Genomic DNA, 42427 nt, shown 5'->3' with positions numbered 1-42427 from the left:
TGAGTCGTCCGTGAAGAATGCAGATCGGGGCTAGGAAACAAGCGAAACTGGTCTTGATGTAGTATTCGATTTTGCAGGAAAGCTGGTAGTTGGACCTCGCTTTCTTGCGTTTTGGGATTTTGCTTTTGAGTGATTCGTGATTCCCTGAGGGTGTCGTCGACATTGGGGAATGCGATGAGCAAACCGCGGGACGATCGCCAGAAGGACCTGCTGCTTCCGGCGCTCGATAAGATCATCGACATGAGCCATCCGCTGGTGCGGTTGGCAGCGCTGATCGACTGGAATATGCTGAACGATCGCTTCAGTTCAGTGTGCCAAGCGGGGTCGGGACAGCCTGGCCTTCCGACGCGGCTTGTCGCCGGCCTGTTCATCTTGAAGCACATGCACAACCTGTCGGATGAGGTGTTGTGCGCCCGCTGGATCGAGAACCCTTATTACCAATACTTCTGCGGCGAATTGAGCTTCCGCCACCGTCTGCCGTTCGATCGATCGTCGATGACGCGCTGGCGGCAGCGGCTCGGAGAGGAACAGCTCGTCGCGCTGATCCAGGAAAGTCTGTCGGTGGCGCACAAGACTGGCGCCATTGGCCCCAAAGACCTAGAGCGGGTGGTCGTCGATACGACGGTTCAGCCCAAGGCGGTTGCGCATCCGACCGATGCGCGGCTGATCCATCGAGCAATCATCAAGCTCGTCGGGCTCGCCAAGCGCAACCGTTTGCCGCTGCGCCAGAGCTATCTGCGCCTGGCTAAGCGTGCCGCCATCATGGTCGGCCGCTATACCCACGCGCACCAGTTCAAACGCGCCAGGCGCCAGCTCAAGTTCCTGCGGACACGGCTTGGCCGGATCATCCGCGACATCCGCCGCAAGATTGATGGCCACACGGTGCTGGAAGCTCGCTTCGGCCCGCTGCTCGGTTTAGCGCAGCAGATACGCAGCCAGGATCAGCATCAGCGTGGTCCAAAGGTCTATGCGTTACACGCCCCGGAGGTCGAGTGCATCGGCAAGGGTAAAGCCCGCGCGCCTTACGAGTTCGGCTGCAAAGTCAGTATCGCCACCCCCGCGACGTCTCCAAAGGGCGGACAGTTCGTGCTCCACGCCAAGGCCCTGCACGGCAATCCCTTCGACGGGCACACGCTCGGCCCTGTGATCACCGACATGGAGAAGCTCACCGGCGTGGAGACGCGCCGCATCCACGTCGACAAAGGGTATCGCGGCCACAACCACCCGCATCGGTTCAGGGTCTGGATCTCGGGGCAGGTCCGCCGCGTCACGGCTTCCATCCGTCGCGAGATGAAGCGTCGCGCGGCAGTCGAGCCGGTCATCGGCCACGTCAAGGCCGAGCACCGCATGGACCGGAATTATCTCAAGGGACGCCTCGGCGACCGCATCAACGCTGTTCTCGCCGCTGCAGGTTACAACTTCGGCCTGCTCCTGCGATGGCTCGCACAACTCTTGCGTATCTTCATCCGAGCCTTCATCGAGACCGACCCCGCTCAAAAAATCGCTTGAGCCTCGTTCTTCACGGACGACTCCTGACCAACTACAACGTGAGCCTTAGGATCTGAGGCTGAACGCGCGCCTTTACAAAAACGTGAAGACGAAATTCTCCAGAACGCAGGTCTCCGCATTCCTGTTAGTTGCGAAGTATCGTCAAGCTGCAGTTTCTTTGTTCCCGTGCTGGACGGTCGCAATCACACCGTCGGAGCTGATCGGATTGCGGAGATGGAATGATCGCGGGTGACGAGGATCGTGAAATGAGACTTGCAACATCGGCCGCTACCGATCGGTTGTTGGCGCACCCGCAATAATGCTCAATGACACCCATCAAAGATTACTTAGGCTATCGCAGGGCGGGGTCTCAACTGGAATAGCAAAGCCAGCTTTGACCCGATCCAATACGACCATCGTCTTAAAGCATTTGATGTCCGGATTCTTATAGAAGAAGCGTCTAGTGAACTGCTCATAATCCTCCATGGTACGTGCGGTAACGTATAAGATAAAGTCAGCATCGCCAGTGACGTAGAATCCGTTGACGACTTCAGCCGAAGATTTGATGTCCTTCTTAAACCGGTCAATGATATCCGAACGCTCCCGCTCCATTGTCACCAACACAAGCATTTGGATTGGTCTTCCAACAGCCTTTGGCGAAACGATTGAGACATCGGCTTCGATGAAGCCGTCCGAACGGAGCCTCTTGAGTCGCCGCTGGCATGCTGTGGCAGAAAGCCCCGCCAGTTCACTCATCACATCGGAAGTTAGGCGGTTGTTCTTTTGCACGATCTCGAGGATTCGCGCGTCTACCCGATCGTATCGCATAGTCGGCTCCAGCCTTGAGGTGAACCTCACCGCCACTGCATCGGCTTGCATGGCGGCGGTCGCTCACGGTTAGCAGATAAGTCCAGCGCCCTCACTCATGCCCGTCGCGTGACCTGGCCGTGAAGGAAGAGGTGACAAATCATCTCCCACGTTGTTTCGGTCGTCTGACGCAGCTTGAGGGAGACAGACGCGCTTACAATTCGACGCCCGCTGAAAGCATAAATCCGCAGGTACGCACGTGGGGACCGCGACGCGGCAGCGCAGCCCTTCAACGAACTGGTCGAACTGGAGCATGTTGATCTAGCTCTCCCGATTTCGACAATGAACGCTTGAAGCCGACTGCCGACCAATTTTCGTAGGCTGGCAATCGACCGTCGTCCGACCCAGACAGCTTGACCCATTGATTGAAAGCGGCCGCCGCCATCAGGTAACCTACTGGATGTAGTGGGCGGTCGTCCGAATTCCGCGCGGCCTCCGACGGAGCACAGCGAATAGCGAGACATGCTACGCATGGTGTGGCGGCATCTTGGACTTCCAAGGGCGCGCTTGCTCAAGCTGCCCAGCAAGCCGCAGCAGAGTGGCCTCGTCGCCAAAACGGCCCGAGAACATCATCCCCATTGGTAGCCCTGACTTGTGCCAAGCGAGCGGCATAGACATAGATGGCTGGCCGGACATATTGAATACGAGCGGCATTGGCCATACGCGCCGACGTGCTGCCTGGATATGTGAGAGATCAGCGCTCATTGAATCAAGCTCTCCAATGCGGATCGGCGACCCGCAAAGCGTGGGACACAAGAAGACTTCACAGGTGGTAAAGAACTCGACGAGGCACCGGCAGATTTCGAAAACGGACTGCTCAGCGGTGACGTAATCGATTGCGGTTCCGGTCTGGGCATTGTGTGCGCGCAGAAGGGTAAGAACCTCCAAGTCGCTTTCGGTCATCGGGCGCCCAAGTCGCCGCTCGGCCGCGCGCACCGCGGAGGCTACCAAGTTGGCTCCGTTTATGACTTCTCCCACTTCGATCGGATCGAAAGGAAGAGTAGGCGCTCGTTCTTCAACATCATGACCGAGCCGCTCCAACAGCGAGGCTATCTCCCGAACTGCATTCGTAATCTCAGGGTCGAGATCGTCACCGTAAGGAGATTTGCTTGAAAAGGCGATGCGCAAGCGGCCGGGATTTCTACCTACTTCATTCAAAAACGCTCCTTCCGCGGGAGGTGCGTAATAAGGGCTAGTAAGCTCCGGCCCAGACAATGCGTCAAGCATGGCAGCGCTGTCGCGCACGCTCACACTGATGACGTGTGGACAATCAACCAGGCTGGTCCAGCCCAGTCCCTTATTCGGACCGATCGGCGTGCGTGCTCTGGTAGGTTTAAGCCCGAATAGACCGCAGACAGAGGCCGGTATTCGCGTAGACCCACCGCTGTCGCTCGCGTGCGCCACGGGCACGATGCGCGCAGCAACTGCCGCAGCAGCCCCACCCGAGGAGCCGCCGGCGGAATACGCTAGATTCCATGGATTGCGCGTTGGGCCGTGCAAACGGGACTCAGTGGTGCCCAGCGCGCCGAATTCTGGAACCGCCGTCTTTCCAAAGATTGTGACGCCAGTCTTTAGCACGCGTTCGACGATTGTGCTGTTATGGTCCGCAACGTACTCCCTATAGGCGCTCGATCCATATGTGGTTCGCGTTCCCGTCAGCGTCGCAATGTCTTTCAGCAAAAAAGGAACACCAGTAAAGGGACCTTCGGGCAGCCCCTCTGAGATCTGCCTTTTGGCAAAGTCATAGTGTTTGATAACTACGGCATTGATTTCCGGATCAATCTTCTCGGTTCTGCTTATCGCCTCATCAAGCAGTTCTTCTGGGGTCACGTCCTTCCTGCGAATGAGATCTGCAAGACCGAGGCCGTCGTAGTTCGAATACTCTTCGATGATCACGAGACCCTCCACATATCCGCTACCAAGAACGGTGCTGCACCTTGTTGGCCTTACCTATAGTTGGGCGAAGCCTGCCGGTCGGGCGGCCCCTAGGGCTTGCACAGATATCCGCCATCAACGGCGAGAACCTGACCGGTGATATACTTCGCTTCGTCCGAAACCAGGAACAGAGCAGCATTTGCGACATCCCAGGCTTCTCCCATGCGCTTCATTGGCGCGCGTTCATTTCGAAGCTGGCGCATTTTTTCGCGATCGCCGCCGTAAAACTCCTTGTGCCTCTCGACCATGGGCGTATCCATCAGCCCCGGCATGATTGCATTCACGCGAATACCTTTATCCGCGTAATCGAGTGCCATCGCCTTGGTAAGCGTATTCACGCCGGCCTTGGAGACGCAATATAGGAACAATCCTGGCGAAAGCCGTTCCGCCGACACTGACGAGATATTCAGAATCGCTCCACTGCCACGCTCCAACATTGATGGCAGAACCGCGCTGGAGGTAATGAACATGCTCTTCAGGTTCACGTTGATGACGCGATCCCATTCGGCATCGTCGGTGTTAAGCACTCCGCCGAAAGTTTTCGGCTCGACGCCAACATTGTTGTGAAGAATGTCTATTTGCCCATATTCCTGCAGACACTTTTGGACCATGGCCTCGCAATCCGATCGCTGGCGGACGTTGGCCTGAAACGCAAAACAGGTACCGCCTTCCTGCTCGATCATCTGGCGGGTCTTCTCTGCAGCCTCCAGGTTAAGGTCCACAAGCATCACTGAGGCGCCCTCACGGGCATAAACAACCGCAGACGCCTTTCCATTCCCGAGACCGTCGACTCCGGTTGATCCGGCTCCGGCGACGATCGCCACTTTGCCCTTTAGACGTTTCTGCATGCTTCACCCTGCATTGCGACTCGATGTTGATCGGAAACCTTTGGTACGGGTGCCAACGACGTTAAGCTTGGCGTTGGAGTGCACCATGAACGCTGGCGCTCATCCGCTGACGTTCAGTCCAGCTTGATCCACCGATCAATCCGCCATCCACAACAAGGTCGTGGCCATTCACGAAGCTGGATTCATCGCTTGCAAGATATAACGCTGCGAAAGCAACATCTTCCGGCATGCCGGAGCGTGGTATCGGTTGGCGGGTCTTGTTTAATTCACGAAGGACAGCGGCTTTCTCAAGAGCGTCCGGACCCGTCTTTCCCATGCCGGTCGCGATCTGACCAGGAGAGACTGAATTCACACGGATGCCGAATTCGCCAAGCTCCATGGCAACGCACTTGGTCAGGTGGATGACAGCCGCTTTGGCCGCGCTGTAATCCATGTACGCCGAGACGGCCTGGATACCTGAAATGCTGCCAGTATTGATAATGCTGCCGAACCCCTGCTGTTTCATGTAGGGGGCTACGTGCTTCATTCCGAGCATGACGCTACGCCCGTGTGAGGCCATCACACGATCAAACCGATCCACTTCCATCGATTCTATGCCGCCAGTTTGGCCGAGTATTCCAGCATTATTGAAAAGGCAATCGATACGGCCAAACCGCTTTACGGCAACTTCAATCAAATTCCGGACCTGATCCTCAACCGTAACATCCGTCTTGCAAAACACGCAATCGGGTCCGAGGCGGTCACATAAAGCTTCCCCTTCCGAGGCGAGAAGATCCGCGACAACCACTTTTGCGCCTTCTGCGATGAATAGCTCAACAGTCGCGCGCCCAATACCCTGGCTGCCACCCGTGATGACAGCGGCTTTCCCATCTAGACGTCCCATATCTCAATCCCGTCTTGGTATTCGTTCAATCGACGTAAGTAAGCTCGTCGATGTAAGTAAGCTCGGCCATTAACTTGGATATGTCAGGCAGGCGCTCTAAAGACAGAAGACTATCTTCGATTTGCTCTTCGCGGCCTCGCGAGAACATTCCTGCGACGCATCTGCGGTACTTGTCGCGGATTTCGTCATCGCTGACGTCGATATGCTCAGTAATTTTGCGCGTCGACGCGTGAAGCTGCGAACCATCGGCCATCGTGACAGTGATCGGCAACGCTGCGCCAGCAAGATCCGATCGATAAACGATCTCAATCTTGTCTCGAAAGCTTGCGACATCCAGACTATTAGCGCCTTCGGTCGTATACCTATCCAGCCATGGCTTCTTGTCCAAGAAGCTACATGCGATGCTGTGAGCTAAGCTAAACTTCGCCTCGTCAGCGTTCTTGGGGTGATGATAAAGCGCCGCAGCTAGCTTGAATGACGGCGGAGCTTCGAGCCGAACAGCCTTCACCTCGTGCGCGAAAATCTGGTGTTCATCGATCAGCTTTACAAAGGCATCAATAGGATGCATTTGGGACAGGCAGCATGGATATTTTTTGATTTCGATTGCTTGTGCCCTGAAAGGCGCTCCAAGCTTTAAGACGGGATCGGTGATCCCCGAGACCGCCTGAAGGTATCCCATCGGACACTCCAAAACGGTGGGTTGCCCGGTTAATCCATGCTTCGCTAGAATAGCCGACGCCAAGCCATTCCGCCCAGCCATGCCCGACTCATAGAGGTGGGCGCCCGATCCAACCTGTTTAAAAAGTCCCGCGGCATGGGAGGTGGCTATGCTAACCGCCATAGCGATCTGGTGATCATTGAGCTTGAGCAACCTCGCGGCACCAGCAGCGACACCGATAGTGGCGCCTGCTGACCAAGGTGCCAGGCCCCGGCCCATCATATCTTGAGACGCCAGGGCCAGCTTCGAGGCAACGTCCCAAGCTATGACAAAAGCTTCGATCAGCTCTTTGCCGGAGATTTGGAGCCTTTCACCCAGCGCAAGCATCGCGGGGAAGACGCCAACGCTGTACATGTTCTCAGCGCGAGTGTCGTCTTCCAGCTCAGTCGTATGGGACGTCGTCCCGTTCGCCAGCGCCGCGTATTCCACCGAAGTGCGGAAGTTTGCGCCGATCACGCCAACCTCCGGTTGAGCCCCGCATTCCCTGACATAGCTCAGAACGGCCTTACTTGTTTCGCTGTTGACGCCAGCTAGTGTCATTCCCACGCCGCTAAGGAGTACGTTCTTCACGTGCTGAACGAGCTTCGCATCAAACTCATCAAAGGTGGTCTGTTGAACAAACTTGGCAATGTCGGCCGTCGTACCCATGGTGAATCCCGCGATAGAATTAGCCTGCGTCTGTCTTAGGCATGAACGTCACAACCAACGCTCGTGAGCTTGGGCGTCCATTACGACGCCCAAGCTTTGCATCCAGATCAGGAGATGACCCATTCCTTAAACCGCCGCGACACCGGCTCGAGGTTGTCGGTCCAATAAGCCCCGTCAACGAACATACTCTTGGGGTTGGTGATATCCGGGGTCCACTCGCGGAGCTCGGGATCGAGAAGCGCAATTGCCTTCTTCGAGTTCGGTGCGATGAAGGCCGCGTTGCATAGGCGTGCCACCACCTCAGGCCGCAAGAAGTATTCGATGTATTTCATTCCGCCTTCTTTGTTCGGCGCCCCCTTCGGTATAATCAGCTTTTCGGTGCCCAGCAGGTTCTGCTCGAACGAGAACGCGAGTGGTTTGCCGCCTCCTGGCGCGTTTGTGGCCTTAACTCGATTGGCATAGCTGTAGCTGAAGTCGACCTCTTGGGTCTGCAAGAGCGAGATCGTCTGGGGAGTAGCAGTCACCCAAGCTGCGATGCTGGACTTCACACGATCCAGAACTTTGAACGCGCGATCCACATCCAGCGGGTAGATGTCTTTGGGCAAAACCCCATCAGCAAGGAGAGCGGCTTCAAGGGTTTCATTTGGTCGATTGGGGAGGGTCCGACGACCGGGGAATTTTCCCACGTCAAAGTATTCTGCGAAGTTATTGGGATGCGCTGTTGACCCGTACTTTTCAGGGTCCCATGCGATGCCCCCCACGAAGGAACTTGACGTCACATACTCCTTCTGAGGAGGGAGGGCCATATCGGCTACGTTCAACATCCCCAAGTCGACCTTATCCCAAAGTCCCAGCTTGGACCCGAGCGCAGCATCTTCGTCGACGGTCATGAGAACGTCGATATCCACTCGTCCGGTGAGAGCTTGGGCTTTCAGTTTTGCAATATCCGGACGCGGGACAATATTGACTTTGATACCTGTCTCCTCGGTAAAAGGTGTGACCACGGTTTTTACCAAGAATTCCTGAAACGTGCCGCCGTAGCTGGTGATCGTGATCGACTTGGCCTGCGCGTGCGCTCGGGTGATCAGTGCGGGCGCCAGCACGGCGGCCGAGGACGCCGCAAGAAACGTACGCCGAGATAATTTCTTCGAAATCGACATAATCCACTCCCTTTACAGTTACGTTGATGATGACGGCGCCGCGCTAGGGACGACTCAAATTCCAAGTCAGAACTGAACGCCTAGCCATTCAACACGACAGACTCAGTAGGTGACCAGGAGAGCTTGGCTGCAGATCCAAGCTCGGGGCGAGTGCAAGCGGGACCGGAGATGATCTTCGCAGTAACGGAAACACCATGCGCCGTTTTCACCGTTATCCGGGTCATGCCTCCGATGAAGGAGATTGCCTCGACCACTCCACGCAGAACATTGTGACCAGCAGGAGGGTCGGCATCAGGAGCACAGATGTGCATTTTCTCCGGTCGAACCATGACCAGAACGTCGGAGCCGAGGCCCCGCTCTGAACTTGGCGCGATAACTGCTTCGGCCTCGTCGATCGCCACGCTATTTGCAGCAATGCTCTTGCCCGGGAGCAAATTAGATTCTCCGATGAACTCTGCCACAAAGCGACTGTTAGGCCTGAAGTACAACTCATCTGGAGTGCCTAACTGAGCAATCTCACCATTTTTCATGAGGCAGATGCGGTCAGACATATTGAGCGCCTCTTCCTGATCATGCGTTACGTAAATGATCGTCGTTCCCAGTTCATGGTGCAGGCGCTTGATTTCAGTCTGCATCTGCTCTCGAAGATTCTTGTCGAGCGCTCCGAGTGGCTCGTCCATCATGATGATGGCCGGGGAGTACACGATACAGCGAGCGATGCCGACGCGCTGCTGCTGGCCACCTGAAAGTTGGCGAGGCTTTCGATCATCAAACCCGTTGAGACCAACTCGATCCAACGCATCCAAGACTTTTCTGCGAATAGCTTCGGAGGGTTCGCGCCTTGCACGAAGCGGATAGGCAACGTTTTCGAAGACCGTCATATGCGGCATAAGAGCATAGTTTTGAAACACCATGCCGATGCCTCGTTCGCGCGGCGGCATGCGCGTGATATCCCTGCCGGCGAGGAGTATTTCACCGGAACTAGGAGCGATAGCCCCCGAGATCAGATTCAGAAGGGTCGTCTTTCCAGAGCCGGAGGGCCCGAGCAGGGTAAGAAACTCAGATTTGTTAACGGTCAATTCGGTGTCCTTAAGAACCGTCACCGAACCGAAGGCCTTTGAGATTCCTCTCAAAGCTATGGCTTCACCATTGGAGGCATTGCGGCCGTGCATTCTTCTACTCCCAGAATCCATGCTGCTGCCCAGGTGAATGTCTGAGCTCAAGTCTGCCGCAGAGCGGACTTGCGATTTTGTGTTCTTTGCTCAAGAGACTTCCTCACCCGAAGATTTCCTCAGGCCAATAGTCACGATGCATGCGAGTAAGGACAACGCCGTCAGCAAGGCCGATACGGCCGCGATGACTGGAGAGACCTCCCATTCAAGAGCGCTATACATCTTAACTGGCAGCGTCACGGTATCGCTGCCTGTGAGGAACCAAGAGATGATCACCTCGTCAAACGAAAGCAGAAACGCAAAGAACGCGGCGCTTATCAGAGATGGAACGAGCTCAGGGATGACGACCGTAAAGAACATGCGAATGGGATTTGCACCCATAAGCTCAGCACCAAACTCCAAGTTTCGGTCCAGCTTCTGCACACCCGCAATAATCATTACGATTACATACGGTAGCGTCACCATCACATGGCCCAGAACCAGCGACAGCGTGGTCCCGCCAATGCGGATATACGCGAAGTACAAGTAAATACCCAACCCCGAGACGATGGCGGGAATGACCAATGGGCTAATCAACACACCAGAAATCAGGAGCTTACCCAAGAACTCATAGCGCGCGATCCAATATGCCGAAGGCAGGCCAACAAAGAGAGCCGCACATGTCGAGAAAATCGCGACCTTTAGGCTCGTATATAGCGGCAACAACCAACTATCGGAGGTAAAGAGAATCCTGAACAGATCAAGCGAGTACGTCGAGGGCGGAAATTCGAGCGCGTTCGTTGGTCCAAATGCCATAGGAATTGTAACAACAACTGGCGCGAGCAAGAAGATGTAGACAACAGTCGCGAGGCTAGAGCCAACGAAGCGATACCGCCGCGAGAGGGGATCGAGCACTGAGTTCGCCATGACAAGCTCTTAGATCTTACGTCGACGCCAAAGCGCCATCGGAACGATGAAGATTGAAGCTAGTGCGAGCAAGATTACGCTTATTGCGGATGCTTTCGGCCAGTCGAGAACCTGACGATTGTAGAAATCGACTAGGTTGGAGAGCATTTGATCTTGAGGACCGCCGAGGAGCGCGGGGATGACAAACGCCCCCAAAGACATAACAAAAACGCTCAGCAAGCCTGCAACGACTCCCGGGACGCTTAGGGGGACGGTAACAGTCCAAAACATCCTTGCTGGTTTCGCACCCATCACGGACGCAGCTCTGTAGAGAGTACTGTCGATCGCGAGCAGACTTGCGAGCACCGGAAGGACGACGAGCGGAACCAGAAAATTGGTCATCCCGACGAATAATCCGACGCGATTCAGAACAAGCGGCAGCTGCACGTCGAACCCTGAGGCCCAGCTAAGGAGATTGTTTATGATGCCGTGTCGACCCAAGATGATGGTGAAAGCGAAGCACTTGACCAAAATGCTAGTCCAGAAAGGCAGGAGAATGAGGACCATCAGCACGGTCCGTCGATTCGGGTGCTGCCTCGCCAAGTGAAGGGCGACGATGTATCCTAGTATCAGGCTGAGAACGGATGAAATTGACGCAACGCCAAGGGTCGTGGCGAGTGTTTGTCTAAACAAGCTGCTTTCGACAATGAGTTTGTACGCAGAGAGCGGGCCGGTATCGCCCTGAAAACTTGTAATAAGGACGTAGCAAAGCGGTGGCAGTATTATGCCGGCCGCAACCAACGCCGCCGGCGACATGAACAGCGATTGCACCTTGAGATCGATCGAGCGATTCATTTGAGCATGAGCAGACGTTCGTGAGGGACGTGGTTTCGAGCTATTGGCTTGCGGATTGCGCGAATGAAATTCCGGATGCCTCGCCTTCGACTCGGACGAGCCAATGGTGTTGTCCGCTCTCGCGTGTCGGTACCGCGAATGGTCAGTAAGCGGTCTCGGCTTAAGTCCAATAGCTGCGAACATGTCGCGCGGGGCATCGCCTCCCGCACTTTGTTCACGAGCGCAGCCAAGGGATGCTGAATTACTGAACGAGTCATTGGATGAACCGGCGTTTTCATGTTTTCGAACTTTGGATTTCGGAAGCGCTTCCGATGGACATGCAGATTGACATCACTCACGCCTTCGCGTGCGTTGATGAACTAACAGATGCCGGCAGATAAGCCCCGTACTCCGCACTTGAATGAGATGTTGTTATGAGCTGGTCGGATATCGGCGAGCTCAAGTGCCTTCGGTTTTCTTGAAGCGAGATATCTCTCATTCAACGAAGCGTACTCTCCTAGAACTCCTCCTGAATGGTCAAACGTCCTTCTATATTGTTATCCAATATTACATATTGATTTTTGACCGTCAAGTCGAAATTTGCCGGGCCAGACCGGTTGTTGGCCGGCCTTTACACGCGCATTGAATAGCAATATGCAGAACCGCATTGCGAGAAGGATGGAAAGACGATGCTCGAGAAGAGGAGCAAGAGCCGGACAGGACTCAATTCGCCTGCTCCGTTTGCTAAGGCGGACATTGACGAACGGCTCTATCTCGGAACGATCGAGAAGGGGCTCCTTGTCCTTGATACCTTTTGTGCGAACCCACGACCGATGACTCTTGCGGAAGTCTCGGAGGCATCCGGGCTAAATAAAAGCGCAACCCAACGAGTGCTCTACACACTGCGGGCGCTGAGATACCTAACCCACAGTGAGACAACCCGGCAGTATTCGCTTTCGGCGCGGGCTATGGACATCGGAAACGCATATCTGCGGAGCAATCCGATAGTCGAAGCAACTTTTCCGTACTTGCTCGAGGCCAACAAACGATCGCAGGAAACCGTCAACCTGACCGAGCTCGACGGATCCGATATCATATTTATCTCTCGTGTCCCCAGCAGGAACGTGATGAGCTCGTACGTGACGGTTGGGGCGCGCCTTCCCGCTTTCGCGACGGCGCCAGGGCGCGCGATCCTGGCGAACCTCGATGCCGACTCCGCCAACGCCATTTTAAAAGGCTCGAGCCTTCTCGCGATTACCCCCCACACCATGACCAGTCGGCAAAAGCTTCTCAAGGAATTGGAAAAGGTGCGTCAAGAAGGCTTTGCCATCGCCAATCAGGAGGCGATGCTTGGGGACATCTCGACGGCTGCGCCGGTGTTTGGCTATGACAACAGGGTTGTAGCTGCTGTTAACATCGCAGCTTCGACGGCCAATTGGACTCCCGAGAGAGTGGAAGCGGAACTTAGCCCGATCACAGTCGAGATCGCTCGGCAAATGTCCAAAGTTGTTTCCCAATACAGGCGGACATAAGCTGCATTAACCCTTAACCTAACTTCGACATACGAATCGATGTCAGCAAGAATGTGCGTGGCCCACACTGAGTTCTAGACAAGTACTCCTGCGGCCCGGATTAGTATCTGCAAATTGCTGTTCGACGGGCAAAAAGACCGGCTGTTCGAGATAAAGAACAACGAACCGTCCACTTGGATTCACGACGCGAGCGGCCGGGCCGCTTGCCAACAGAATGCGGCCTCGCGCTATGCGCGCCCCCCTGGTTCGACACAATTGCTCAGAGCGTCCCTACGTAATCGGCGCTCAGCTTGGGTTACCCAATCGTCATCAGACTAGCATTGCCGCCCGCCGCCGTAGTGTTGATTGACGTCGAGACCTCTTCCAGCAGCCAGTTCAGGCAATAAATTTCATTATTGTAGGCCAACTCGTCAGTGGTTGCCGACTGCATCACGACTAGCGGCCCTTTGAGGCCTGCGATTCTCCTGTTGGTTCAGTTTAAAGCCAGTCGCATACCGCAGGATCGGTATGAATGGAGCTGTGCTGCGGCGGAATAGGAGCGCGCTGCATCAACCGGCCGATATAGAGCGGCCTGCCCGCCTTCGGGGCCGGTCCCCCGAACGCCCCGCGCGATCTATGCAGACATGGATTGGTAAAGGCGTGCAGCTTTCTTCCAGATAACAAGTTCGTTTTCACTTTTCGATCAAACGATCTAGTGTCGCCGAGGAAATGTTTAAATCGAACGAGTAAACGCAGCAAGCGCCGCCTATCAACCGCCGAAGAGTTCCGCCGTGCACATCCTCGGTCTGAGGCTCCCTAGAAATGCGCAACGTATCCCAAATTGGACTGTCCAGTTTGACGCGCGCAGCCATAGGTCGCGTTTGAGAACCAACTGCGAATCGAGCGGGGAGCGATGAAGGATGAGCTTCCGCGAATCCCGCGTGAACTCGGAAAGCTGCTGGCTGCCATCAACCCAGCTGTGGCATCGGTTGGGCGGCATCAGAACTGGCCTTCAATTCCGCACGCTGCATTTCGGCCAGCTTGCTCCGACGCGGTAGGAGCGGTTCGAGGGGCGAGACGTTCAGTTACCGGAAACCGTCTGGACGTTTCTTCGTACGATTGCGGCTTGCAGAGAATAATCGAGCGGCCTGAAAAGACGATGGCCGCCTGGCGCCGACCTCGAACGCTCGAGTCAGCCCACTAGGAATGATAGGTGCGCAGAAATGAAGATAGGTAATAATAGCTACCAGCGAACTGGACGCGATATCCACCGAGGCGATATGAAGCAAGCCACAACCGTCGACCACCAGCCGGCGATAGGCGCTAACCCTGACTCCCGATCAAAGGCTATGCGCTGGAGATTTTTGGGAGAGTTCCTGAAACGGCGCGTCGGCGGACATATCGATCCCGCATTCTCGATAATTGAAGTTCTTCCTATGCTGTACGACGACTTTCTCTGCCAGCTCAGCATGCCAGGGAATCGTGAGGCCACCACGGGGAAGCTCGCCATGGGCTGCCGATAGCCGTCGCGTATGGCTCCAGCCACCGGACAACTGAGACGCATCTTCACCGATGTGCTGGTTGGGGATGGAGAACTAAACGAGGGTGCGATTGGGACGCGACGTTCCATGCAGTGAAGCATCGGCTGTCAACTCTTACCGTATCAGCAGATCGAAAGGCCGGCGAAAGTAGCGAACCAGCAGAAACGTACCGCGACGCCCTATATGCCGGCACTGTGGCGTGAAGAGGCCAGCGTTAACTTTGGCCTTCGGGGGCCGGTTCTAGCTAAAGATCGCTTGAGATAGGCTCCGGAAGCCGCCTTGAGATGAATGGCGCTCCCATCGAGGTGTCGGCGGGGAGATGCTTTCCTGCTTCAGTTCGAATCACGTTTGCAACGACAGGGGAACGACATGGGACGGCTCGATGGCAAGGTCGCGGTGATCACGGGGGCTACCAGTGGCATCGGCCTCCGCACTGCGGAAATCTTTGCGGCAGAGGGCGCGAAAATCGTCGTTGCGGGCCGCCGCATTCCCGAAGGCGAGGCCCTGGCCAAGCGGCTGGGCAGGAACTGCATCTTTCGCCAGACTGACGTCACGGTGGAGGAACAGGTCAAGGCGCTGATTGCGCTTGCGGTCGAGAGGTTCAGCCGCATCGATTGCCTGTTCAATAACGCCGGCATTCTAGGGCAGACCAGCGGCATCGAGGCAATGGGAGTCGAGCGCTTCGACCTCATCATGGCGTCGCATGTGCGCAGTGTCATGCTCGGCATGAAACACGCCGCGCCCTACATGAAAAGGCAGGGCTCTGGCAGCATCATCAATACCGGTAGCGTCGCTGGTCATCAGGCCGTTTCCGCGTACATGGACTACAGCGCCGCCAAGGCCGCAGTGATCAATCTCACCAAATGTGTCGCCGTGGAACTGGGGGAAGCCGGCGTCCGCGTCAATTCGATCTCCCCCGGCATGATCCCGACCGGCATGGGCATGTCGACCGAAGCCGCTGAGAAGGCGAGGCCTGTATTGCGCGAGTTGAGCAAGACAGCGCAGCCGATCCCGCGAGCGGGTCAAGCCGAAGATATCGCCTATGCGGCACTGTACCTGGCCAGCGACGAATCCACCTTCGTCAACGGCCACGATCTGGTGGTCGACGGCGGGTTGATCGGCGGGCGCAGCTGGAGCCAGCGGCAACAGCTAAGCGCCGATATCCGCAAGGCGCTTGAAGAACTCGGCATCCAGCGGTGATTTGAGGCTCTCCAATCCGAGTCTTCAGGCGAAATCATCCAGATACCGCTGGTGAACCCAAGGGACAATTCGGCATAGAGGGCGTCCTATTCCGTGGCGCGATCGAGACTGCTACGCCTCCTTCCCTCGCGAGGTAGTTCCCAGCTTCCGGACGACGGTACGATGACACGTTCATCGCGGTCGAGTGTATGAACTCGCCCCGGCGCGCCTTCTCATAGCGGGCCGAGAGCAGCCCGAGCTGCAGGCTGCCATGCCGCGGCGCATAAAGACCACCTGACGCGATGAGTTGCTGCCAATCCCCTCTGTTCCAAGCGAACCACGAGATCCCGCGGGCGCAAACTGCACCAACCTTACCGAGACAAACCTCCGCTAACATTCGCTCGTTGCCGATCGCATCGTCAGCTAATGGTTGCTCCGTACCAACTCAGCCGGGCTTAGTTACTCGACGTGTTCGAACAGGCATTGGCCGGAATGGCGATCAGGCGGTTGCCTCATCTGCCGTTAGGTCGCGAAATGCACCACGTTTCGTGCATTTCGTTACGGCGGCGGAGAGGGGTAGCGTGCATCCCCTTGGTGGGCCTGAGCATCGTCAGGCCGCCTGGCGTAACGCCTCCTTCTTGTGCTCCTTCAACAGATCCATGTTGAGATAGCGATGGTCCTCGAGCCAGGCCTCGTGACGCTCACCGGTCAGCGCTCGCACCAGCCTTAAAATGATGGTTGCTGTAACAGTTCTGTGCGTCAAGTTCAGCAAAATTGATCATGGGAACCGGCCGAGCCATCCCCTCGGAGCCCCTGTCGCTCGCTTGCCAAAAGCATAGCGCTGGCGAGCGACCATGGAGCCACCCTTAACCCCGGTTTTCGTGGCCCGACCCTAGCCGAGGCAATCTTGGCAGCTCGTATTTGGGCCGCCAGCCGCGCCGTTGAAATGAATGGTACGCCGAGCATGCCGTCGCCGGGTACGGTGACACGCGCTCTGCGGAGACAGGAGTTCTAACCAAGTTCCTTGGTTCGGCTTTCGCATGCTCTGGGCTTGTTTAGTGCCCAGACGACGCCGGCCATTTTAGCGGGCTGTGCTATTCCTTACCGCGGCGGACGCACGCTTCCGGCTGCCTCCTGTCTTCCCGCTTTCGGGACGTGTAAGCAGGCCTCCGAAAATCACCGCGCGAAAGCACGGGCGCCTTTATGAAGGAGCGCACGCGTCGAGGGCGTCAGCCAATCGTCATCAGGCCAGCATTTCCGCCCGCCGCCGCTGTGTTAGTTGACGTCGAGACCTCTTCCAGTAGCCAGTTCAGGCAATAGGCCCCATTGTCATTTGCCAACTCGTCAGTGGTTGCGGACTGTACGGGGAAACGCGGCCCCTTGAGGCCAGCGATCTTCTTGTTGGTTTCGCGCACAGTTTTCGAGTTACCTTCAACCAGTGCTCCGGCGAAGGGACCGTCGGCCTCCCAATCGGAGCTCCAAGAAATCCGCGCCGCGACCGATGCAGGCAGTGACGCAAGTGCGCCCTCGAGTTCGGAGGCCTTGTCGATCACCACTTCATTGCCGGTCGTGAGCGCCGCCGAAAGTTGCCGGAAAAGACCTTTGGTGGTCGTCGGCACCAACAGGATACGGCCACGTGGATGGAGTGCGTAAAGGTTGCGCTCGCCGACCGGTCCAACCATTTCCTTCTCAAGACCTAAAGCGGAGATTAGGGCGAGTTCGCGTGCAGCTTCGGCTTCGGCATTGTGGCCCTTCCTCCCAAGCCAGTTAGCGAATTCGCGTACCGCAGGATCGGTATAAATGGAGCTGTGCTGCGGCGGAATGGGAGCGCGCTGCACCAACCGGCCGATAAAGAGCGGCCCGCCCGCCTTCGGCGCCGGTACCCGAAAGGCCACGGCCACCGAAAGGTTGAACGCCCACCACCGCACCGATGATGTTGCGATTGACGTAAAGATTACCGGCCCTGATGCGGCTTGTCACATGCGCGATCGTTTCGTCGAGGCGCGTATGCAGGCCGAAGGTCAAGCCATAGCCTGAATTATTTATGTCATCGATCAGGCGATCGAGATCCACGCGCTGGTAGCGGAGGACATGCAGCACGGGGCCGAAGACTTCACGCTGCAGGTCCGACATCTGCTTTAGATCAACGATTGTTGGAGAAACGAAGGTGCCGCCAGCGCTCGCTTGGGGCAACGCCAATTGCTCGACCTTGCATCCAAGTGCGCGCATGCGCTCAATATGCTGCTCGATTGTCTGTTTGGCCGCCGTGATCACCGGCCCGATATCGATGCTGAGACGATCGGTACGGCCAATCGACAGTTCCTGGAGAGGCGCCATTGAGCATGGTGAGCGTGCGGTCGGCGATGCCCTCTTGCAGGCAAAGCACGCGTAGAGCCGAACAGCGCTGGCCGGCGCTGTCGAAGGCGGAAGCGATGACATCGCTCACGACCTGCTCCACAAGAGCGGAGGAATCGACAATCATCGCGTTCTGCCCACCTGTCTCGGCGATCAGCGGGATCGGCTTGCCAGTCGCCGAAAGCCGCTCGCTTAACTGGGCCTGGATCAGGCGCCACTTCAGTTGAGCCGGTGAACATCACGCCTGCCGTATCGGATGCCGCGACCAGCGCGGCGCCAAGGCTCCCGCCCCCAGGCGTAAATTGTAATGCACCGCGAGGAATCCCGGCTTCGTAAAGGACCTTCATCCCTTCATGTGCGATGATTGGGGTCTCTTCCGCAGCCTTAGCGACCACCGCGTTGCCGGCGACCAGTGCCGCCGCGACCTGGCCGATAAAGATCGCCAGCGGGAAATTCCACGGGCTGATACAGACGACGATGCCGAGCGGCACATGCGACGGCCCGAGTGTCCGCCGCGCCTGATCGGCGTAGTAGCGCAGGAAATCGATCGCTTCACGTACTTCGCCGATGGCGTTCGCCGCGGACTTGCCGGCCTCGCGCATGACTATAACCATGAGAGTTTCAATGCGATTTTGCATCAGATCAGCAGCCCGTTCGAGGCTGGCGGCGCGCTGCACCGGCGGTACCGCCGCCCATGCCGCCGCGGCCTTGGCAGCCATGTCGACGACATAAGATGCGTCGCTCGCTTCAAGCTCGGTCACGAAACCAACAATGTCGGTTTGATCCGCCGGGTTGGTGATCGGCCGCGTCGTGCCGGCACCCGGTCCGTCGGCCAGCTCGGGTACGGCATGCCATCGGATCGCAACGGTGTCGGAGAGCTTCTTCGACAGGTCCGCAAGCACCGTTTCGTTGGAAAGGTCAATGCCGCTCGAATTGGTACGATCCCTTGCCGTAGAGTGCGCCCGGTAGGGAAATCTGGTCGTGCGGCATGCCCACCGATCGGCATTGCCTCCACGACGTCAACCGGATCGGTCACGAGGTCGTCTACCGACACCGCAGGATCGGAAATGCGAATCACAAACGACGAATTGGCGCCGTTCTCAAGCAGACGGCGCACGAGATAGGCGAGCAGTGTTTCATGCGTGCCGACCGGAGCGTAGATCCGGCAGGGTCGATCGAGATGACCCTTGCCTACCACCTCCTCATAAAGCGGCTCTCCCATGCCGTGCAAGCACTGGAACTCGTATTTGCCGACCCGGAAATCCGGGCCGGCCAGTTGATAGATCGTCGCCAACGTCTGGGCGTTATGGGTCGCGAACTGGGGGAAGACGGCATCTTCGGCGTAGAGCAGCTTGTGGGCGCACGCGATATAGGCGGCGTCTGTGTGCACTTTGCGAGTATAGACCGGAAAGCCCTCAAGGCCATCGAGCTGGGCGCGTTTGATCTCAGCATCCCAGTAGGCGCCCTTGACCAGACGCACCATCATGCGTCGGCCGGCTCGGCGAGCGAGATCGATGACGTAATCGAGCACGAAGGGGCAACGCTTGCCATAAGCCTGGGCCACGAAGCCGAGACCATTCCAGCTACTCAGGTCCTCGTCGAGACTTAGGTCTTCCAGTAGATCGAGAGATAGTTCGAGACGATCTGCTTCTTCGGCATCAATGTTGAGTCCTATATCGTATTTTTTGGCCAAGAGCGCCAATTGCTTCACGCGCGGCAGGAGCTCGCCCATGATGCGACCGGACTGGGCGCGAGAATAGCGTGGATGCAGCGCCGAAAGCTTGATGGAGATGCCTGGCCCCTCGTAGATCCCTCTGCCCGCTGATGCCTTGCCAATGGCATGGATTGCCGCTTCGTAGTCGCGCTAGTAGCGCTCGGCATCGGCCGCGGTGGTTGCGGCTTCGCCGAGCATATCATAGGGATATCGGAAGCCGCGGTCTTCGAGCGGACGGGAACGCTTCAAGGCCTCCTCGATCGTCTCGCCGGTGACAAACTGCTCGCCCATCAAGCGCATTGCCATATCGACACCGCGACGGATCACAGGCTCGCCGGCGCGCGCGATCAGGCGCGTCAGCGCTGCCGTCAGGCCGCGATCGGACTGTCGAGGTGAGTTTGCCGGTCACGACTAGGTCGCGGCATTGACGAAGAGGGACTTGCTACCCCCAGATGCGAGCGCCAGTCACCTTCGGCGATCTTATCCCGGATCAGAGCATCCCGAGTCTCGACATCTGGAATGCGCAGCAGCGCCTCGGCAAGGCACATCAGCGCCACGCCCTCCTGGCTGGAGAGCGAGTATTCGTGCACCAGCCCCTCAACGCCGCTGCCCCTGTGCTTGGCCCGGAGCGCGTCGACCAACCTGCGCGCTATCTTTTCGACGTCGGCCTTCAGCGCGGCAGCAGTTTGGCAGCTTCCACCAGCGGCGGCAGACACTCCGTTTCAGGCCGGCGGTACGCGGCCGTAATGGCCTTGCGGAGGGGCGACTGAGGACGGATTGGTGGAGCGAACGCGGCGAAGACTTGCCCAGGTTCTGCGTCGCAGCTTCTCTGCCTTGAGGTTTGCACGAAAGATCCTCTGAATATGTCAGATTGCCGATTGCCTTGGAGGCTTCGGCGATGCGGCCCAGCACAATGGGGTAGGCTGCAGCGCTTGGATGCATTCGGCCAGTCCTTCAGGGAGGGAGCGCTGAGTGAGCGTACCATCCACGTATGATTCGACACTATCCAAGAACGAAAGACGGCTTGTCGCCTGCGATTGAACTCTTACGGCGGTGTTCATTGCTCGTCCCCGTTCCCATTTGCCAGCCCCAGACGCGTTTTCAGTCAAACTTGCTGCTCGAAAAAAAGTGGCTGTCGCCGGAATATTCACGACGACAGCCAAGTCGCCGGGGAGGACTGATTGCGCGGGTATTTACGCATTCACCGAAAGGGATTTTGATCTATCGAAAGCCGCTTTCGTCGCGCGGCGAATGAGAGACAAGAACTCGTCTCCTGCCGTTAACAGCGAGAGCGCCGCTTCTGTCGTCCCTTTGGGGCTTGTCACTTGTCGCCGGAGTTGGGCCGGCTCGTTTTCGGTGTGCAAGGCCAGGGCGCCGGCGCCGTAAACAGTCTCCTTAACGAGCTTCATGGCGAGGTCTCTTGGAAGGCCAAGTTCATAAGCGGCTGTCGTAAGGCACTCCATCAAATAGAAGATATAGGCTGGGCCGGAACCGCTGATAGCTGTGGCAGCGTCCAACAAACGCTCGCTATCCACCTTGTGTACAGGGCCGCCGGCAGCAAACAGGGACGCCACCGTGTTTAGCTCTAGCTCCTGAATGCTGCTATCTGGGAAGACAATCGTCGACCCCTTCCCGATTGCGGTAGGAGTATTGGGCATCGCCCGTATCACACGCGCCTTTCCAAGGAGTGCCCCCAACACCCCGATGGTCATACCCGCCGCAATACTAACGAAAACAGCTCGTTCGCAAAAATGACGATAAGCCGGGGCTTCTGCTGTTATTGCGTGAGGTTTTAAAGCGAAGACAACCAGATCGGCCTCGTCTGGTAGGCTCTCCGGCGTCTCATGTACGTTGGTTCCCAATCGTGCCGCTCGCTCGCGAAGGCTGACGACCGGCTCAACTACATGCACTTTCTTCGGATCGAGTGCTTTTGAGCCTAGCCAGCCGCTCAAAAGCGCATAACCCATATTGCCGCAGCCGACGAGTATCAAACGATCGGCCACTGTCGATAGTGACTTGCCAACCATTTAGCCCTTCCCTTCGCAGTCGCCGCTCTCATTTCGAAACACAAGGTCGTGGCGCCATTTTTCACACCCCGCGGGGGCCGCTGAGCACACCTAAAGCCGAGCTGATTGTCGCGCCGCCACCCGATCCCAACAATTGTCCAAGTCTTTCGGAAGCAGATGCTTCATGATCCTTTGACTTGGAGTTCGCTCGAACTCACTGACGAATTCGATGTAGCGCGGGTTCTGATAGGACGCCAGACGTTCAGAAAGCCAGCCAGATAGACGTTCCGGTTCGATTGACTTGCCTTTCTTGGCTTTCACGAACAGCTTGATATCCTGTTCGCCGACGTCCGCGGTGACACCGATCATTGCGCAATCTTCGACAGCAGGATGACTGGCCGCTACGTGCTCAACCTCCCAAGCCGACACGTTCTCGCCCTTGCATCTGACGCTGTCAGTGATGCGCCCGTGGAACCAGAGATTTCCTTCGGTATCCAAGGTGCCCGAGTCGCCGGTTCGCAGAGCTCCGGCTACAAGGGCTTTGTCGGTTGCATCTTGATTGCCGAAGTACCCTTTGAAAAGCGCTCCATCCAAGGAGGATCGAACAACAATCTCTCCTCTGCTACCAGGAGCTGCGGGATTACCGCTCTCATCTATAAGGTCAATGGTGTACCAAGGCATCGGCTTGCCTACCGACCCGACCACGCCCTCGATATTGCAGGTGGTAATGCTCGAGGCTTCTGTCATGCCGTAGCATTCCCGTATCTCGACCCCGAAGCGGTCCCTGAACTTTGGCCAAACGTCCTTGGGGCAGCCGCCACCCCAAGCGATGCGCACGGAATGTTGCAGGTCGAGATCGCTTGCTGGCTGTTTCAGCAGAATCTGCAAAATGCCGCCCAGATAGTGAATGTGCGTCGCGCCAGCGCTTCGTACCTGGCTCCAGAAAGAGCTCGCGCTGAAACGATCGATCATGGCTAAGGTGACATCTTCGATTATCGGCAAGGTGATTAATTGAGCGCCGCCGATGTGGAAGAGCGGCTCCCAAACGAAGAATACATCTCCAGGCTTCATCGCCGTCAGGATGCGAGCGGCCTCACCAGCAAGCCGCAACATGCCATGCGTGACGAGAACACCCTTCGGTCTTCCGGTGGTGCCAGACGTATACATTATTGCGAATAAATCTTCGGCTTCGAGTCGAGCGTCGGCGAATGAAAATTCCTTCTGCAGAACTCTCTCGAGTGAGCGTTCATCATGCGGTTCACCGATCGTGATCAACGCATCAGATGAAATCTTGGCGCGGCAACCCACAATCGTGGAAAGAAACTCCCTATCGCAGACCAGCAGGCTCGGCTCGCTGTGGTCGAGAATGTAGCGGAGCCCCTCGCCTTTCTGCTGAGCATTCACCGGGACCCAGACAGCGCCTGCGCGAGCAATCCCGAAAATTACGGCGAGCGACAGCCGCGAATTGCGCATCATCACAGCGACACGATCACCCGGCTGCAGGCCTCTCAAACGTAAGTGCGCCGCAAATGTCGCAGAGTGCTTCTTCAACGTAGCGAAGGTGATCGCCTCACCGTTGAATTTGGCAAAGATTTGGGCCGGATTCTGGTCGGCTTTCTCGTTGAAGTCAGTAATAAAGCCTTTAAGGGACTCGACCATGGAATGTCAGGCCTTCCTGGCTGCACGTTCGGCCAGAAATTTTTCCATCATCCGAGCTGTCTCGCCTGACGCGTAGGCCTCGCGATGGATCCGCACCGCCGCATCGAGACACTCGCGGAATCGGACCTCCGTCATCTCGCGAAGCCATTGTTTGTCTAGGCGCATGGCGAGAGGAGGTTTCTCCGCCAGCTCGCGCGCTAGCGAGAGAGAAGCATCAAGGACACTTTCCGCTGGAACAATCTTGTTGATGATTCCGATCGAGTGGCATTCCGTTGCGTCCATCAATCGACCGGTGAGGGTCAAATCTGTGGTGCGAGCGAGCCCTAGGATTTCCCGCATGATCCACGGCCCGGTGACGCTCGCAATGCCTGAATTGATTTCGGGCTGCCCCATCCGTACTCCAGCGTGGCCAATCCGGAAATCGCAGAGCAGCGCAACTTGGAATGCTGAACCGGCGGCAACACCATTCAAAGCGGCGATCAGCGGCTTGGGAAGCGACCTAATGACATCGTACAAACGTTCCCACTCTCCGATCCATTTGGAACCGGTGTCACCGTCGAACGTCTTGGCCTCATTGAAATCCTGGCCTGCACAGAATGCCCGGTCCCCCGCCCCTGTCAGAATAATCGCACGGACTGTCTTGTCGCGCTGAAGATCCAGAAGGGCAGCAACGAGCTCGCTCCGCATTGGAGCATGCCAGGCATTGAGGATTTCCGGCCTGTTCAGCGTGATAACAGCAACGGCATCTTGCCTGTCGATGAGAATATACCGATTCAAGGCCGGATCCTCTGTTATTGGAATGCAATATTATATATCGCATAGTGGATGAACCAGCCGGGTAAGTCAAGCGCCTTTTCCCTGGTTTGCTTTTGGAAAACCATCTGTCGAAGGAGAACGGCTTACGCTTGACCCTACTTTGCCGCGAAAATTCACCGCTAAACGGATCTATGAAGGGGGAGCCGATTACGTTGGAGGCTAAACCTTGCTACCAACGCCATCGGAGCAGGTCAGTGCGAGAGTGCAGGCGACGGGGTGTCTCTGAACAGGAGATTCGCCATAGAGTTTCAATCGCGCCCGTGGGATTTCGTGATCTGCGTTGGGCGATCGCCGCATGCCAGCATTGAAGCCTCCGCCAAGCGTCAGAGACATTCAGAATCAAGCGTCGACACTCAGTTGCTGCCTGCAAAGACTCGAACACACATTGGCCAGCACCATCGAGCGCACAGACGATTGCGCTTCCGACCGACGCGCGGGCTGATGCATCGAGCAATCACCAAGCTGGTCGGGCTTGCCAAGCGAAACCGTGAAACCGTGCGCCGCTGCGCCAGAGCTCTCTGCGGCCGGCCAAGCGCACCCCATCATGGTCGGCCGGCATAGGGCGACACCTTCGGGGCAATATCGGGCTTCGGGTTTTGTGGCAGCCTTGCCCAGATGCGGACGCCACATATGCTCGGGCTGTCGTCGAACCGGCGCTTTGCTTACAGCTTCCTTCAAATACCGTCTCGCGACGACCCTTGCTGTTCGGTTAGCGGCTTCGATCAGCAAGTTCCGTAGAGGGACACGAACCTCCAAGTCATCGACCGGACACCACTCCCGTCAACTCGCGACAGTCTCGGCGCTCCGCGCCATGCCTGGCGCGCAAAAAAAAGCCGCCCCAAACGGGGCGGCCAGTGTGTGTTCGTCGCGGGAGGAAAAATACGACGAACGAATTCAGCACATAGCGCGTCAGCGTCTTATCCAACCGACCGAGGCCTATTGCAGCTGCGGCTTTCTGGGATAAAACGCCACAGGGCAACCGCCCTCTGTTGCCCAGACGTGCGCACCTCGAAATCAACGCGCGCCCCTTGCCGCTGCACAGTAGCCACTTGTCGATATTGATTGATGCAATGGTTTGTACATCGACGCTGAAATTCGGCGCAAAATGGTTATTTTGAAGGAATTCCGCCCGTGCCGGCGGCTACCATCAGATTTCAGCCGCGCAAGCGGCAACTCGCCGAAGCGCCGGACGCGCGGCGCGTATAATGACACTCGCCGAAGCCGCTCACTTGCAGCCAACCCGGCCGCTTGTTGCCATCTCGTCCGATGTTCGGCTACTGCCTTGTGCCGCCAATCGGTCATTGGCTCACACGCGAAATCATTTGATGAAGTTGGACTTTGGCGCATACCGCTCTCCTGGGACCAAAGTGTCGATACCTCACTTGGCCTGGTGACGAAGCGCCGAGGTTGCGAGCTGCTACTCACCAGCTCGCAACAATCTTGTTTGAGCTTCAGACGGGTTGAGCCTCTCCTGGCGGGCCTCTCCCTTTAGCTGAACCTTCAATTTCGCGTCCCAGCTCAACGACAGACGTCACGGTGCCATCCCTATTCGCTAGCCTGCCGCAGAGATCCGGCCGAACTCGGTGGTTTGACTCTCGAGCAGCCGCCGATAGATTCCGCCGGGCCGCCTAGTTAGGGCAGCATGCGTGCCCTGCTCGGCGATAACGCCGCCATCAAACACCAGGATACGGTCGAGGCTGCGCACCGTCGACAGCCGATGTGCGATCACAATCGAGGTGCGGCCCTTCATCAGTCGCTCCATCGCTTCTTGGATGAGGGCTTCAGATTCCGAATCGAGGCTTGAGGTTGCCTCGTCCAGGATCAGCACCGGCGCATCCGCTAGAAAGGCGCGCGCCAGCGCGACGCGCTGCCGCTCACCGCCTGAGAGCTTGACACCGCGCTCACCAACCAGCGTGCCGTAGCCTCTGCGCAGGCGCAAGATGAACTCGTGCGCATTGGCAAGCCGCGCCGCGCGCTCGATCGCCGCCATACCGGCACCGGGCCGGCCATAGGCGATGTTCTCGGCGAGCGAGCGGTGGAACAGGATCGGCTCCTGCTGCACGACGGCTATCTGGCTGCGCAGCGATTGCTGCGTAGCTAAAGCGATGTCCTGACCGTCGATCAGAATGCGCCCGCCCGAGATATCATAGAGCCGCTGCACCAGCTTGACGAAGGTCGTCTTGCCGGAGCCGGAGCGGCCGACCAGACCAACCCGCTCGCCGGCCTTTAAGTCAACCGATAGCTTGTCATAGAGCGCCCCGTCGCCGCCATACTGGAAGGTGACGTCGTCGAATACGATCTCACCGCCGTCAATGGCGATAGGACTTGCATCCGGTGCGTCCAAGACCCCCATCGGCTCGTCATGGATCGCGACGAGCTCCTCCATGTCGTCGACCGAGCGCTGGAGGTTGTTGATGTACATGCCAACGTCGCGCAGATACGCGTGGATAACGTAGTAGCTGGTTAGCACATAAGTGACATCGCCCGGTGAGGCGAGCCCCGCCATCCACAGCAACACCGAGCCGCCGATCACCGACGCCCGAAGGCACAACAGCAGCGAGAGCTGAGACATCGCGGCGTAGTTGTAACGCAGCCAGGTTCGCAGCAACCGCTTTCGCCAGCGGTTGATGGTGCGGGCGAGCCGAGCATCCTCACGCGCTTCAGCGCCGAACGATTTTACCACTGCATTGCAGGTCAACGCATCGGCCAGCGTGCCGCCGACCTTGGTGTCCCAGGCGTTGGAGACCCTTGCGGCAGGCGCGATAAAGCGGACCGAGAATATCAACGTCATCGCGGTATAAAATGTCGCACCAATCGCGATCACGCCACCGAGCGCAGACCAATGCAGCCCGAGCAGGATCATCGAACCGACCAGTACCGTCAGGGACGGCAACAGGGAGCTCAGGATGGTACTGTTGAGCAGGTCGAGCGCCCACATGCCGCGCGTGATCTTCCGCACGCTCGAACCGGCGAAAGAGTTGGCGTGCCAATCGGTTGAGAACCGCTGGACGCGTATGAACGCCTCGCGCGCCACATCCGACATCGTCTTGAGCGTGAACGGAACGATCGCCTGCAGACCAATGAGGCGCAGGATCATCGAAACCAGCCCGAGTGCGACGATGCCGCCGACGGCCGCGAGCGCCGCATGTCGCGCACCCTGGTTGTACGGGCCTGACGTCAACGCATCGACGAGATAGCCGGAGTAGAGCGGCATGAACAGGTCGGCCACGGTCGCACCGAGGAAGCCAATCAGCACAAGGGCCGCGCGATATGGCTGGCGCAGCCAGTGGCGGAAGACGAACGGAATCACCGCTCGAATCGCGATACGACGTTTGTCATCCAGAGCAGTCATGCCGCAGTCCGGTCGAGCTCAGCCTGCAAGCTGGCTCGATCTGAATCGAACCCCGCATCGCAAAAGCGCGATCGAGCACCGGCATTCGGGCGCCATTCCTTCGCCATGCGAAGGGCTCCTCGCCAGCAGCCAAAGCCGCTCGGACTTGATTTCATAGCCTGCCGCTGAAGCCCGGCATTCTCATGCGAGCGGGAACGCCTCGCCGCATTCACCATCAGGCGCCAGAAGAATTCACTCATGATGGAGTCCTGCTTGAGAATGACCTTTCCTTTGAACGATCACAGTGTCCGCAAAATAGGCCTCGCACGGCAATCACACCCGCTTGGTTTATTAAGCTTGCGTGCACGTGAGCGGCCCGCGGGCACAAGGAGAGTCCATCATGGTGTTCCAGGAGATGAAAAGATCGCATTTCATGACTGCTGGCGAGAAGACGGCATACCCATCAGGCTCGGAGGCCAGATTTAAGTTGGATCCCGAAGGCACGCGGGGCGCTCATGAAATGCCAGGTGACCGTCATCTCAATCAATTGCCAAGGCTGGTAGTTGACCGAGCCGTAACGCTTACCCAGCCGTGCGGGGATAGCCTGTTGCATGAGCGCGGAGTGGATAAATGTCAAAAATTTGAAACGCACCAGACATGCTTCGCGACGAGAAGGTGCCAGCAAGTGAGGGCGAGCAACTTAGTGGTTAGCAGACCTGACAACAGATCGCCCATAGGTCGGCGGAGCCTTTAAAAATTTCCAGGATCCAAATGCTCCCGGTACCGATCCAAGCGGCTATCAGATGGGTTTGCTGGTGCGGAAGCATCTGCCGAAAAAAAGCCGGCGCGATGCAAATCAACTAAATCACGTGCAAGCCACCAGAGCTGCCGTCGTGATGCCGCATTTGCTCATAGAGCATCGAGTGCGACCAGGAGATCGAGACCCAGACCTTAAGGAGCGCACCGTCACTATCCGCGATGTCAATGCATTCCATCCAAAAAATCGATTTCCCCAATTTAGGTGCTGCCGGGTAGGAAAAACGCCTGCAATTGAGCAACTTGGTAGGTTTCCTGTCGGAAAAGCTACGAGGAGTACGTCATTATGGACGCCCGCAATCCGGTTGTAGGCGGTTTTGTTGCCGGCTCCGCACCACCTCTTGATTGGTGGAAAGGACGCCTGCAAGCTCGAAAAGCATGTAGATGCCCTTCGGCGTCCCTCTCAGCAAGATGGACCGATCGCGCTGCCCCGGTCCCCGCCCGCAGGCAACGGCCTTGCGCCACAGCGAGCTCAGGTGATGTTGAGGCAGCAACCAAGAAATCGAACTATCGTCGGTCAGCTACAGCCCGCGGGCTCGTTCCCACACTTCTGTGCCCTTGGCGATGGTGACGCCGACGTCTCTCTGCTTTGGATCGACCATAGAGTGCATATGGCGGAACACGAGATCCTGCTCGCATCGAGGCTGAGTGATCACTGATCTTATGGGCAAGCACTGAAATATGGCATGAATGCCGGCAGGGCAACGGCCGTCGCCGGGGTAGATCTCGAGGGTGTTCAATATGAACGCGAGGGTCATGATTAGGTTCGAAACGCATAGGTTGCCCGGGCATTTGCGTCGGCTCGAGGCCGAGTCGATCGAAATTATGCGGGAAGTAGTAGCGGAGTTCAAAAGGCCGGTGATGCTCTATTCAATCGGCAAGGATTCCAGCGTCATGCTGCACCTTGCGCTGAAGGCGTTTTATCCGGCAAAGCTGCCTTTCCCGTTGATGCATATCGATACGACCTGGAAATTCCGGGAGATGATTACTTTTCGCGACGAGACAGTAAGACGCGTCGGAGCCGATCTGATCGTTCACATCAACAAGGACGGTCTTGCGAAAGGTATCAATCCAATCCACTCAGGTTCCACGCTACATACCCAGATTATGAAGACCGACGCCCTCAAGCAGGCGCTCGATCTGTATGGATTCGATGCGGCATTCGGCGGCGCGCGGCGCGACGAGGAAAAAAGCCGCGCCAAGGAGCGCATATTTTCGTGCCGCTCGGCAGGACATGTCTGGGATCCGCGCAACCAGCGGCCCGAACTTTGGAAGCTTTTCAACACCCGGATCCGACAGGGGGAAACGATGAGGGTGTTCGCGATGTCGAATTGGACGGAGCTCGACATTTGGGAATACATCATGCTCGAAAGAATTCCTGTCGTCCCTCTCTACCTTGCGAAGCACCGGCCGGTGGTGCATCGGAACGGCACCCTGATCATGATGGACGACGAGCGGCTCCCGCTCTTGCCCAACGAGACCCCTAAGATGCGGAGAATCCGCTTTCGTACGCTCGGCTGCTATCCCCTGAGCGGCGCCATCGAGTCGGACGCCACGACGATCGAGGACATTGTCGCCGAAATGCGGATTGCGAGAGTTTCGGAGCGGCAGGGGCGCCTCATCGACACGGATGAGGCGGCTTCAATGGAGAGGAAGAAGCGGGAAGGATACTTTTGATGGATATGGAAGCCGCGCCTTTCGTCGCCGAGGCCGACGGCAAGGATCAATTGCGCTTCATCACGTGTGGCTCGGTCGACGACGGAAAATCGACGCTGATCGGCCGACTCCTACACGACAGCAAGATGATCTATGAGGACCAGCTGCAGGCGCTCACGCGTGATAGCGCCAATCAAGGCACGACCGGAGGTGACATCGACTTCGCCTTATTGGTCGACGGCCTTGAGGCTGAGCGCGAACAAGGCAATACCATTGACGTCGCTTATCGCTTTTTCACGACGCCGCGCAGATCGTTCATGGTCGCCGATACACCAGGCCACGAACAATACACCCGCAACATGGCGACCGGCGCCTCCAACGCGCAGCTCGCCATCATCCTGATCGATGCGCGCAAAGGGGTTCTGGTGCAGACCAGACGCCACTCCTTCATCTGCTCGCTCTTGGGTATCCGGCACGTCCTCCTCGCCGTAAACAAAATCGACCTTGTCGACTATCGAAAGGATGTCTTCGACGGCATCGTACACGACTATCTTGCCTTTGCTTCGGAGCTCGGCTTCACCTCGATCATCCCGGTTCCAATCTCCGCCAGATACGGCGACAACATCGTCAAGCGATCCGGCAATACCGATTGGTATGACGGCCCGCCGCTCCTGGATTACCTCGAGAGTGTCGAGGTAGGATCTGAGACGGCCGGCCTGCCCTTCCGCTTTCCGGTACAGTGGGTGAACCGTCCCAATCTTGATTTCCGCGGGTATACTGGCACTATCGCTTCCGGAAGTGTCGCGGTTGGCGATAAAATCGTCGTGGCACATTCGGCTCGCAGCTCGCGTGTGAGGCGGATCGTGACCTATGATGGTGACCTTGCAGCTGCCGAAGCAGGCGATGCGGTGACGATTACCCTCGAAGATGAGATCGATGTCAGCCGCGGTGATATGTTGGCGAGCCCCACGCAGCCGCCTGAAATCGCCGATCGGTTTGCTGCTCATCTGATCTGGATGGACGAGGAACCAATGGTGCCGGGCCGCTCCTATGCATTCCGGATTGGCACGCAATCGATCGCCTCCGGCAGCATTAACCGCTTCAAATACAAGATCGACGTCGACACGTGCGAGCCAGTGGCGGCGGCCACGTTGAATTTCAATGAGATCGGCTTTTGCGAAGTGGCCACTGTTCTGCCTGCGAGCTTCGATCCGTACCGTGTCAACCGGCGCACGGGATCCTTCATCATGATCGACTGCTATACCAACCGGACCGTCGGCGCGGGAATGATCGAATTTCCACTCCGGCGATCGGCTAGCACCGCCTGGCAGCCGTTGACGATTGACAAGGAGCAGCGTTCGACGCTCAAGCATCAGAAGCCGTGTATCATATGGTTCACCGGATTTTCCGGTGCCGGCAAGTCAACGATCGCCAATATCGTCGACCAGAAGCTGTTCGCGAGGTCTTATCACACGATGCTGCTGGACGGTGACAACCTACGTCGCGGTCTCAACCGTGATCTCCTCTTCACTAAAGCAGATCGGATGGAGAACATCCGGCGTGCAAGTGAAGTGGCGAAACTGATGCTGGAAGCCGGCTTGATTGTCATCTGCTCGTTCGTTTCGCCCTACAAGACCGACCGCGACATGGTGCGCAAGCTCGTCGGGAACCGTGAATTCGTAGAGGTCTTCGTAGATACGCCAATAGACGAATCCGTCCGACGCGATCCGAAAGGCGTTTATGCCAAGGCAAAGTCAGGCAAGATCAAGAACTTTACTGGGCTCGATGCCCCGTACGAAGCGCCGAACACACCGGAGGTGCATTTGAAGACATTGGATGAGCCACCGGAGCAATTGGCCAATCGGGTTCTAGACGCGCTTGCCACACAAGGGATTATTTCCATGAAATAGCTCGACTGAGGAATTAGCCAAGTTGGTTCGAACCTGCCAGAAAGCCGTACTGATGATAATCACCCGAGGCCTTGGTCAGCTCTAAGGAAGATGACTACCGCCAGGCCTCAGAGCTTGGTCTGATGCTCAACCGCAAGAGTCCGATCAGCGCAAGTGTAGAATCTCAAGATGGTTGTTGCCTTGCTTCGGCACTTGGAAGGAAAGCGCCCCTGCTGACATGTTTCAACATCGCGCTTGGCACGGGGTATCAGGGGTGATGTCGGTTGCCAGATTACTCTAGGCCCATCTATCTAGCGGTTTTGCGAGCCATTCAGCCGAAAATGCCTCCGAACACTTAATTCTTCCACAGCTTCTTTCGCTTCACAAGCCGCCGGCACACGTCAAGCAGGTCCTAAGGGATTGCATCGAGAATTGAAGCTGGGTCTGAAGGAGTGACGCCAAGTGGACGCGGAAAGGCTCCCGCTCAGAGCCTTGCAAAGCTGTAGTAATGTGGCTGGTCTGCGGCCAGACTCCCCGTCATAGGACGATCGCCGATTTCCGAAAAAGATGCGGCGATCCGGAATGTTTGTACGAAGTTCGTTGCACTATGCCGGCAAATGGGCCTGTTGCAGACTCCAACTCTCGATTGACGTCAGCAAGTTCAAGGCGGTGAACAACCGCGACCGTAACTTCACGCAAGCCAAGGTGGCGAGGGGCGGGCGGCGCAGGTCGAGGAAAGCGTCGGTCGATATTTGCGTCAACTCGATAGCGCCGATCAGCAGGAGCCATCAGACGCGATCAGCATCAGGACGATGATCAAGGAAAAGATTACTCGGCTGAAGGAGATGAGCCGCCTGGAAGTGCTTGATGCAGATGCCAACACGCCCGATCAACAGATATCGCTCACCGATCCGGACGCCCGTTGGGTGGCCACCAGCGGACGCGGATCGGGTATCCTCGGCTACAATGTCCAGGCCGCGGGCGACACCGAACACCATCCGATTGTTACGCAAGAGGTCATAAACGTCGGCAACGACCGTGGGCAGCTTGCTCTGATGATGTCGAAGCAAGCCAAAGAGGTGCTCGAAGTGGACAAACTCGAGGCGGTCGCCCGGCGGCTACTTCGACGGAGGGGAGATATTAGCCTGCGAGAGGCTGGCGTTGCAGTCACCTTGCCCAAGCCCATAACGTCGAACGGCCAAGGCGGAGGGCCGGTTCGGCAAGCAGGATCTCGCCTACCTGCCTGATGATGACGCGGGTGATGAACATCGTCGGCAAACCGAGCCTGATTGCAGCCATCCGCGACATCTGAAGGGCGGAAAGTGCGTCCAAAAGCGAAATACTGCGTCGCGCCACCCACTTTGGCCGGACATTGAACGACCCGACACGAGAAGATCAGCCCCCTGCAATGACCGGCGACCACCGCCGCTTGCCGACCTACCCGTTTGCACACAACCAAGTCCGAACGGAGACACTGCGGTCGTAGCTCTGGCAGCGGTTGCTCGCTTTAAGCCCGAGATTTGAAGACTGGGGCAAGGTGTTTACAGAAAGGGACTCGGTCGGGCTGGATGGGGCCAGAAAACTTTCCTTTGGCGGCGGGTCGCCCTTCGACCCAGCCCGCAGCGAGTCTTCGCCAATGCGCTATGTTATATGCAAAATGGATCTTGCGCCCACGCCAGCCGTTGAGATCACCAAGAACACGAGCAGTCAGGCCGCCCCGCGCGGATATTACCTAACTGATTGCGGTTGAGGAGAAGTACGACGGCGTGATCGAGAACTAAGTCGAGCTCGAAGAGCCCCTCGACAACCTTGGCATCGGGCCCCCTCCGTTTGTGGAACATCATTACGACTGATTAATAGCTTGAAGGTGACGCGACGTCAGTTTGTAGGATCATCAGCATCCAGATCTGCGTTAACAGTTACTCGCGTTGTTCATAGCATTTAGCTTTCTCCTCCCAATCGATAACCCACCCAGCAGATTGCGACGCTCGATCGGAACTTGGATGGCGCATCACGTGGGGGCTGCACAATCGGAAACGAAGATCCAAATGGACGCTCTGGATGGAGCGCGAGAAGGCGGATTCACAGAGAGAGAGAGGCGCGTACCAGGTGCGGGGGCCCGTTCACCTCTCGTGCGGCATTTCTTGAACAATTTTGGTGGAGGATCTCATGAACAGGACAGTCTTCTCCGTGCCGGAGCGCAGTGAATTTAGCACCCATCGCGGGTTGTTCATTACACGCAATGCACAGCATTACTGCGGCCCGGCGGACCGGCTGGATGAGCTGACGGAGCTCTTGGACCGCCGCCCTGGCGTGGTGCTGTCGTCGGGCATGACCGTGCCCGGCCGCTACGAGAGCTTTGACCTCGGCTTCTCTGATCCGCCGCTCAAGCTCGAAACCGTTGGCATCAATTTCAGGCTGGAAGCGCTGAACCAGCGCGGGCAGGTGCTGATCGCCTTCCTCGCCGACGTCCTGCGCGAGCCTTGCGTGGTGATCTCCGAGAGGACGACCTCGCGGCTTGCCGGCCACATCATCCGGGGCGATGCGCCAGTCGAGGAAGAGCAGCGCACCCGGCGCGCCAGCGTGATGTCGCTGGTGCGCGACATCGTCGCCGCCTTTTCCGCCAATGACGACAGGCTGCTCGGCCTGTTCGGGGCCTTCGCCTACGACCTCGTCTTCCAGATCGAGGATCTCGTCCAGAAGCGCCCGCGCGAGCAGGACCAGCGCGACATCGTGCTCTATGTGCCGGATCGCCTGCTCGCCTATGACCGCGCCACTGGCCGCGGCGTGGTGCTTTCCTACGATTTCGCCTGGAAGGGCAAATCGACCGAAGGCCTGCCGCGCGAGACGGCCGAGAGCGCGTATGTGAAGACGGATCGCCAGGGCTTTGCCGATCACGCGCCCGGCGAATATCAGGCGACCGTCGAGACCGCGCGCGCGGCCTTCGCCCGCGGCGATCTTTTCGAAGCGGTGCCGGGCCAGCTCTTCGCCGAGCCCTGCGAGCGCTCGCCGGCCGAGGTGTTTCAGCGCCTCTGCGTCATCAACCCGTCGCCCTATGGCGCGCTGATGAATCTCGGCGAGGGCGAATTCCTGGTCTCGGCCTCGCCGGAAATGTTCGTGCGCTCCGACGGACGCCGTGTCGAGACCTGCCCGATATCAGGCACGATCGCGCGCGGTACCGATGCGATCGGTGACGCCGAGCAGATCCGCCAGCTCCTGAATTCCGAGAAGGACGAGTTCGAGCTCAACATGTGCACCGACGTTGACCGCAACGACAAGGCGCGCGTCTGCGTGCCCGGCACGATCAAGGTGCTGGCACGGCGGCAGATCGAGACCTATTCAAAACTCTTCCATACCGTGGACCACGTCGAAGGCATGTTGCGCCCCGGCTTCGACGCGCTCGACGCGCTTCTTACCCATGCCTGGGCCGTCACCGTCACCGGCGCGCCAAAGCTCTGGGCGATGCAGTTCGTCGAGGATCACGAGCGCTCGACGCGCCGCTGGTATGCGGGCGCTATCGGCGCGGTGAATTTCGACGGCAGCATCAACACTGGCCTGACCATCCGCACGATCCGCATGAAGGATGGCCTCGCCGAGGTGCGCGTCGGCGCCACCTGCCTGTTCGACTCCGATCCCGCCGCGGAAGACCGCGAGTGCCAGGTGAAGGCGGCGGCGCTGTTCCAGGCACTGCGTGGCGATCCGCCGAAGCCGCTGTCGACCTTTACGCCCAATGGAATCGGGTCGGGCAAGCAGGTGCTGCTGATCGATCACGACGACAGTTTCGTGCACATGCTCGCCGACTACTTCCGTCAGGTCGGCGCCAGCGTCACCGTGGTCCGCTATGTGCATGCGCTCGACATGCTGAAGCAGAAGACGTGGGATTTGCTGGTGCTGTCGCCCGGACCGGGCAGACCTGAGAATTTCGGAATCAAAAAGATCATTGAGCTGGCGCTGGAGAAGAAGTTTCCGGTGTTCGGCGTCTGCCTCGGTGTACAGGCGATCGGTGAGTACTTCGGCGGCCAGCTCCGCCAACTTCCACAGCCCGCACATGGCCGGCCCTCCCGTATTCGGGTGCGGGGCGGCCGGTTGATGCAAAGCATGCCCAGCGAGATCGTAATTGGCCGCTATCATTCTCTTTACCTCGAAGGCGATAGCATGCCCGAGGCACTTACGGTCACGGCCAGTACAGAAGATGGCATGCCCATGGCAGTCGAGCACAAGAGTTTGCCGGTCGGTGGCGTTCAGTTCCACCCGGAATCTTTGATGTCGCTGGGTGACGAGGTGGGCCAGCGGATGGTCGAAAATGCGTTTCGGCTGAGTGAGGCGGTCTATTGAGCATGGGAGCCTACCACCGGTTCGCATTCCGTACGCTTCCCCGTAATCTAGAAAATCCTGATTCTCATTGGCGCTTGGCAATTGCGCGGCTCCAGAATGAGGATTGGCTTTCTTTTGACCTCAGGTTGTTCAAGTCGGCTTGGACTACGTCTGTTTGGTGGCTGCAAGCCCAGCTCGCAATGCCTTCACACCGTCCGGTTCGTTGCTTTTGGTCGCGTTGACAAACAGTAAAACCTTGGAGGAGCAAAGATTGTCTCAAGCGGCCATGGCGTAAGAAGATGAACTTGGTAGCAATGGCCCTGTGACAACCGCATTCAATTCTGCCAGCCACGGCCAATGGGATAGGTGACCGGTCACATCCGCAGATCGCGGCCAATGTCCATCGCGACGTCGCTGAGAAGCTTTTCGATCAGTATCTAGCTCCACTATCTAACCCTGTTGAAGCTTGAACTCTAACCGTGCAAGCTGGACTCTTGGCCGCCAATGAGTCCACCAATACTGATGCTACAGTCAATGCTATTCCTCTCGACATACAAGTCGGCGCCGCCGTGGATTGCACCGGCATCGTCGAAGATCCGCGTGCTACGCTCAAGCTGGCAGCTCTATTCGACGTGTGCTACACGTACGAAGCTAATGGTGCGCGTAGTTCGCGGTCTGACGACTTGATCTCTTCGGCGAAGTTTACGGGAAGCGTTTCGGCAACTAATTACGGCCATGGACCGACCCGCCCTTCTTTGCGACTGCCTCCTTGAGCTTGAAAATTGTTGCGGGCGCAGCCTCGTTCGACATCCCTGGCGTGCAGAGTGCGGTGGCCCACGGCCCGGAACGTGCTTTCCATGACATATAACCACGACGTGGAGTTCACAACATCTGCAGAGCCTAACCTAGGCAAGATCTCCGCGGGTGTGCCCGATCTCGCACTTACTTCAGAATCTGATGATGCTCGATCAATTCTCGATCGCAGCTGAGATGGCTGCAGAAACTGAGACTGATAGTATGTTAGCATAGGCTGATTGTGCCGCTTGACGTCAGAGTCGCAGATGTGCTGTTCACAAACGCATTTGATGACGATCGCTTGTGGCTCGCTCTTTGCCCCTAGATCTACTTTCGCGCGCAGTGCAGAGAAAATCCTTTCCCATCCAGTCGCGCCCCTGAGACCCGTTTGGGCAATGAGATCAGCCACTAAAGAGTGATCGAGTTCGGCCCGAGCTCCATCTGATCTTGCCCTCGTTCCGGTCAACTATCTCTGCGCGATCAAGGACGCAACGAAGGCGACGAAAGCCGCAAGACGACGGGCGCCGCTAAAGCGGTCCGGGCGCGACTCCTAGCTTTCTCGCGCACTCACGCTCCCAAAAACTGACACGAGCTGAACTTGCAACGACCGGCTGCTTGCCATCACCGTAGCTCGCGCGGACAAAAGAACACTGCACTTTAAATTACGCTGTTCATTAAGAGCGGAACGGGTCCGCGCACACTTCAATGAACAAACATAAACTCGCACATGCGCGCGCCTTCTACGCTTGCTGCGCAATGTAGGGCTATCGACGCTCAATTGTCCGCCTTCAAACCATGGTAAGGAAGTTGACGCGACACACTCTTAGAAAACTCGCGCAGAATATACGATTAGTCCGGCACGCGGCTTGCTTCGTTCAGGACATCATCACCAATCGCAGTGCGGTGATCTTCGGAGCGGCCCCGGCGCGTCATTACGTGTCTAGTCGCTCCGACGATTTGCCGCGAGCGGGACCGCGTCTCGGGAAAGTGCAGGGCAATCATTATGCGATCAAGAGTTCTCTTTTTGGGTGCGACGACGGTGGTGCTCGTCACAACGGGTACAGCTATGGCGGACCTCGAGCGACAAGTACTCCCACCGGCGGTGTGGGACTGGTCTGGAGGCTACATTGGCGGGCACGGCGGCGGCGGGTACGGCCGAACCTCCTTTAGCAATCCCTTTGGCCCGTCGATCTATGGCGACGTCGTCGATGTTCCATCGTTCGTCGCAGGTGGCCAGATCGGCTACAATTGGCAGAATAACAGTTGGGTGTTCGGCCTCGAACTGGATGCCAGCGCAGCTGCCGCCAACGGCTCAAACACCTGCCTAGCCGCCTCCCACTTGATTGTAAGCGCAAACTGCAACGCAGGTCCCAACCTCTTTGCCACCGGGACCGGCCGCATCGGCTATGCCTTCGGCGCGCTAGGGAAAACGCTTGCCTATCTCAAGGCAGGCGTCGCCTGGCAAAACAATCGGGGCGACATCGTCAACAACGTGGAACCGGAGGGCCAGCCACAGGAGAAAATCCATTTCGACTATGGCCGAGTTGGTGGCGTCATCGGGGTCGGTCTGGAGCAAGCCCTTACGCCTGCATGGTCGGTGAATGTCGAGTACGACTATCTGCATTTCGCCGGACCGAGTGTCGCCACCGCTTCGACGGTGCAGTTATCTCCGTCTGCGATCCTGCCGGCGAACACAACCAGCCTGTCCAGCAACTATCACATCGGAAGAGTTGGTTTAAACTACCACTTTGGCATGGACCTAGGGGCCGCACCAAGGTCCGATGCGCCGTATGCGAAATCAGCGGGCAGCGTACCACCCATTCCCTACGCGCCCGGATGGTCGTTCGAAGGCGGCTCGCGGCTCTGGCTGAGCCGGGGACGATTCCAGTGGGATCACGGCGCACTTGAGAGTAGCTATGCCGGAGACCCCAGCCTACTCCTATCGCGGCTCACTTATCACGGACTGGACGGGCTTTCGGGAGAGGTATTCGGCCGTGTCGACAGTCCCTGGGGAGTGTTCATGAAGGGCACATTGGCATCGGAAGCTTCAACAAAGGGAAGATGAACGACGAAGATTGGTTGGTCCGGCACAAAGGATACCCGTACCAAAATACTCTTTCAGGTCAGTCAAACGAAAGGTTCGCATATTACACGGCGGACGCCGGTTACGATTTCCTGCGCAGCGCGAACTACAAAGTCGGTGCATTTATAGGCTGGGCCTATTACAGCCAGAGCTCAGACACCATTGGTTGCATTCAGGTCGCGCCTCAGGATGAACCATGTCTGAAGCCGGGCGAGACTAGAATCGTCGGCGCGGAGGATACTCAATGGAATGCGCCTCGAATCGGCCTGAGCGCCGAAACTATGCTGACCGAGCGCTGGCGCCTGAATGCTGATATCGCTTACCTGCCCTGGACCGATTTCAAAGGCCGCGACTATCTTCTCTTGCGCCCCAACACCACCTTTGCTGAACAATACGGCAATGGTGGCGGCGGAGTCCAAATTGAAGGCCTTTTGTCGTACTTTGTCACCAAGAATATTAGTCTAGGCGTTGGAGGCCGCTATTGGGCCATGTGGACGAATAAGGAGGCCGAAAACAGGCACTGCGAACCCGGCTGCGATCGGTTACCGCCAGGATTTGCGAAGTACAGCATGGAACGATGGGGCACGTTCTTTCAGGCCTCTTACAAGCTCAATTGAGGACCTCACTAACGAGGCTCCAGACTTCAGATTCTTAGATGCCGTTCTGAAGTTTGCTGATGACCAGTCCTCGGCGCGCAAATGCCGCTGAGGGTTGGTATATCGCGATCACGCGGTACGCCGGGTTGCTACGATTGCATATCACCCGCCTTGGACAAGGCGACCGCAACTCCGCCCCGAACCAAAGCTCGTTCCACTAATAACAGCTCGATCTCTTGGCCCGGACGGAACTCGCTTCAAAGCCGATTGCGCGCGCCATTGCGACCGAGCTGGGATGCGCTCGATGCACGATTTCTAAATTCCGCAGCGGGATCTCTCCTGGGCAACCGTGACCGTGGCGAGCCCCAACATCACGTCGCCGGTGAATCCGAAATGGAGACGATAGAGCCACCAGATTGCGCAGCACCGGTCGAGCGTACATAGCGAGCGCGCGCCTTGTTGCTGCGACCATCCGCGCCATCGGCTTCATCCCGCGTGTCATCTGGAATCCTCGACGTCTCGGGGCCAGCACTCTCCATTTGATGACTCTTAGGGTGGTGATGGTTCGCTGTCCGGCAGGTGCACCTGCAATGGATTGGGAGCTGAGATTGATGCTCGCCATGGCGTTCTTTTCCGCGTTTCGAAGCTGTTGGCTCTTTGCCGTCATCCTACGGCGAAGATACTGCTTGCAAAACGCCCAAATCTGGTAGTGCCAATTGACCGGCTTCCGCGTGGTGATCGCTACCGCCAGGGCGTCCAACCCATCATGTGGTCCTCTACCGGGTCGAAACCCGTATGAGAAGCCGACGAAGTCGCCTTCGTAGATGGCGTTGAGCACCATGACGGTCGCACCCTGGACGATTTGTCCTCCAAAGGCAGCGATCGCCAACGCTCTCTCCCAGCCCTCAGTCTTCGGGATGTACGTCCGACGGGACGGCTGGAGACGGTACGCTCCTCCGTGGACCCGCCGGTGCAGATCCGCATGCCGAGGCTCCAGATCTGTCTCGAAGTCCTGCCATGTCACACCATCCACGCCGGGGGCTGCTTTGCGCTTGAGCGCATAGAAAGCCATACGGAGCGTGTCTGTGTTGATATGGTGGAGAAGCGCGGTGAACCGCTCCTTCTTCCTCTGCCTTGCGGCTCGCCGTACGCGATCAAGCTCCTGGATCACACGATCCCGGCCCCGTGTCCGGAGTGTGCTTTGCTGTCTCGCGTTTGCCTTGGTGCCGCCCTTCGCTCCATCGCCTCCGCCCACCGTACCTCTATTGTTCGGCGACTTCATAGCTACTATGGCGGATTCAGACTTCTCCTGATCGTTCATCGGCGGCTACAGCTCCTCGCCTTCCCGCCGCGGACCAGGCTGCGACCAAGAGAGCTCCCGGTTCGCGTACAAGAAGCTTCTGCACATGCCAGGGTCTGCGACCTCGCCGAAACGACCGGCGCTCGCGATATCGCGTCCTTCTTGGGTTCTTCCGCATATTTGGTGCAGCCTGAGCGACTGGGGTTGGATAGGGTGCGGGGTTGTTCTCAGGCAGCCAGAAGGACGCGTCGACGCATAGCGGGTAGCTTGCCCGGCCATATATTTGTCGTTTGATGGCTTTGATCCTGCTGATCTGGCCTTCGACCGGACTGGTTGTCCAGGAGGTAGTTATTGCCGCTCGGACCGCATCGATGTCGCGCGCGATGCCGTTGGCGAAGCTCTTGAGCTCGCTGTTGGCTGCTTGCGTGATCCATTCATCGAGCTCGGCGATGTCGCTACCACTGAGAAGGGACACAAACCGCTTCGCTAGATCGGCCGCCGTGGCGAGTTCCGGAGCTTGCGCAAACAGATGGCCGAGGAACAGCCTGGCTTCAGCATCGATCTGATCCGGATCCTGGCTCAAGTACCAAGCACAGCGACGACGCGTGGGAGCTTTCCAGGTCAGGTGTGGTTGTACTGTTCCTCCCGCGTCCGCACGTGCACGCCTGTCCGCGGCCCATCGCGCGACGGTCACCCGACTTCCAGTATACCCCTGTTGCTGAAGCTCTCGCCAAAGCTGCTGGCCCACCTGGCAGCCGGAGGCCCACCGCGCTTCGAGCCACGCCTCGAAGGGACCGATAAGATGTGAAGGTCTGTAAGGACGCGAATGCTCCGGTTCGCCGCCAGCGGCTAGCCAGCGCTGTACAGTGCGTCTGTCGACACCGAGCAGGTGGGCGATCCTGGATGTCGGGCAACCTTGCTCGCGTAGGCGACAGATTTCATCCCAGCGTTCGCGTCGCGCAGCCTTTCGATCCGCCCGCAACTGTGCAAGGCCGGGCGGCGCCGTGGAACTGCCGGTCTTCGGTCTTTGCGCGGACGCCATGATTTGTACGGCGGCGGCTACGTTGTGACGATGGCGGCCGACCGCGTGGCGCAGGGCGTCCCCCAAACTGTTGAGCAGGTGCCAGCGGTCCGCCACCTGCACCGCGTCGGGCGCGCCGCAGCGTGTGCCATCAGCATAAAGTCCCGCACGATCGCGGGCGACGACCTTGATTCCGGGCCAGCGCTTCAGCCAGCGCGCAACACTGTCGGCGTTACGATCGGGAAGTAGGTCAAGCACGCAATTGCGCTCCAGATCGCAGATGATCGTTCCATATCGCTGGCCACGACGCCAAGCCCAATCGTCGATGCCGACAACGGTCGGGGCAACGAAATCCGGCAAGGGAGCCGAGTGAATCATTCGGAGCAAGGTATCGCCACTGACCGGCA

At 57.7% G+C, this 42427-nt stretch carries 24 protein-coding genes and 1 pseudogene; 9 read left to right on the top strand and 16 right to left on the bottom strand.

From position 1 onward, the window contains the following. The first annotated feature begins 174 nt into the window (after positions 1–174). Positions 175–1509 carry an IS5 family transposase gene (locus tag AOQ71_RS20205; RefSeq protein ID WP_057743291.1) on the top strand — a complete coding sequence of 445 codons (1335 nt, stop codon included), beginning with the start codon at positions 175–177 and terminating at the stop codon, positions 1507–1509. A gap of 315 nt (positions 1510–1824) precedes the next feature. Here the strand turns inward: AOQ71_RS20205 and AOQ71_RS20200 are convergent, their stop codons facing one another. The 9 genes from AOQ71_RS20200 to AOQ71_RS20160 all read right to left on the bottom strand — a co-directional run bounded on the left by AOQ71_RS20200 (position 1825) and on the right by AOQ71_RS20160 (position 11459). Then, positions 1825–2316 carry an Lrp/AsnC family transcriptional regulator gene (locus AOQ71_RS20200; protein ID WP_057749885.1) on the bottom strand — a complete coding sequence of 164 codons (492 nt, stop codon included), beginning with the start codon at positions 2314–2316 and terminating at the stop codon, positions 1825–1827. Between the two features lie 504 nt (positions 2317–2820). Further along, the gene (locus AOQ71_RS20195) at positions 2821–4251 is read right to left on the bottom strand and encodes an amidase (RefSeq protein ID WP_057749882.1); all 1431 of its coding nucleotides are present in this window, start codon (positions 4249–4251) and stop codon (positions 2821–2823) included. Positions 4252–4340: 89 nt separating this feature from the next. Continuing rightward, on the bottom strand, positions 4341–5138 hold the full coding sequence (locus AOQ71_RS20190) for an SDR family NAD(P)-dependent oxidoreductase (protein ID WP_057749869.1): 798 nt from the start codon (positions 5136–5138) through the stop codon (positions 4341–4343). 61 nt (positions 5139–5199) lie between these two features. After that, positions 5200–6021 (bottom strand): SDR family NAD(P)-dependent oxidoreductase, encoded by an 822-nt coding sequence (locus AOQ71_RS20185; protein WP_057749866.1) that lies wholly within the window; start codon positions 6019–6021, stop codon positions 5200–5202. A 25-nt stretch (positions 6022–6046) separates the two neighbouring features. Then, positions 6047–7387, bottom strand: coding sequence for an MmgE/PrpD family protein (locus AOQ71_RS20180; RefSeq protein ID WP_057749863.1), 1341 nt, complete (start codon positions 7385–7387; stop codon positions 6047–6049). A 107-nt stretch (positions 7388–7494) separates the two neighbouring features. Next, positions 7495–8547, bottom strand: a complete 1053-nt coding sequence (locus AOQ71_RS20175) for an ABC transporter substrate-binding protein (protein WP_057749860.1) — start codon at positions 8545–8547, stop codon at positions 7495–7497. An 80-nt stretch (positions 8548–8627) separates the two neighbouring features. Further along, positions 8628–9719 (bottom strand): ABC transporter ATP-binding protein, encoded by a 1092-nt coding sequence (locus tag AOQ71_RS20170; protein ID WP_057749857.1) that lies wholly within the window; start codon positions 9717–9719, stop codon positions 8628–8630. A 90-nt stretch (positions 9720–9809) separates the two neighbouring features. Beyond that, a complete protein-coding gene (locus AOQ71_RS20165; protein WP_057749853.1) occupies positions 9810–10625 on the bottom strand; it encodes an ABC transporter permease in 816 nt (271 codons plus the stop codon). A gap of 9 nt (positions 10626–10634) precedes the next feature. Next, positions 10635–11459, bottom strand: coding sequence for an ABC transporter permease (locus tag AOQ71_RS20160; RefSeq protein WP_057749850.1), 825 nt, complete (start codon positions 11457–11459; stop codon positions 10635–10637). A gap of 668 nt (positions 11460–12127) precedes the next feature. Between AOQ71_RS20160 and AOQ71_RS20155 the strand changes: the two genes are divergently transcribed. Next, entirely contained in the window at positions 12128–12970 is an 843-nt protein-coding gene (locus AOQ71_RS20155; protein WP_057749847.1) for an IclR family transcriptional regulator, read from the top strand. A gap of 1889 nt (positions 12971–14859) precedes the next feature. Further along, positions 14860–15690 carry an SDR family NAD(P)-dependent oxidoreductase gene (locus tag AOQ71_RS20145; RefSeq protein WP_057749841.1) on the top strand — a complete coding sequence of 277 codons (831 nt, stop codon included), beginning with the start codon at positions 14860–14862 and terminating at the stop codon, positions 15688–15690. Positions 15691–16898: 1208 nt separating this feature from the next. Here AOQ71_RS20145 and putA read toward each other — a convergent pair. The 5 genes and pseudogenes from putA to AOQ71_RS20120 form a co-directional block, all read right to left on the bottom strand. After that, positions 16899–20585, bottom strand: a pseudogene (gene putA / locus AOQ71_RS49755) (trifunctional transcriptional regulator/proline dehydrogenase/L-glutamate gamma-semialdehyde dehydrogenase). Positions 20586–20931: 346 nt separating this feature from the next. Beyond that, positions 20932–21765, bottom strand: coding sequence for a pyrroline-5-carboxylate reductase (gene proC / locus AOQ71_RS20135; protein WP_057749838.1), 834 nt, complete (start codon positions 21763–21765; stop codon positions 20932–20934). A gap of 90 nt (positions 21766–21855) precedes the next feature. Next, on the bottom strand, positions 21856–23403 hold the full coding sequence (locus AOQ71_RS20130) for a class I adenylate-forming enzyme family protein (RefSeq protein ID WP_057749835.1): 1548 nt from the start codon (positions 23401–23403) through the stop codon (positions 21856–21858). Between the two features lie 6 nt (positions 23404–23409). Then, on the bottom strand, positions 23410–24180 hold the full coding sequence (locus tag AOQ71_RS20125; protein ID WP_057749832.1) for an enoyl-CoA hydratase/isomerase family protein: 771 nt from the start codon (positions 24178–24180) through the stop codon (positions 23410–23412). Positions 24181–25771: 1591 nt separating this feature from the next. Beyond that, positions 25772–27571: an ABC transporter ATP-binding protein gene (locus tag AOQ71_RS20120; RefSeq protein ID WP_057749829.1), complete on the bottom strand. Its 1800-nt coding sequence runs from the start codon at positions 27569–27571 to the stop codon at positions 25772–25774. A gap of 1551 nt (positions 27572–29122) precedes the next feature. On the opposite strand from AOQ71_RS20120, the gene cysD reads away from it, so the two are divergent. The 6 genes from cysD (at position 29123) to AOQ71_RS48180 (ending at position 39720) form a co-directional block, all read left to right on the top strand. Continuing rightward, positions 29123–30043 (top strand): sulfate adenylyltransferase subunit CysD, encoded by a 921-nt coding sequence (cysD, locus tag AOQ71_RS20110; RefSeq protein ID WP_057749878.1) that lies wholly within the window; start codon positions 29123–29125, stop codon positions 30041–30043. 5 nt (positions 30044–30048) lie between these two features. After that, on the top strand, positions 30049–31932 hold the full coding sequence (cysN, locus tag AOQ71_RS20105) for a sulfate adenylyltransferase subunit CysN (protein ID WP_057749875.1): 1884 nt from the start codon (positions 30049–30051) through the stop codon (positions 31930–31932). A 731-nt stretch (positions 31933–32663) separates the two neighbouring features. Then, entirely contained in the window at positions 32664–33158 is a 495-nt protein-coding gene (locus AOQ71_RS20100) for a hypothetical protein (RefSeq protein ID WP_057749823.1), read from the top strand. 922 nt (positions 33159–34080) lie between these two features. Beyond that, positions 34081–36246, top strand: a complete 2166-nt coding sequence (locus AOQ71_RS20095; protein WP_057749872.1) for an anthranilate synthase component I — start codon at positions 34081–34083, stop codon at positions 36244–36246. 1840 nt (positions 36247–38086) lie between these two features. After that, on the top strand, positions 38087–39085 hold the full coding sequence (locus AOQ71_RS48185; protein WP_245317014.1) for an outer membrane protein: 999 nt from the start codon (positions 38087–38089) through the stop codon (positions 39083–39085). After that, complete coding sequence (locus AOQ71_RS48180) at positions 39082–39720, top strand: hypothetical protein (protein ID WP_245317013.1); 639 nt, start codon at positions 39082–39084, stop codon at positions 39718–39720. The genes AOQ71_RS48185 and AOQ71_RS48180 overlap by 4 nt, the downstream gene beginning before the upstream one ends. 196 nt (positions 39721–39916) lie before the next feature. On the opposite strand, the gene AOQ71_RS48175 is transcribed toward AOQ71_RS48180, so the two are convergent. Then, positions 39917–40588: an RNA-dependent RNA polymerase family protein gene (locus AOQ71_RS48175; RefSeq protein WP_245317011.1), complete on the bottom strand. Its 672-nt coding sequence runs from the start codon at positions 40586–40588 to the stop codon at positions 39917–39919. 409 nt (positions 40589–40997) lie between these two features. After that, on the bottom strand, positions 40998–42427 hold a 1430-nt coding region (locus tag AOQ71_RS43520), incomplete at its 5' end, for an ISL3 family transposase (protein WP_157083592.1).

Origin of the sequence: Bradyrhizobium manausense (genome assembly GCF_001440035.1) — a bacterium.
Taxonomy (GTDB): Bacteria; Pseudomonadota; Alphaproteobacteria; order Rhizobiales; family Xanthobacteraceae; genus Bradyrhizobium; species Bradyrhizobium manausense.
This window is presented reverse-complemented; position numbering and strand designations above follow the sequence as displayed.

Bases quoted from the DNA above. Each gene is read 5' to 3' on its own strand.
- AOQ71_RS20180 (WP_057749863.1), bottom strand. From the start codon at position 7,387: ATGGGTACGACGGCCGACATTGCCAAGTTTGTTCAACAGACCACCTTT.
- AOQ71_RS20155 (WP_057749847.1), top strand. From the start codon at position 12,128: ATGCTCGAGAAGAGGAGCAAGAGCCGGACAGGACTCAATTCGCCTGCT.
- cysN (WP_057749875.1), top strand. From the start codon at position 30,049: ATGGAAGCCGCGCCTTTCGTCGCCGAGGCCGACGGCAAGGATCAATTG.
- AOQ71_RS20145 (WP_057749841.1), top strand. From the start codon at position 14,860: ATGGGACGGCTCGATGGCAAGGTCGCGGTGATCACGGGGGCTACCAGT.
- AOQ71_RS20160 (WP_057749850.1), bottom strand. From the start codon at position 11,459: ATGAATCGCTCGATCGATCTCAAGGTGCAATCGCTGTTCATGTCGCCG.
- AOQ71_RS48185 (WP_245317014.1), top strand. From the start codon at position 38,087: ATGGCGGACCTCGAGCGACAAGTACTCCCACCGGCGGTGTGGGACTGG.
- AOQ71_RS20120 (WP_057749829.1), bottom strand. From the start codon at position 27,571: ATGACTGCTCTGGATGACAAACGTCGTATCGCGATTCGAGCGGTGATT.
- AOQ71_RS20175 (WP_057749860.1), bottom strand. From the start codon at position 8,547: ATGTCGATTTCGAAGAAATTATCTCGGCGTACGTTTCTTGCGGCGTCC.
- proC (WP_057749838.1), bottom strand. From the start codon at position 21,765: ATGGTTGGCAAGTCACTATCGACAGTGGCCGATCGTTTGATACTCGTC.
- AOQ71_RS20130 (WP_057749835.1), bottom strand. From the start codon at position 23,403: ATGGTCGAGTCCCTTAAAGGCTTTATTACTGACTTCAACGAGAAAGCC.
- AOQ71_RS20170 (WP_057749857.1), bottom strand. From the start codon at position 9,719: ATGCACGGCCGCAATGCCTCCAATGGTGAAGCCATAGCTTTGAGAGGA.
- AOQ71_RS20205 (WP_057743291.1), top strand. From the start codon at position 175: ATGAGCAAACCGCGGGACGATCGCCAGAAGGACCTGCTGCTTCCGGCG.
- AOQ71_RS20095 (WP_057749872.1), top strand. From the start codon at position 34,081: ATGAACAGGACAGTCTTCTCCGTGCCGGAGCGCAGTGAATTTAGCACC.
- AOQ71_RS20200 (WP_057749885.1), bottom strand. From the start codon at position 2,316: ATGCGATACGATCGGGTAGACGCGCGAATCCTCGAGATCGTGCAAAAG.
- AOQ71_RS48180 (WP_245317013.1), top strand. From the start codon at position 39,082: ATGAACGACGAAGATTGGTTGGTCCGGCACAAAGGATACCCGTACCAA.
- AOQ71_RS20185 (WP_057749866.1), bottom strand. From the start codon at position 6,021: ATGGGACGTCTAGATGGGAAAGCCGCTGTCATCACGGGTGGCAGCCAG.
- cysD (WP_057749878.1), top strand. From the start codon at position 29,123: ATGATTAGGTTCGAAACGCATAGGTTGCCCGGGCATTTGCGTCGGCTC.
- AOQ71_RS20165 (WP_057749853.1), bottom strand. From the start codon at position 10,625: ATGGCGAACTCAGTGCTCGATCCCCTCTCGCGGCGGTATCGCTTCGTT.
- AOQ71_RS20190 (WP_057749869.1), bottom strand. From the start codon at position 5,138: ATGCAGAAACGTCTAAAGGGCAAAGTGGCGATCGTCGCCGGAGCCGGA.